Genomic DNA, 57265 nt, shown 5'->3' on the forward strand with positions numbered 1-57265 from the left:
GGTACCGGATTCGCCGGATCGGACACGTCCAGCACCTGGACGCCGTTCGAGGGCCCGAGCAGATCGCCGGGGAAGAAGCTGCCCAGATACACGCAGTGGTCGAAGCTGGTGGATGTGATGCCGCCGCCGCGTCCGGTGTAGCCGCCGATCCGAGTGATGTTGCAGCTGTAGCCGAGTGTGCTGCGCCCGCTGCCGCGATCGGCGGCGGGGACATCGCCCTGCAGACCGGTTTCGGTGAGCGCGGCGTCGTGGCAGTCGGCGCGCTCGACGGCGGTGTCGGCGATGTCCCGCAACTCTCGCGTGACGTCGGGGGTGATGGCGGGCGGCTGCGCGGCCCCGGTTCCGGTGGGGAGAAGTGCTGCGGCCGCGACGATTGCCAGGTAATTCCTGGCGCGGCGAACTCGATGAGATCTCATGCCCTTGCCCTCGTCGATGAGGGCGCCTTCCTCTTGATACCGATGGAAACGATGGCAGGATCGGACGCCGCTTCCGCCTGCCGGTGTATTTGTCTGTTCCGGACCGTGTTCTGTCACGGCACACGGGTATGACTTGGCACACCTGCCAATAACGTTACAGTGCACCATGTAACGGTGCGAGCTCGCTTGTCCACCTTCGCGGAAACCGGTGATCGCCGCCGTCAAGGGGCAAGCCATCGGCATCGCCATGACCCCGGCCATGTAGATCGATACCCGCATCGTCGCCGACACCGGCCGCTACGCCATTCCGCAGGTGCGGCTCGACACCGCGATTCACGAGTGTCACTCCACTTGGGTCGCGAAGCTCGAAACTGAACTGCATCGAGGGTCGGAAGCTTTCCAGTATCGCGTTGCCCAGGTTGTCGTCGATGCTTCCGAAGTGCGGCAGCAGGCCCACGGGGCCGATATTCTCGCCGAAAACCCAAGAGGTGAACTGAGTTCCGTGATCGGCATGCACGATCCCGCCAACGCGCTTTTCGACAGTGTGTGTCGAAGTTTGCCCCCTCCATGGTCGGTGCTCGTCGGTCGAGCCGGTTTCATGTGATGGCGCACTACTCTTCATGTGATGGCGCACTAGTTCACTGGGTGATAGTGGGACAAATGTGCCAGTTTTGCGGAGTCCAGGCTTCGGGTATGGATCGAGGCTGGTCCGAGCGTGTTGTGCGCCGGTTCGACATAGGAGGTTGGTGGATGTGAACCAATTGGCTAGTGCCACATCGCTTTACCTGCGTCAGCATGCCGCCAATCCGGTGGACTGGCGGCAATGGGGTGCCGAGGCTTTGGCTGAAGCGGCGGCTCGGGACGTGCCGATTCTGCTGTCGGTTGGATATTCGTCTTGCCACTGGTGTCATGTGATGGCGCACGAGTCGTTCGAGGACGAGGCGACGGCCGAGCTGATGAACGCGAAATTCGTGTGTATCAAGGTGGATCGGGAGGAGCGGCCTGATCTGGATGCGGTGTACATGAATGCGACCGTGGCCATGACGGGGCAGGGTGGGTGGCCCATGACCTGTTTTCTGACGCCTGCGGGGGAGCCGTTCTATTGCGGGACTTATTACCCGAAGACGGCTCGGCATGGGATGCCTTCGTTCACGCAGTTGCTGACGGCGGTGGCGGATACCTGGAGCAATCGGCGGGGGGAGGTGGATCAGGCGGCCAAGCAGGTGGGGGAGGCGTTGCGGGAGCAGGCCGGGGGGCTGCCGGACAGTGATGTGACGGTCGGAGCGGAGCTGCTGGATCATGCGGTCGCGGCGGTGCTGCGGGATGTGGATCATGAGCACGGCGGGTTCGGGGGTGCGCCGAAGTTTCCGCCTTCGGCGCTGCTGGAGGGGCTGCTGCGGGGGTATGAGCGCAGTGGGAACGAGGTTGCGCTGCAGGTTGTTTCGATCACGGCGGATGCCATGGCGCGGGGTGGGATCTACGACCAGCTGCGGGGCGGGTTCGCGCGGTATTCGGTGGATGCCGCCTGGGTGGTGCCGCATTTCGAGAAGATGCTGTACGACAATGCGCAGTTGCTGCGGGTGTACGCGCATCTGGCACGGCGGGCGCGGGCGGCCGGAGCGCCGGATGGGTTGCCGCTGCGGGTGACTCGGGAAACTGTGGAGTTTCTGCTGACGGATCTGCGGACCGCGCAGGGGGCGTTCGCCTCGGCGCTGGACGCCGACACGCACGTGGAGCCCGGAGCTCCCGGGGTTGAAGGCGCCACCTACGTGTGGACGCCCGCGGAGTTGAACGGCGTGCTCGGCGCGATCGACGGGGCTTGGGCCGCAGAGTTTTTCGGTGTCACGACGGCCGGCACCTTCGAGCACGGCACCTCGGTGCTCACGCGGTACACCGATCCAGGGACGGGGGAGGCGGACGCCGCGGACGTGCAGCGGCTGGAGCGGATTCGCGCTGTCCTGCGCGAGGCCCGCGAGCTGCGCCCGCAGCCCGAGCGGGACGACAAGGTGATCACCGCGTGGAACGGCATGGCGATCACCGGACTCGTCGAGGTGGGTGCGGCCGACCCCGATTCGCCCGGCACGGCGGCGGCTGTCGAATGTGCGCGGTTCCTGCTCGACACCCACGTGGCCGGTGATCGGGTGCTGCGGGCATCGCTCGGCGGCGTGGCCGGTTCGTCGCCGGGCGTGCTGGAGGACTATGCCTGGCTCGCAACGGGATTGCTCGCGCTCTACCAGGTAGATGCCGGCGAGGATTGGCTCGGGCACGCACAGCGGATCCTCGACGCGGCCATCACCCACTTCGCCGATCCGACGGCTGCGGGCAGCTGGTTCGACACCGCCGACGATGCCGAAACCCTGGTGGCGCGTCCCCGCGATCCGATGGACGGCGCGACCCCGGCCGGAGCCTCCGCGCTCGCCGAAGCGCTGCTCACCGCCGCCGCGCTCAGCGACCCGGAACGCGCCACGCGCTACCGCGACCTCGCCGACGCCACGCTGAATCGCGGTGCGCTCATTCTGGCGCGGGCACCCCGCTCGGCGGGCCAGTGGCTGGCCGTCGCGGAAGCCGCCCTGCGCGGCCCGATCCAGGTCGCCGTCGCCGCCGATGCGGAGCAGGGCGACGAATTGCTCCGGGCCGCAAGGCAATCCGCGCCCGGCGGCGCGGTGATCCTGCGCGGCGCACCTGGCAGCGCACCGCTGCTGACGGACCGCCCCAAGGTCGGCGACCAGGCCGCCGCCTATATCTGCCGTGGCTCGGTCTGCGACCTCCCGGTCACCACGGCAACGGACGTCCTTGCCGCCCTGAGTATTCCGGGGAACTGAGCGATGAACAGCGAAGCGCCCGGATTCCGTGGAATCCGGGCGCTTCGCTGTTCCAGCGGCGAAAGCGTCCGCGGCGCTGTGTTTCTCACCGCCGGAAATATGAGCGGGCACTGAGCATCGCGGGCACGGTGACCAGCACGGCGACGACGTGCACGGCGCGGAAGAAGCCGATCGTCACCGAGCCCGAGGTCCAACCGGTGGTCAGCTCGCCGAGCGACTCGGCTGCGGCCACCGCGCGGATCGGCTCGACGATCAGCGAGGCCAGGCCGATCACGCCCAGGCCGAGGACGAGAACCGTGCGCGCCCAGCGGGCTCCGGCGGTCATGCGGACGGCGACCAGGTAAACGGCCAGATAGATTCCGGCCCGGATCGCCAATCCGGGCACCAGCGAGGCCACCTGCACCTCGGGCCGTTCGAGCAGCACGGCCAGCCGCATGAGGGTTTCGCAGATTCCGGCCAGCAGTGCGACCACGATCGCCACGAATGCGATCGAAACAGACTGTGGGCGAACGTTGTTCGAGTGTCCGGTGGATGCGGACACGGTGCGCGGGAGTGCGATGCGGGAGCCGAACGCGGTCATGCTCCGAGCCTGCGCGCCCGAAGGCCGCCCGCACATCCCCCTCGAGTAGCACTCGACCCTGATCCTCCGGTACCGGTCCCACCCCTGAGCTCGGATATTTCGTTGCCGGGCGGCGGGGGCGGTCCTACAGTCCGGACATGTCTACGTTGATTCTGTCGCCGCGATATTCCGATGACTCGCGGGTCATGCGGACGGCGGCCGTGCGGGCCGGATGGAATGTGATCCGGCTGGGTGGGTGGCGTGCACCGGAGGACCTGATGGGGGAACCGGCGGCGGTCTACGGCGAGCCGCTCTACGGGGAGGCGATCGCCGCGCAGCTCGAACTGGCGCTGCTCGACGCACCCCAGGACTGGCTGCCCGGACTGCCCGAGGAGCATCGCAAGCGGGATATCCGCGTGTCCACGCTGGGGGAGGCGAGACAGTGGGAGACACCGGTTTTCGTGAAACCGGCGGACGGCCGCAAGGGGTTCGAGGGAGCCGTATACGAAGGCGGTGACGGATTGCCACCCGTCGCGGCGCTGCCCGATACGACAGCGGTCCTGATGGCCGAACCCGTGCGCTGGGAGCTCGAGGTCCGCTGCTTCGTGCGCGACGGCGAGCTGGTGACCCTGTCGCCGTACGCGCGATTCGGCGAACTCGCACAGGCGCGGGACGACAGCTGGCCGATCTCCGCCGCCGAGGAGGCAGCGGCGCGAAAGTATCTCGAACGCCTGCTCTCCGATGTCCCCGTCGCCCCGTCGGTGGTCCTCGACATCGGCCTGATCGAGGGCCGCGGCTGGGCGGTGGTGGAATCCAACAGTGCTTGGGGCGCAGGCGTTTACGGCTGCGATCCGGCCGGAATTCTGGAAGTCCTGGAGCGCGGCTGCGTCCCGCGCGCACAGCTCGATCCCTTCGACGCCGTGTGGGCCGTCGACCGCGTGCGGATCGCGGGTTGATGGTCAGCGGTCGGCGACGCCGGGGACCGGGGCTGGGACCGGAGGGGGTGTCGCGGCCTGCGGGGCGCTGCCGTTGCGGTGGCTCGTTCCGGCTGTCGGGGCGTCGGTCCACGTCGGAGTGGGTTCCCTGCGGCCCCGGAGGTGGATCGTGTCGTGCGGCGTCCAGTTGCTGCGCTCGGACTCGCAGGCGGCGTCGATGACGGCCTGACTGGCCAGGATTCGACGGGGCACGTGCTTGGCCTCGCTGGTCAGGCGAGCCGCCTCGTTGACGGCGTCGCCGATGACGGTGAACTCGAGGCGGGTGTCCGCGCCGACATCACCGGCGAAGACGAGCCCGCGGGCCAGTCCGATGCCGACATCGAGTTCACCCACCGCGGCGACGGCGTCGCGAATGCGGCGGGCGGCCCGCAGGGCGGGAGTCGCATTGTCGTCGAGGGCGATGGGCGCGCCGAAAATGCACAGCGCCGCATCGCCTTCGAACTTGTTGACCAGGCCGTGGTTGTCCTCGGTGGCGGCGACCACGGTGGACAGCAGCCGGTTCAGCTTGGCCACGAAATCCTGCGGCGCGAGCTCGGTGGACAGTGCCACCGAACCGGTGACATCGACGAAGAGTGCCGTGACGACCTGGAGATCGCCGGTGAGATTGGCTCCACCGGAGAGCGCGCGCTCGGCCACCTCCGCGCCGACGTGCCGCCCGAAGACGGTCCGCATGCGTTCGCGCTCTTGGAGATTGGCGACCATCTCGTTCACCGAGTGCTCGAGCCGGCCGATCTCGCTGGTGCTGCCGATGGGGACGCTCACATCGAGGTCGCCGCGCGCGATCCGGTCCAGCGCGTCGCGCAGCGTGTGCATGGGCGAGGCCACGGCCCGCGCGAGCGCCGCCGTCGCGACCACGCCCGCCGACAGCCCGACCACCGCGAGATAGATGCCGGTGCGAATGCGTTCGGTGGTCGCCGACGATGGGTCGGCCAGCACGGTGATGAGCATGAACAGCGGCACCGCCCCGGTCACCGCGAAGGTCACCAGCACGCGCGCCAGCACGGTGGAGCTCCAGTGCGCGGTGCCGCCCAGCACCTCCGCCACCACCGGCACGGTCGGTTTGATGAGCCGGTCCACGATCAGATAGGTGATCCCCGCCGACTCCAGCCCGCCGAGCGTGAACATGGCCAGCACCACCGCGAAGTCGCGCTGCGGCGTGGCGTGCGCGAACACCGCGGCCGTGACGATCACGCCCGGAGCCCAGATCACCAGGGCCCGAACGGCGATCGCCATGGGCAGGTGCGTGAGCCGGCGCGCCTCGGATTCGGTCGGCGGCCGATGCTGTTCGAGCCAGCCGAAATAGTGCCCGCGATCCCGGAAGGCGAGCACGATGCCCAGCAGTGCGCCCAGCGCCGGATAGATGGCGACCTGCACGAAGGTGGTCATCCAGTCCGAGCCGAGCCGCACGAAGAAGCCACTCAGCCACAACTCGGTGGTGATGACGCCGAGTCCGCCCAGATTGCAGGCCATGACGACCGCCGCCAGTCCCCATCGCGCGCGCAGCGCCCACAGGATGAGTGCGCTGATCACCGCGGGACCACCTCGCGCATCGGCCAGGGCGTCGCGGCGACGGTCGGTGCTGTCATAGCGGTTACGTGCCTCGGGATCGAACTGAACTTGCAGCCGACTTTAGAGATCTTTGACGCGAGAGTGCACGTTTGTGAGTAATTGCTCGTATCAGCTGAGCACGACCAGCCACACCGCGATGTAGTGGCACAGCGCCGCGACGACCGTTGCGGCATGGAAGAACTCGTGATGCCCGAAGACCTCCGGCCACGGATCCGGCCAGCGGCTGGCGTAGAGAATCCCGCCCACGCTGTAGGCGATGCCGCCGGCCAGCAACAGCAGCACCGGCGTCCAGCCGACATTGGCGATGAGCGTCCCGGCCACCGGCACGATGGCCCAGCCCAGCAGTAGATACAGTGGCACGCCCAGCCAGCGAGGGGCGGTGGGCCACAACATCTTCAGGATGATTCCGGCCAGTGCGCCCGCCCAGACGACGGCCAGCAGAATAGTGCCAGCCTTCCCCCGCACTCCGAGAAGCGCGAAGGGTGTGTAGCTACCCGCGATGAAGGCGAAGATCATGCTGTGATCAGCCCGCTTCATCCACGTGCGCGCGCCATCGGTCTTCCAGTTCACCCGGTGATAGGTGGCGCTGATCCCGAACACCCCGCACACGGTCAGCGCATACACCGCAGTCGACCATCCGGCCGTGGCCGAGACGGTCGCGGACACGGCCACCAGCACGATCCCCGCGATGGCCGCCACGCCGACGGCCCAGGTGTGGATCCACCCGCGCATGCTGGGTTTGATGAGCGCGAGTTCTTCTCTGACGGTTTCGACGACGTCCGCCACCGGGTGGGACGGCCGCTGCACAGTGTCGGACATCGGTTACCTCCTGAGTAACCTACGGTACCGTAGGTTGGCGATTTCCGGGACTGTGATCTCCACTGTCCCGGTCACTACCGGGGTCCTTTCCAAGGCGTAGGGTTGGGCGTCGTGAAGCTTGCGAGTCAGGTGCGTGGACTCCCGTATCGCATCTACGAAGCCCGGTTGGCAAAGCAATTGGCCGGCAAACAGCATCCCCGCCATGTTGCGGTGATGTGCGACGGTAATCGACGCTGGGCGAAAGAGAACGGCTTCACCGATCTCAGTCACGGGCATCGGGTGGGTGCGCTCAAGATCGCCGAACTGGTCGGCTGGTGCGGCGAGTCCGGGATCGAGATGGTCACGCTGTATCTGCTCTCCACCGAGAACCTCGGCCGTGACCCCGACGAACTGGAAACCCTCTTCGAGGTGATCACCGATGTCGTCGACGAACTGTCCGCGCCGGAACAGAATTGGAGCGTCCGCATTGTCGGCGCGCTCGACCAGCTGCCCGAACTCGTCGCCAAACGCCTGCGCGTGGCCGCCGAGAGCACTCGCGGGCGCGACGGCGTGCACGTGAACGTGGCCATCGGCTACGGCGGACGCCAGGAGATCGCCGACGCGGTGCGCTCGCTCGTGCGGCAGGAGATGGAGGCCGGGGAGACCGGCGAGGATCTGGTGCAGTCCATCACCGTCGACGCCATCGGCCAGCACCTCTACACCTCCGGGCAGCCGGATCCGGATCTGGTGATCAGAACCTCCGGCGAGCAGCGGCTGTCGGGATTCCTGCTGTGGCAGAGCGCGTATTCGGAGATCTGGTTCACCGAGGCGTATTGGCCGGAGTTCCGGCGGGTGGATTTCCTGCGGGCACTGCGCGATTACGCGGCCCGGCACCGTCGCTTCGGGGTGTAACCCGCGCGCCACGGTTGTATTGCAGTGCAAGCGCTTCCGTGGTTCGCGGGCAGGTGGCTGCCGTACCGTCGGGTTGTATGGGCGAGGCGGTTTCGTATACCAGCTATGAGGAGTTCGGCCGTAGTTTCCTCGAGTACGCGGCGTCGGAGGAACGGATCCTGGGAGCGTTCGAGAAGCTCACCGGGGAGGCGTTCGAATTCGGGCCGATCGGGGCCGGTCCGGGGCGAATAGCGAAGCTGTCGGCGAGCGTGCGGTTGCAGCAGCCACGGCTGAATCGCGAAGTGCAGGACAATATTTCGTTCGATCTGGTGATTCCGCTGGATGTGGATCTGCTGATCGACCTGTCGGTGGACAGGTATCCGTTCCACGTGGACGGCACCATTCATCTGCATCTCACCGTGCGCACGGCAGCGCCGCTGCGGGTGCTCATAGAAATTGACGAACCGCAGCCCAGCAATGTGCGCATCAATGTGGCGAGCGCGTCCAAACGCGGAGAGCTACTACGGATTATCGCGAGCGTGGACCACGAGATTCGCCGTTTCGTCTCCCGGTACATCGCCGAGGAGCTGTGCAAACCCAACATCCAGGCCGCCACCGATATCGATGTGGCGGCGCGCCTGGACGCGGCCTGGAAACTCTAGAGTTTGCGCAGGCGCAGCCGGTTGATGCTGTGGTCGGAATCCTTGCGCAGCACCAGGGTTGCGCGGGGACGCGTCGGGAGGATGTTCTCGACCAGGTTGGGCCGGTTGGTGTTGTTCCAGATCTCCTTGGCGGCGCTCACCGCTTCCGCGTCGTTGAACCGCGCGTAGTGGTGGAAGGCCGAATTCGGATCGGAGAACGAGGTTTTGCGCAGCTCCAGAAAGCGCTCCACATACCAGTTCTCGATGTCCTCGATCCGGGCGTCGACGTAGACGGAGAAGTCGAACAGATCCGAGACCATCAGCCGCGGACCGGTCTGCAAGACATTCAGGCCCTCGACGATCAGAATGTCGGGCTGGCGCACGCAGTGGAACTGTCCCGGCACGATGTCGTAGGCGATATGCGAGTAGACCGGCGCGCACACCTCGGTCGCACCGGATTTCACCTCGGTGACGAAACGCAGCAGTTTGCGGCGATCGTAGGACTCCGGGAAACCCTTGCGGTGCATGATGCCGCGACGGGTGAGTTCGGCTGTCGGGTACAGGAAACCGTCGGTGGTCACCAGATCCACGCGCGGATGGTGATCCCAGCGCGCCAGCAGCGCCTGGAGCACGCGCGCGGTGGTGGATTTACCCACTGCCACCGACCCTGCGACGCCGATGACGAACGGCACCTGCCGATCCGGATGCGTTTCCCCGAGGAAGGTCGCGGTCGCCGCGAACAATCGTTGTCGCGCCGCCACCTGCAGGTGAATCAGACGCGCCAGGGGCAGGTAAACCTCAGCGACTTCTTCGAGGTCGATCTGTTCACCCAGGCCGCGCAGGCCGATCAGTTCTTCCTCGGTGAGTACCAGGGGAGTCGACTTGCGCAGGGTCCGCCACTGCTTCCGGTCGAACTCCACATAGGGACTCGGCTCGCTCATCCGTGCCACAGCCGAATTGTGCTCGGCTCCAACAACGCGGTGAACACCAGGTGTACCTACTCGCCAGTAACACGAGTGAGTTAGGCCACTCCCGGGAATCTCACAGCGGGCCCGGTTCGATGGTGCGCGGCGCGGGAAACCCTGCCATCCAATAGGGTCGAACGCTATGGCAGCGCATCCGCTCGTGACCGATTATCTGCGACTGGGATTGGCCTTCGACCGATTGGAAGAAGGACTCGTCGACGCCTACACCGGTGACCCCGCGCTGCGCCGCGAAGTCGAGAACGCGCCCGCGCCCGATCCGCGCGACCTGGCGCACCGGGCGGCGGCCTTGCTGAAGGAACTGCCCGACGCCGGATTGTCCGCCGAGCGCACCGAATTCCTGGCCGCGCATCTGAAGGCCCTGGAATGCTCCGGCCGCAAGTTCGCCGGCGAGGACATCGGCTTCGTGGACGAGGTGCGCGCCTACTTCGACGTGGACATCGCGCCCGGCGACGAAGAGGACTATCGCGAGGCACACCGGCAGCTGGACGAAGCGCTGCCCGGCGAGGGCGCGCTGTTCGACCGCATCACCGCGCACCGGCGGGCCGACGAGATTCCGGCGGAGCGGTTGCAGGAGTGCGTGGCCGCGTTCTCCGGCGCACTGCGCGAACTCGTGCGCGAACGGTATCCGCTGCCCGATCACGAGTACGTGGAATACGAAGTGGTGGGCGACAAGCCGTGGTCCGGGTTCAACTACTACCTGGGCAACTTCAAGTCGAAGGTCGCCATCAACTCCGATCTCAAGCAGCACATGTCGCAGTTGCCGCACCTCATCGCGCACGAGTCGTACCCGGGGCATCACACCGAGCACTGCCGCAAGGAAGCCGGACTCGTCGCGGCCGGGCAGGACGAGCAGACCCTGTTCGTGGTCAACACCCCGCAGTGCCTCATGGCCGAGGGGCTGGCGGATCTGGCCTTGAAGTCGATCGTCGGCCCGGGCTGGGGCAAATGGGCGCAGGAGATCTACGCCGATCTCGGCCTGCGCTTCGATGGTGAACGCGCCGAACGCATTTCGACGGCGTCCGCGAACCTGCTGAGTGTCCGCCAGGACGCCGCGCTGCTGCTGCACGACCGGCACCGCAGTGCCGACGAGGTGGCCGAGTTCCTGCAGAAGTGGAGCCTGGTCACCCCCGAGCGCGCTCGCCAGTCCCTGCGCTTCCTGTCCTCATCCCTGTGGCGCGCCTACATCTCCACCTACGTCGAGGGCTACAAGCTCCTCGGCGGCTGGCTCGACCAAGCCCCTGACGCCGACGACCGCGCGGACCGTTTCCGCCGTCTCCTCGACGAGCCGTTGACGCCCCGCGCGATCCGCAGGATGTGACTCGCGCACCAGGTTCGCGGCCGTCTCGATTCTGGACTGACGGAGCGGGGGAGCGAAGCGGAGGAGCGGAGGAGGGAAGAATCGAGACTTAGGGGCCGCGAACACACCCGGAGCGAAGCGGAGGGTAAGTTAGACGCAGCGACTGGCGCACTCGAGGTGGAAGTAACCACCGGGAAGCACCGAAGTCCCGCACCGCGCGCCTGGGTGCAGGGCGAGCCCTGATCCCTGGGCACCCGGATGCACGGAGGTTGCGATGCCACAGCACGAAGCTGCCGACACACAGAACCCCTCGAACGACTCGCCGAGCCAGGCCAATACACTCGGCGGCGTGACCCAGACGAGCGCTTCTGTCAACAGCCAGTCCCTCAACGAACTCGATCCCGAGGTCGCTGCCGCGATGGCGGGAGAGCTCGCGCGCCAGCGCGACACCCTCGAGATGATCGCCTCGGAGAACTTCGTCCCGCGGGCCGTCCTGCAGGCGCAGGGCAGCGTGCTCACCAACAAGTACGCCGAGGGCTACCCGGGCCGCCGCTACTACGGCGGCTGCGAGAACGTCGACATCGTCGAGGACCTCGCCCGCGCCCGCGTCACCGAGCTGTTCGGCGCGGATTACGCCAACGTCCAGCCGCATTCGGGTGCACAGGCGAATGCCGCGGTGCTGCACGCGCTCATGACCCCGGGCGAGAAGCTGCTCGGGCTGGACCTCGCGCACGGCGGCCACCTCACCCACGGCATGCGCCTGAACTTCTCCGGCAAGCTGTACGAGGTGCACGCCTACGGCGTCTCCAAGGAAGACCACCGCGTCGACATGGACGAGGTGCGCAAGCTCGCCAAGGAGACCCGCCCGAAGGTGATCGTGGCCGGCTGGTCCGCGTACCCGCGGCACCTGGACTTCGCGGCCTTCCGTGAGATCGCCGACGAGGTCGGCGCGTACCTGTGGGTCGACATGGCGCACTTCGCCGGTCTGGTCGCCGCCGGCCTGCACCCGTCCCCGGTGCCGCACGCGCACGTGGTGTCCTCCACCGTGCACAAGACCCTGGGCGGCCCCCGCTCCGGTCTGATCCTGGCCAAGGAGGAGTTCGCCAAGAAGCTGAACTCGGCCGTGTTCCCGGGTCAGCAGGGCGGTCCGCTCATGCACGCCATCGCCGCCAAGGCCGTGGCCTTCAAGATCGCCGGCACCCCCGAGTTCGCCGAGCGCCAGCAGCGCACCCTGTCCGGCGCCAAGATCATCGCCGAGCGCCTGGTGCAGTCCGACGCGCAGGAGAAGGGCATCACCGTCCTCACCGGCGGCACCGACGTGCACCTGGTCCTGGTCGACCTGCGCAACTCGCAGCTCGACGGCCAGCAGGGCGAGGACCTCCTGCATGAGATCGGAATCACGGTCAACCGCAATGCCGTTCCGTTCGACCCGCGCCCGCCGATGGTCACCTCCGGCCTGCGCATCGGCACCCCGGCACTGGCCACCCGCGGCTTCGGCGACGCCGAGTTCACCGAGGTCGCCGACATCATCGCCGCCGCCCTGACCGGCTCCGCCGACCTGGACTCGCTGCGTCAGCGCGTCTCCAAGCTGGCCCAGGCCTTCCCCCTGTACCAGGGCCTGGAGGACTGGAACCTGCTCGGCTGAGCAAGTCCCGCAACGGTATCGAGCCCGCCGCGATCATCGGATCGCGGCGGGCTCGGCCCGTTTCCGGGGAATGCATTTCGAACATCGCGACTTCGACTGATCGAGGGATAACGACAGTCCGAGGGAACGTGATGACAGACAACGACATCGAGGGGATGGACGGTCGCACGGTGCTGATCACCGGATCGACCGACGGCTTGGGCAGAGAGCTGGCAGTGCGCCTGGGGGCGGCCGGCGCACGGGTGATCGTGCACGGACGGGACGCCGAGCGCGCCGCGCGGGTCGCCGAAGAGATCGCGGCGGCGGGCGGCCCGGCCTCGGACATCGTGCTCGCCGATCTGTCCGAGCTGGCCGAGGTCGACCGACTCGCAACGGAAATCGGCTCACGCACAACCCGATTGGACGTGCTGGTGAACAATGCCGGAATCGGGTTCGGGCGGCCGGGGTCGGGACGGGAGCTGAGTGCCGACGGGATCGAATTACGCTGGGCGGTCAATCATCTCGCGCCGTATCGGCTGACTCGCCGGTTGCTGCCGCTGCTTACGGCCGCCGCGCCCGCGCGGGTGGTGAATGTGGCCTCGGCCGGGCAGCAGGCCATCGACTTCGACGATCCCATGCTCGATCGTGGTTACGACGGCATTGCCGCGTATCGCCGCGCCAAGCTGGCGCAGATCATGGCGACCTATGATCTCGCCGAAGAGCTGGCGGGCAGCGGTGTCACTGTGAATGCCTTGCATCCCGCCACTTTCATGGCCACGACCATGGTGGCCGAGGCGGGCGGAACGCCGATCAGCACGATCGCCGAGGGTGCGGCCGCCACGCTGCGGCTGATCGCCGATCCGGCGCTCGCGGAGACGACCGGGCGCTACTTCAACGGCACGCGGCTCGGTCAAGTGCATCCGCAGGCCGCTGATCCGCTGGCCCGCAAGCGATTGCGTGAGATCACCGATCAGGCCATTGCGGGGGTGCTGGGCTGATCCCTTCCGGGACAGCGGATTCCGGCTCAGCGCTCATAGTCGCGCCAGCCGGGGGATCTGCCCGAACTTTCCGCCCCGGAAGTCGAGGTACGCCTGTTCGATCTCGGCTCGGCTGCCCATGACGAACGGGCCGCCGAAGACGATGGGTTCACGAATCGGCTGGCCGGAGAACAGCATCAGCGTGGTCGGCCGGTCGGGGTCGGTGGCCAGCAGCTCGATGCTCGTCGGGTCGCTGCCGCCGACCGGATCGGACCAGGCGATCTGTCCGTCCGCGACCGCGGTTCCGGCGACGGTCGCGCCGCCCTCCACGACGTAGACGAAGGCGCGATCCTCCGGCGCGAGCACCGGCGTATAGCTGCTGCCGGGCTCCAGCGTGACCAGCAAACCCGTTATAGGCCACTGGTTTTCGGCCGTACCGGTAATGCCGGACTGGGTGCCGGAGACGACTCGCACCAGCACGCCGGGTGATTCGACCACGGCTTGGTCCGGCTTGCGCAGATCCTGGTAGCGGGTATCCACCATGCGCTTGTCGCCGGGCAGGTTGAGCCACAGTTGCAGGGTGTGCGCGAATTCGTTGTGGTAGGCCAGCTCTCGGTGAATGATGCCCTTGCCGGCCGTCATCCACTGGATGTCGCCGGGTTCCAGCGCGCCCGCGTGCCCGAGGCTGTCGCCGTGTTCCAGCTTGCCGTCGAGCACGACGGTCACCGTCTCCACGCCGCGATGCGGATGCCATTCGAAGCCGGGGGAGGAGAACCAGTCCTCGGCCATGAGCAGGAACGGGTCATTGTCGCGGACCTCGTTCGGGGAAATGATCAGAGCGTTCTTGTCGACCTGTTCGGTGGGTCCGCCCAGCGCCTTGGTGCGGACGCGATCGACCTTGCGCGGAACCGGCACGGCTGCGCTCATACCCACTCCTCTCGGCGACCGGATGACTCCGGATTTTGGATGACGTATCAACCAACGTTCGAAGAGGGTGCCGCATTCCCGGCCCGGAACCGGCTGCCTACCAGGACCAGAAGCGTCGCGGCCCGCCGGTGAGCGCGGGCGCGTCGGCGCGCACGGTTTCGATCAGCTGCTTCGGATGTGGGTTGACCCAGTGCCGCTCCGAGGAGCCGTCGCGGAACACCACGGTGGGCACGGTCTCGTTGCCGTCCGCGACCGAGCGGACGAAGGCGGCGGCGTCCGGGTCCTCCCAGATGTTCACCTCGCGGTACACGATGCCGTGGCGGTTGAGGACGCGGCGCATGCGCGAGCAGTAGGGGCAGCCCTGGCGGCGGTAGACGATGAGCTCTGGAACTTCAGCGTTCATGGTCGCCGTCGATCACACTGTGGGAGTTGAACGGGAGGACACCATGACAACCACCGTACTGCTGCTGGGATTGAAAGCATCGGTAGTCGAGGAAGTTCGCGCGGGGCTGGATATCCCGAATCTCGAAATCCGTTCCGGCACAAGCATCGAGGATCTGCGGGAGACGCTCGCGCAGCTACCGGTCGACCACGTCGTCATGGGGGCCGGATTGGATCTCGAGCAACGTCTCGGCATCGTGCGCGAGATCTTCGAAACCAGTGACCGGACGACCGTGCACATGAAGGACAGGGCGTCCGGTCCCGAAGGTTTCCTGCCGTTCGTGCAGGGCGTGCTCGGCGGGCTGAACCGCGCCTAGCTCAGGAGTGTTTGGCCAGGTAGTCGAGGTAGAGCGGGCGCAGCACCTCGCCGATCTCGCCCTCGCCCGCGTGCACGTAGTCGTCGAGCATGGGCAGCACGTACTTGATGTCGGCTTCACTCTCACCCAGGTCACCGGCGGCGGCGGACGCGGCCGGGATCGACTCCAGGAGATTCCACAGGAACTTGACGTCGCCGTGCCGGACAGCCAGTTTCACGGCGCGGTCGTGCAGTTCCTTGGTGGACAGCGACTCCAGATCCTGAATTTCGGCCATGCCATCGACTCTAATGGAGGGATGGCACAGCATCCGAGGTACCGGGTCAAGCGTGTGTACGACGCACCCGACGCGGCCGACGGCCGCCGGGTGCTGGTGGATCGATTGTGGCCGCGCGGCATCAGCAAAACCGCGGCACACATCGACGAGTGGGCCAAGGATGTGACGCCGTCCACGGAACTGCGCAAGTGGATGCACGAGGACCCCGATTCCCGGCGTGTCGAGTTCGAGCGCCGTTACCGTGCCGAGCTCTCCGGCCGGGCCCAGCAGGAGGGCCTGGCGCGGCTCCGCGCGGAGGCCGCCGAGGGGCCGTTGACCCTGATCACGGCCGTGAAAGACGAGCAGCACAGCCACCTTCCGACCCTCCTCGCGGAACTGGGCGAAACGCCCGAAAAGCCCCGGCGTTAACGGGATCTTCACCAACGCGCCCGCCTGTTGAGAAGCCGGATCGCCGATTCGGCGGTAGCGTCGGGGGTGCGGGCCGCGGAGATGTGGCACGTACGGGAGGTCCTGATCGTGACTGAGCAACTCAGTGCGAGGGGGCCGGCACCCGGCCCTCGGATCGCTTGATCCCAAGGCCGACCGGCCCAGCGAGAACGCTCGCGCGGTGTCGCGCGAGTGGCAAAGGAGCCCACCGTGACTGATGCACGCTCCGTAACCGCCCCCGCGGGGGACGCCAGCTCCACCGAGCAGACGCGTCACACCACAGCGGGAGCTCGCGCCTCACGGTCGCCGCGAAAGGGCGACACCGAATCCGGACCGAAGACCTTCGTCGTGGACACCTCGGTACTGCTGTCGGACCCCTGGGCCCTGACCCGCTTCGGCGAACACCACGTGGTGCTGCCGCTCGTGGTGATCAGTGAACTCGAGGCAAAACGACACCACCACGAACTCGGCTGGTTCGCCCGTGAGGCATTGCGCATGCTGGACGATCTGCGTCTGGCACACGGTCGGCTCGATCAGCGGATTCCCGTCGGCACCGCGGGTGGCACGCTCCAGGTGGAGCTCAACCACACCGACCCCAATGTGCTGCCCGTCGGGTTCCGCACCGACTCCAACGATTCCCGAATCCTCGCCTGCGCCTTGAACTTCGCGGCCGAGGGGGAGCGGGTCGTGCTGGTGTCCAAGGACATTCCGCTGCGCGTCAAGGCGTCGGCGGTCGGCCTGGCCGCCGACGAATACCACGCGCAGGACGTGGTCACCTCCGGCTGGACCGGCATGGTGGAGCTGGAGGTCGGCTCCGATCAGGTGGACCGGCTCTACTCCGAAACCCTGATCGATCTCGACGAAGCGCGAGATCTGCCATGCCACACCGGCATTCGGCTGCTCAGTGCCAAGGGCAGCGCGCTGGGCCGGGTCACCCCGGACAAGCGGGTGCAGCTGGTGCGCGGCGACCGGGAAGCCTTCGGGCTGCACGGGCGCTCGGCCGAACAGCGCATCGCTCTCGACCTGCTGCTCGACGAGAGCGTCGGCATCGTGTCGCTGGGCGGGCGGGCCGGCACCGGCAAGTCGGCGCTGGCGCTGACCGCGGGCCTGGAAGCCGTGCTGGAGCGGCGATCCCATCGCAAGGTCGTGGTGTTCCGGCCGCTGTACGCGGTCGGCGGCCAGGATCTGGGCTACCTGCCCGGCAGCGAGAGCGAGAAGATGGGGCCGTGGGCGCAGGCCGTCTTCGACACCCTGGAGGGGCTCGCCTCGCCGGAGGTGATGGAGGAGGTGCAGGCGCGCGGCATGCTGGAGGTGCTGCCGCTCACCCACATTCGCGGACGGTCGCTGCACGACTCCTTCGTGATCGTGGACGAGGCGCAGTCGCTGGAACGCAATGTGCTGCTCACCGTGCTCTCGCGGCTGGGCAGCGGGTCGCGGGTGGTGCTCACCCACGATGTGGCGCAGCGCGACAACCTGCGGGTCGGACGGCACGACGGCGTGGCCGCCGTGATCGAGAAGCTCAAGGGGCATCCGCTGTTCGCGCACGTGACGCTCACACGCAGCGAGCGGTCGCCGATCGCGGCGCTGGTCACCGAGATGCTGGAGGAGTTCGGACCCAACTCCTGAGCGGGTTGTAGTTCGTGCGGCAGTCCGATCGGCGCTTCGATCGGACTGCCGTTCCGCGTGTATCGGGCGGCGCGCCGTGCGATGGCGGGCAAATGTCCAGCATGTGTTTACCTCGAGGGTCTGCGGGTATATTCCGCGCATTACCTGCTCGGCAAACAAGATCGGGAATCACTTTGTGATTCGCCGGTGGGTTGCCGGGTGTCGGCCTGGATTCTCGAGGAGAGGGACATGCACCACTTCGCTCGACGCACGGCTGGCATCATCGCGGCGGTTTCGCTCGTGACCGTTTTCGCCGCGGGTTGCGACAAGGACGACAAGGACGGCAAGTCCGAAACCGGCATGGCGACCATGACCACCACCATGGCCCCGATGACCGACCACGATCACGACGAAACCGGCGAGGCGAAGGAAACCAAGATCGCCACCCGGAACGGCGAAATCGAAGTCAGCGGAGACTTCCTCGCCAAATACAACGAACTCGGCGGACCCACCGGAGCCCTCGGCATGCCCACCGGCGAGGACGAAGACGCCCCCGGCGGCGGCAAATACCAGGACTTCGCGGGCGGCGCGATCTACAGCAGCCCCGCCACCGGCACCCACGTCGTATGGGGCGAAATCCGCAAGGCCTGGGACGAGAACGGCGGCCCCGGCGGCAAACTCGGCTACCCCACCACCGACGAGATGGACATCGCCGACGGCAAACAGAGCGACTTCACCGGCGGCACCATCACCTGGGTCGACAACCAGATCACCGTCACCGAGAAGTAGGGGAGTCCCCACTCTCGGGAGGGCTCTCAGGGGCTTCGCCCCCGAACCCCCCAGCAGCCGTGCGGGGTCCGGATGTGGTCCGGGCCTCGCGCCGGGGTTGTGATGCGGTCACAGTGGGTGGGGGTCGGGGCTATAGCTTTTCCGAATACGGGCGCTAGGTCCCCGCGTTTGCCGGACAGCCGCTAGGTTGTGGACGTGCAGAACGTTTTGGCCGACCGTGAACTGCTGGTGGAGCTCGCGGAGACGGTGGAGGAGAACCTGGACCGGCATGTGGCCGCGGCGGCCGACTGGCAGCCGCACGACTACGTGCCGTGGGCCGACGGGCGGAATTTCGAGTTTCTCGGCGGAACCGACTGGGAGCCCGGGCAATCCGAGCTGAGTGAGGTCAGCCGGACCGCGCTGACGGTGAGCGTGCTGATTGCCGACAATCTGCCGTCCTACCACCGGGAGATCGGCAAGCACCTCAATCGCGGCCCGTGGTGGCGGTGGGTCGGACGCTGGACCGCCGAGGAGAACCGGCACGAGATCGTCATCCGCAACTACCTCATGGTGGCGCGCGCGGTCGATCCGGTCGAACTGGAGCGCATGCGCATGCGGCACATGACCGACGGCTTCCGCCGCCCGGCCATGCACCTGCTCGACGTGCTCGCCACCCTCGCCTTCGAAGAGGCCGCCGCGGCTGTCCGCCACCGCAATACCGCTGCCCTGGCCGACAATCCGATCGTCGCGACCATTGCCGAACGCATCGCCGCCGACGATGAACTGCAGACCGTCTTCTTCGCCAATATCGTCGCCGCTGCCCTCGACCTGGTCCCCGACCAGGCCGCCCGCGCCATCGCCGACCGCATCGCCGACTTCCACGTCCCCTCGGTGACGCTGGCCGACGGCCGCACCAGCGACGATGTCCTCGCTGCGGCTGGCATCTACGACCGCGCCCGCGAAACCGAACTGGTCTTCCGCCCGCTGCTCGAGCGGTGGAACTTCTTCACCCGCAGCGACTTCGGCGAAGCGGGCGAGAAGGCGCGCGCCGAAATCGTCCACCTGCGGGGGTAGCGCCCAACTCCCGGCGCTGTTGTTTTGCCGAGGACGCTCGCCGCTGGGGTGTTCTGCGCTTGCCCACCCTGCGCCCCTGGCGCAGACTGCCCAAGCGCCCCAGCGGATCGCGTTGTCGTCAGTAGGACGGGCGTTTGGGCGGGAGGGCGGCGCGGATCAGGCCCATCACGGTGCCGCGGAGGAAGTTCTCCCACGAGAAGTGGTCGTGCCACAGGGTGATCCGGCCGTCGCGGAGTTCGAAGGTGCCGCAGACCCAGAAGGAGATTTCGACGGGGCCCATGCGGAGGTGGTCGGTGCGTTCGGTGAGGACGACACTGTCACCGTCGGCGGCGATATTGTGCATGTCGGCGCGGAAGCCGAAACGGTCGGCGCTGAGGAAGTTCAGGACCCAGCGGACGCGGTCGAGGCCGCGAATGTCGGGGAGGCTGGTGTTCTTCCAGACGATGCTCGGATCGGCGAGGTCGAGCGCCTCGTCGACGGCGTTCATCTCCAGTGCGGCGAAGAATTCGCGGACCGTGGTGATCGCGTCCTGCTGCAATTCGGGAAGTTCGGGCATGGTCCGACTGTAGGCCGGACCGGCCGTCCGGCAACAGGGTTCGAGCCGCCACGGGTATCGCCTGCGGCGATCCGCGAGTGACAGCCCGCAGCCACCCGCGTGTCACCGGAGGCGCCTACCGGCGAGTGGCGATGAGTGCTTCCACGCCGTCCAGGATGCGGTCGATGCCGAATTGCAGGGCGTTGTCGCGCCCGCCGGGTCCGGTGGGAGCCCGCAGCGCTTCGGCGAGGGTGGTTGCCACGTTGGGGAAGCGGTCGCCGTGCTCGGCGAGCACCGTACCCATCTCCCGTTTCAGCGCGGCTTCCGCGTCGTCGCCGGTGCCGCTGCCGACCTGCTGCACGAGTCCGCGCGTATGGCCGAGCAACAGCACCACGGTGTCGAATCGTTCCGGCGCGGTGAGCCCGGTGTCGGTGAGTGCCGCGAGAGCCGTTTCCAGCCAGGCCATTTCATTGGGCCCCATGGGCCGCGCGCCGATCGACAGTTCGAGGGCCCACCGATGCGCCCGCGACCGCTCGTAGAAGACCTCGGACCAGCGCCGTAGATACTCGCGCCAGGATTCGTCCGCGGCCTCAGGCGGTGCGCCCATGGCGGAGTCGAGCATGAGCGCGGTGAGTTCGGTTTTGCCCGGCACATACCGGTAGAGCGCCATCTTGGCGCAGCCGAGGCGTTCGGCCAGCCGGGCCATGGACAGCCCGGCGATGCCTTCGGCATCCGCGAGTTCGACGGCCTCGGCGACGACGCGCTCCAGGGTGAGCGAGGGTTTGGGCCCGCGCTTGGGCTTGTGCTGCTGGGTGCCCCACAGCAGTTCGGTCGTGGTCGGTGCCGCCATGGCCGTTGATCCTTCCGAAGCGCGCTTGACTTTCAAACTGCGTCCAGCATACGCTTTTAGTACAGCGTCCATCGGACGCAATTCATGAAGGAGTCTCCGGCATGCGCAACACCACCGTTCTCATCTCCGGCGCGAGTGTCGCCGGCCCCGCCCTCGCATACTGGCTGAACCGCTACGGCTTCCAGGTCACCGTCGTGGAGAAGGCCCCGGCACTGCGCTCGGGCGGGCAGGCCATCGACTTCACCGGCAGCACCCATATGACCGTTTTGCAGCGCATGGGCATCCTCGCGGACATCGAGGCCCGGCAGACCGGCAAGACCGACATGTCGATGGTCGACGCGGACGGCCGCGAATTGGCGGTCATCTCAGGCGATTTCACCGGCGGCGACATCGAGATCCTGCGCGGCGACCTGGCCGAGGTCATGTACAAGCACACCGCCGAGCACTGCGAGTACCTCTTCGGCGACACCATCACCGCGCTGGCCGACACCGCCGAGGGTGTGCACGTCGAATTCGCGCACGCACCCGCCCGCACCTTCGATCTCGTCTTCGGTTGCGACGGAATCCATTCTCGGGTGCGCAAACTGGCCTTCGGGCCGGAGCGGGACTTCGTCAGCCATAAGGGCTACTACTACTGCATCGCCGGGGTGTCGCGCTGGGAGAGTGACGGGCCGCGTGAGCGCGCGCATTCGCAGGCGCGCAACGCCCCCGGACGGCTCGCCGTCTACGGCGGTTCGAAGGCGGCGCAGATGTACATGTTCGCCTCGCCCGAACTCGATTACTCCCGTGACGATTTCGATGCACAGCGCCGGATCGTCGCCGAGAGGTTCGCGGATATGGGCTGGCGGGTTCCCGAAATGCTGGCGGAATTGCCGCAATTGGATGGCTTCTACCTGGATTCGATCAGCCAGGTGAAGATGAAGAACTTCGTGAAGGGCCGCGTCGCATTGCTCGGTGACGCCGGATACGGAAACACCCTGGCGGGATTCGGAACCGGATTGGCAATCGTCGGCGCGTATGTGCTGGCCGGTGAATTGGCCGTCGCCGGGGGCGATCACACCGTGGCGTTCGCCCGCTACGAGGAGATGATGAAGCGCTACTGCAAGCTGGCGGACGGGGCGCACCCGGGGCGTTTCCTGGCGCCGAAGACCGGGGCCGGCATCCGATTCCGCAACTGGTTCCTGGGCTCACGCTTCATGGAGATGATGATGAAGTCGGCCGAGAAATCGAAGGACGATATCGAACTGAAGAACTACCCGGAAATCGTGGGCGCGCGGTGAACACGGGGCGCGGGTATGGCAGTTCTCACCGCCATACCCACCGACCGCGTTATTCAAATGATGATGCCCACCGTGGCCAAGAAGGCGACAAGTCCAGCGGCGCCGAGGCCGACGAGAAGGGCAGCGAGTCCAGTAAGCATTGTTCTTTCCTTTCAGTGGAGCATCCGCGGTTGCGGACACTCAGCTAATCGACGGCAATGCGTGATGCGTTTCACACGAATCGCCGAAAAGGAAAAAACGTAGTTTGACCGGGAGATGGTGTATGCCGTCAGTTCTTCTGGTCGTCGACTTTCGCCATCGAGAGCACATCCAGTCGCCGATCGAGTTCCTCCAGCGACAGCTTGTCGCCGATCAAACCCCGGTCGATGACGGTCTGCCGAATGGTCTTCTTCTCCTTCAGCGCCTGCTTGGCCACCGCGGCGGCCTCCTCGTAACCGATCGCCGAATTCAGCGGCGTCACGATGGACGGCGAGGATTCCGCCAGCTGCCGCAGATGCTCCACATTCGCCACCAGTCCGACCACGCACTTGTCGGCGAACAGGCGAGAAACATTGGCCAGCAGGCGAATCGACTCCAGCACATTGCGCGCCATCACCGGAATGTAGACGTTCAACTCGAAATGGCCGTTGCCGCCGCCCCACGCGACCGCCGCGTCATTGCCGATCACCTGCGCGGCGACCTGCGTAACCGCTTCCGGCAGCACCGGATTCACCTTGCCGGGCATGATGGAGGATCCGGGCTGGAGGTCCGGCAGCTGGAGTTCGGCCAGGCCGGTGAGCGGTCCGGAACCCATCCAGCGAATATCGTTCGCGATCTTGGTCAGGCTGATGGCGACCGTGCGCAGCGCACCCGACAGCTCCACCAGACCGTCCCGCGCGGCCTGCGCCTCGAAGTGGTCGCGGGCCTCGGTCAGATGATCGAGGTTCGTCTGCTTGGCAAGCTCCGCAACGACTTTCGTGCCGAACCCGTCCGGGGCGTTGAGCCCGGTGCCGACGGCGGTGCCGCCGATGGCCAGCTCACCCAGTCGCGGCAGTGTCGCCAGCAGCCGCTCGATGCCGGCGCTCACCTGGCGGGTGTACCCGCCGAACTCCTGGCCGAGGGTGACCGGCACGGCATCCATGAGATGGGTGCGGCCGGACTTCACCACGTCCTTCCACTGCACCGACTTGTCCAGCAGCGCCAGCCGCAGATGCTCCAGCGCCGGCACCAGATCCTTCACCACGGCCTCGGTGGCGGCGAGATGTGTTGCGGTGGGGAAGGTGTCGTTGGACGACTGCGACATGTTCACGTCGTCATTGGGGTGCACGGTGACGCCCTCGCGCGCCGCGATGCTCGCGATCACCTCGTTGGCGTTCATATTCGAGCTGGTGCCCGAACCGGTCTGGAAGACGTCGATCGGGAACTGGTCGTCGTGCTTGCCGTCGGCGATCTCGGTGGCGGCGGCGATGATGGCGTCGGCCTTGGCCTTGTCCAGCAGCCCCAGATCGCGGTTCACGGTCGCGGCGGCCGCCTTGAGCAGGCCCAGCGCGCGGATCTGGGCGCGCTCCAGACCCCGGCCGCTGATCGGGAAGTTCTCCACCGCGCGCTGCGTCTGGGCCCGCCAGAGCGCGTCGACGGGGACGCGGACCTCGCCCATGGTGTCGTGTTCGATGCGGTACTCGGTCATGGATTCGACCCTATGCCCGCCTCGAACGGCGTGGGGGTGCCACGCCTGAGCGAATGACCACACCGCCCCCGGGAATAGCCGGGAACGGTGTGGCCGCACCCGTTTACGACGAGAAGAACAAGCGCCCGACGCCATGCTGCGGGCGATGGCCGTGCCCGTGGCCGTGCCCGTAGTGCGGGGCCTGATGATGCTGCGGCGCACCCCACGCGGGTGCGGCGGGCGGCGGCGGAGCCTGATATCCGGGCTGCTGGTATCCGCCCTCGAGGCGCTGCAGGGCTTCCAGCTCGCCGTAGTCCAGGAAGATCCCCCGGCAGCCGCTGCACTGCTCGATGTGCACCCCCGCCCGGTTGTACGTATGCATAGCCGCATGACACTTAGGGCATTTCATCGGTATTCATCTCCCCGCACTCAACAATCACATGCGAGTTTCACGATACGGCAGCCGCCATCCGCCGACACGAATCCACCAGTGCCACATCCCATTCGTCCAGTTCGCGCCCCTCGGCGCCCGCCTTGGCCACACTGATGGCCGCCGCTTGAACAACGAGCGCCCGCGCCGGACCGTCCAGCACCGCCCACTCGTCATGCGCCGGCACCGCAGGCCCACCGGCCAGTCGGTATGCGTTCAAGAACCGTTCCCACGCAACCGAATCCAAGATCCCCGCCGCGAAGAACCCCGCCATCCGAGCCAGATCCCACACCGGATCCCCCACCCCGAGATCATCGACATCGATGAGCCGCAACGAATCCCGGTCGCCGTCGCCGAGCCGGACCAGCTGTCCGAGATGAAAATCCCCGTGCACGAGTGTGAACGGCCTCATCGGATCGTGCCGCATCGCCTCCAGCGCGGCATCCCCGGCCGGACCCGCTGAGGTCTCCGGCAGCACCGCATGAGCTCGCCACACCGCTGCCGCCGCCACGGGGTCGACGGCGGAACCGGCGATATGCAGCCGATCCATTGCCCGCCGCACCCGAGCTGGACCGCCCGAGACCGGGATCGCGCCCCGTTCCGTGAATTGCTCCTCATCCAAACGGGATTGGTTGATCATGCGCCGCGCGGGGCGATCGCCGGGGGAGACGGGTATGGGAGCTCGATGACCGCCTGGCACGTGCGGCCGACATAGGTCGGCTCCACCGGACGGCTCCTCGGGCTGATACGGCAGGGTGGAACTACCTGGCACTGCTGTGGGAGGCGAGTTGGCCACATCACCTGGTCCTGATCTGGTGCCGATGATCCGCGCCGAGCCAGAGTGTAAGTGGCCGAGGGGGATCCGGTGCAGGCGGGCGAGGAGGATCGCGGCATTTTCCCAGGGGACGTCGTCGGCGGGGTCGAGCGGTCGACGGTACGGCCAGAGCGTCAGTGAGCGGTCCGCGTGTGCGGTCATGAGCGTGCCCGCAGATGGGTCGGCACGCGCGGCTGCGGGTTCCGCACATGGGGAATCGGTGCGGGAGTCAGTCGAACTCGTGTCGAAAGGGATTGGCGGCACGAAGATTTCGTGCAGGACGGGGTGGGCCGCCAGCTGCAGGCGGGCGCGCAGGGCGACGGGGTCGGAGTCGACGGGGTGAGCCTTGCCGACCAGATGTCCGACTCGGACCACCGGACCATCGGCGCGGGCGGAGAGCACCTCCGGCGCGCCGATCGCTCCTGCTCGCCGAGCCAGGTCGGCGAGCAAGGTCACCCAGTCATCGGTGCTGGGCGGCAAGGGTTTTCGCCTGTCAGGGCAGCGGCGGGGCGGCGGCCTCGTCGCCGTGGAAGTCGACGGAGGCGTACTCGCGCAGCTTGGAAAGGCGGTGGTAGGCCTCGACCATGCGGACGGTGCCGGACTTGGCGCGCATGACGATCGACTGGGTGGACGCGCCGCCGCCGAAGTAGCGGACGCCGCGCAGCAGGTCGCCGTCGGTGACGCCGGTGGCGGAGAAGAAGACGTCCTCGCCGGAGACCAGATCCTCGGTGTTGAGGATGCGATCCAGATCGTGGCCGGCGTCGATGGCCTTCTGGCGCTCCTCGTCGTCCTTGGGGGCCAGCTTGCCCTGCAGCGCGCCGCCCATGCAGCGCATGGCGGCCGCGGCGATGATGCCCTCGGGGGTGCCGCCGATGCCGATCAGCATGTCGACGCCGGAGTCGGGACGCGCGGTGGCGATGGCGCCGGCCACGTCACCGTCGGAGATGAGGCGGATGCGGGCGCCGGCCTCACGCACCTGCTGGATCTGCTGCGCGTGGCGCGGGCGGTCCAGGATGCACACGGTCAGGTCGGAGACCGAGGAGTTCTTGGCCTTGGCGACGCGGCGCAGGTTCTCCGCGATCGGAGCCGACAGGTCGATCACATCGGCGGCGTCGGGGCCGACGGCGATCTTCTCCATGTAGAACACGGCCGACGGGTCGAACATGGCGCCGCGCTCGGCGACCGCCAGCACCGAGATGGCGCCGGCCGAACCCTTGGACATGAGGGTGGTGCCGTCGATCGGGTCGACCGCGAAGTCCAGCTCCGGGCCGGTGCCGTCGCCGACCAGCTCACCGTTGTAGAGCATGGGCGCTTCGTCCTTCTCGCCCTCGCCGATGACCACGATGCCGCGCATGGAAACCGTCGCGACGAGCTGTCGCATGGCGTCCACGGCCGCGCCGTCGCCGCCCTCCTTGTCGCCGCGGCCGACCCAGCGTCCGGCGGCCATGGCACCGGCCTCGGTGACCCGGACCAACTCCAGGGCTAGGTTACGGTCCGGAGCCTCGCGGCGGCTGGATGCGGTCATGGCGGATGCCCTCCTAAGTCGTGTACTGCTGCCTAAATTGTCGCATTGCTGTTAACGCCGCTAACCAGGTACGTGCGTTTCCCTTACGCGCAGGTCGCGGCTCTTTACGGAGCGAACGGCGAGCGACCGGGCCTTCGCAAGCTTGCGACACGAGACTGTGAGACGGGTCGCACCGGCTCGCCGTGGATACTGGGGGTCGTGTCGTACCAGAAGCCGCGGAACCAGCACGATTACAAGGACCTGATCTGGTCGTTGGTGCCACTCGTGCTCGGCGCCCTGTTGATCGCGGGTGTGGCCCGCGCCTGCACCTTCACCGCGGACGGTCCGACGCCCGGGCAGATTCCGAGCATCGACGCCAAGGCCACGCTCGAAGGTGACGCCCGCACCATGGGATTCCCGATCCGCATGCCGGCGCTGCCCGAGCAGTGGCGGCCCAACTCCGCCAACAAGAAGAAGACCATCGACGGCGCGGGCGGCGGCAATATCAGCACCATCGGGTACATCTCGCCCGAGGGCACCTACATGCAGCTCACCCAGACCAACGCCACCGAGGACGCGCTGGCGCGGGAGATCATCGGCAGCCGCATCGCCACCGGCACCGAACAGATCGGCGACCGCAAATGGGTGGTTTACGCCGAACCCGGCACCGAACCTTCCTGGATCACCGACTACGGCACCGTCCGCGTCCTGATCAAGGGCGCCGGCAATGCCGCCACCTTCAACACCCTGGCCACGGCCGTCGGCCAAGCCCAGCCGCTGCCGACCACCTGAGCCGCCGCGCGACGCGAAAGGGCCGCACCCGAACGGGGGCGGCCCTTTTCGTCATCCCGCGCCGACGCTCAATCCTCCGAAGCGCGGTGGGCGAGGGCGTCCTCCACACGCTTGCGCGCGCCCGCGAGGTGCTCCTCGCAGCGGTTGGCGAGGGCCTCGCCGCGCTCCCACAGGGCGAGGGAGTCGTCGAGGTCCATGCCACCCTGTTCGAGCATCTTGACCACATTCACCAGTTCGTCGCGGGCGCGCTCGTAACCGAAGGCGGCGATCTCGGAGAGGTCGGTGGATTCAGGCATCGGGGGCGGATTCCTTTCGCGGGCCGAGGGATTGGGTGCCGAGGGCGGCGGCGGTGATCGCGCCGTCGGCCACCCGGATGCGGAGCTGACTGCCGGCGGGGGCGTCGTCGATGGAGCGGACCACCTCGCGGTCCTTGCCGGTCACCTTCTGCACCACGGCGTAACCGCGCGCGAGGGTGGCGGCCGGGCCGAGGGCCGAAACCTTCTCGCGCAGATGGCGAGTGGTGGTGGATTCGGCGGTGAGCAGATGTTCGATGGCGCGGCGCGCGGAGGTGCGCAGGCGCTCGGCCTCGTCGTAGCGCTGGTCGAGCAGACGCAGCGGTTCCGCCAGCGCGGGGCGGGACCGAAGCTGTTGCAGGGCACGGGATTCGCGATCCACCCAGCCGCGCAGGGCGGCCGCCGCGCGGGCGCGCAATTCGTCCAGCAGCGCGGCCTCGGCGGCGGCGTCGGGGACGATGCGCTTGGCGGCGTCGGTGGGGGTGGCGGCGCGCAGGTCGGCCACATGGTCGCTGATCGGATTGTCCGGCTCGTGGCCGATGGCGCTCACGATCGGCGTCTTGGCGGAAACGATGGCCCGGCACAGGGTTTCATCGGAGAACGGCAGCAGGTCTTCGACGCTGCCGCCGCCGCGCGCCAGCACGATCACATCCACCTCGGGATTCGCGTCCAGCGCGGTGATGGCCTCCAGGATCTGCGGCACCGCTGTCGGCCCCTGCACGGCGGTATTGCGAATCTCGAAGCGCACCGCGGGCCAGCGCTGCGTCGCCACCGTCACCACATCGTGCTCGGCGGCCGACGCGCGCCCGGTGATGAGCCCGATGCGTTTGGGCAGGAACGGAATCGGCCGCTTCAACCGCGGATCGAACAGTCCCTCCGCCGCCAGCAGCGCCTTCAACCGTTCGATGCGCGCCAGCAGCTCGCCGATGCCGACCGGCCGAATCTCGGTGACCCGCAACGACACCGTGCCGCGCCCGGTGAAGAACGACAGCTTGCCGTACACGACGACCCGGCTGCCCTCCTGCAACGGCACCGCCGGATCCCGCAGCAATGCCGGATCACATGTCACCGACAGCGACATGTCCGCGGCCGTATCGCGCAACACCAGGAACGCCGTCTTCGTCCCCGGCCGCAGATTGATCTGCGTGATCTGCCCCTCCACCCACACCGAACCGAGCTTGTCGATCCACTGCGCCACCTTCACGGCGACAGTGCGCACCGGCATGGGGTTCTCGGCGGTACTCGACGGCCGCTCGGTCTTCTCGGTGCTCACTGGGCCCATCTTGTCAGGAGCCACCGACCAGATTCCGGAACCCACCGATTTCGCCGCCGACGACAACGCCGACCGCCCGGGTTCCCGGAGCGGTCGGCGCGGAAGTCGATGAGTTATTTGGCCTGGACGGTGGCGATGCGGTTGGTCAGCATCGTGACGAACGGGGCGCGGTCCAGGGTGCCCTGCTCGAACTCCAGCAGGGCGGCGAGGTCTTCGACGGTGAGCTGGCGCAGGCGGGCGCGCAGCTGGGCGATGCTCAGCTCGGAATAGCCGAAGCGGGTGGCCACTTCGGGTTCGACGACACCGTTGCCGTTGCCATTGCTGTGGCCATTGGTGGCGGCGAGGGATTCCGTTGCGGGAGCCTCGGATTCGGTGGACTCCGATTCGGCGGCCTCCTGCACGGCCGATTCGGCGGCGACCGGTTCGGGTTCGGCGACCGGTTCGGGTTCGGCGGCGGCCGATTCGGTGACAACCGGTGCTTCGACGACCGGCTCTTCCTCCGGCGTAAAGAGGTCGAAACGGCTCTGGCGTACCGATTCCGAAGCGGCGCCAGGAGTTTGCTCGAACTCCTCGTCCTCATCGAAAGTGGCCCACTCCGGCTGCTCTTCCGGCTGATTCAGCAGCTGATCGAAAAGGGCATCGCCCTTGAGTGCGAGGCTGGTCACGAACTGCTGCACGTGCATTGTCGTCTGCAGCATCTGACTGATCGCGGTGATCGGGAAATTGAGTGCGGTCGTCGGTAGCCGACGAGTTTCCTCGAGGGCATAGACAGCGGCCCCGGCAGCGACCCGGGCCAGGAACGGAGGTCGGAACATGCCCCTAGCCTGCCCGAAACGCCGTGTGATGCATAGGTGAGAACTCACGAAAAGTGATTCTGGTATCTGCCTCCGGGCGGCTGCGCATCACCCCGCACACGTATTCTGTGGGGCATGTCCTCGGCTATCCCTTTGAACGTCGGAATCGTGCGGTCCACGTCGGGTGCCGCCGACGCACCGCTGGGTTCATCAAAAAAGCGAGTACTGCTCGCCGAACCGCGCGGCTACTGCGCCGGTGTGGATCGCGCGGTCGAAACCGTGGAGAAGGCTCTAGAGAAGCACGGCTCGCCGATCTATGTGCGCAAGGAGATCGTGCACAACCGGCACGTGGTGGAAACCCTGCGGGAGCGCGGCGTGATCTTCGTGGACGAGACCGACGAGGTGCCGCACGGCGCGGTCGTGGTGTTCTCCGCGCACGGCGTGTCCCCGATGGTGCACGAGTCCGCGGCCGCGCGGGAACTGCACACCATCGACGCCACCTGCCCGCTGGTGACCAAGGTGCATCAGGAAGCCAAGCGTTTCGCGCGCGACGACTTCGACATTCTGCTCATCGGCCACGAAGGGCACGAGGAGGTCGAGGGCACCGCGGGCGAGGCGCCCGACCACGTGCAGCTGGTCGACGGGCCCGACTCGGTCGACAAGGTCACCGTGCGCGACGAGAACAAGGTGATCTGGCTTTCGCAGACCACGCTCTCGGTCGACGAGACCATGGAGACCGTGCAGCGGCTGCGGCAGAAGTTCCCGAAGCTGCAGGATCCGCCGAGCGACGACATCTGCTACGCCACCTCCAACCGGCAGACCGCGGTCAAGGCCATGGCGCCGGAATGCGATCTGGTGATCGTGGTGGGTTCGCGCAACTCCTCCAACTCGGTGCGGCTGGTCGAGGTCGCGCTCACCGCGGGCGCGGGCGCGGCGCATCTGGTCGACTACGCCAAGGAAGTGGATCCGGCGTGGCTGGAGGGCGTGCGCACCATCGGCGTCACCTCCGGGGCCTCGGTGCCGGAGATCCTCGTGGAGGGCGTGCTGGAACTGCTCGCCGAGCACGGCTTCGGTGAGGTGCAGCCGGTGACCACCGCCAACGAGACCCTGGTGTTCTCGCTGCCGCGTGAGCTGCGCGCCGCGCGCCAGTAACGCACAACGGCTGGAGAAAACACGAATCCCCGCACTGTGTGCGGGGATTCGCTGCTTCTCGGAGAGACTGCTCAGCGTTCGATGCGGCCCGAATCGCGTTCGCGGTAGCGGACATTGGGGCGCGGATGCGGCGGGACCTCGCCATTGGGGTTGCGGCGGCGGCGCGGTTCGCCCTGCTGGACGTTCGGCTGGCCGTTTCGCTCCGGGGCGGCACGGCGGCCGGGGGCGGGCTTGCGTTCGCCGGGTGCGGCGGGCTTGCGCTCGGCGGGCTGGGCCGCGGCCTGCCGGTCGGCGGTCTTGGCGGCGCGGGCGCGGTCCGGCTGGCGGTTACCGCGCGCGGCCGGGCGGCCCGTGCGGGTGCGTTCCGGAGCCGACTGATCCTCGGCGCGGCCACGATCCGCGGCGGCGCGGCCCCGGGCTGTCTCGGCGGCCGGACGGTTCGCGTTCACGCGCGGCGGGCGCTCGGCCGTGCGGCCTGCGGGGCGGCGGGACGGGCGAGCGGTGGCCTCGGCGTCGGTATCGGCGGTGGCTTCCTCGGAGGTACCCCGGAAGCGTCGTCTGGCGGGGTCCTTGGAGTCGGCCGGGCGGGTGCGCTGGCCGCGGGCGGCGGCCGACCGGGCGGGGCGCGAGCGCGGGGTGCGCTGACCGCCGGAACCGGATTCCTCTTCGCGGCGGTGCAGGAACACGCGGACCGCGCCGACGGCGAGCACCAGCACGGTGGCCAGGGCCATGGTGGGGAAGCGGTTCACCAGGGGGATGGCCAGATTGAGTAGGAGCTCCTTCGGATTGCCGGAGCTGCCCAGCATCAACTGATAGGCCACCGGAACCGCGACGAACAAAAGCAGCGGCGGCAGCACCATGGCGGTGAAAAGCCCTCTGTACCGGACGATGAGCGCCGCGAGCAGACAGCCGACCACATACAGCGTGGCGAACGTACCGGTCAGCTCGGTACCGCCGCGTGAATCGATGAAGAAACCGATGAACGTGCAGGTCACCGCAACCAGCACGGCCGCCCCGGCCGGAACGCCGGGGACCGTCGGCAAGATCGACCGGTGCGACGACGGCACCTCGGCTCGCTCGTTCTGGGTAACTGCCACGAAAAGCACACTAAATCATTGCGATGCTTCGCGAGGTAGACGACATCACGCGGGTGTGAAGCAACCCTCACCCGCGCGTGCTCGAGGCGGTGAATTACGGGTTCAGATTCTCCGCGAAGCCGACCGCGCGCGGCCACGATTCCACCCGCTGAATTTCGGGTACCGGAGCCTCCGCGATCTCGAGATCGTGGAGTTTGCGGGCCGTCACCATGACCCGCGATTCCACCGACGCCACAGTGTGATTGAAGGAGTCCACCGCCTTGCCCAATTGCGCGCCCAGCCGGTCCAGATGCTTGCCGGTGGTACTCAGGCGGGTGTAGAGCTCGCGGCCCAGCTGCTGGATCAGCGCCATGTCGGCGGACATGGCCTCCTGTCGCCAGCCGAGCGCGACCGTGCGCAGCAGGGCCATCAGCGTGGTGGGCGTGGCGAGCACCACATTCCGGGTGAAGGCGTATTCGAGGAGGGCCGAATCGGTGCCGAGCGCGGCATCCAGGAACGGGTCGCCCGGGACGAACAGGACCACGAACTCGGGGGCGGGATCGAAGGCCGTCCAATACTCCTTGGCGGCGAGCTGATCGACGTGGTTGCGCAGATGCCGGGCGTGCTTGGCCAGATGGCCGTCGCGCTCGCGCGGATCCTCGGTGCCGGCGGCGTCCAGATAGGCCGAGAACGGGACCTTGGAATCCACCACGATGTGGCGGCCGCCCGCCAGATGCACCACCAGATCCGGGCGCACCACGCCGTCCGTGCCGCCGCGGCGGGTGACCTGGGTGTCGAAATCGCAGTGCTTGGTCATGCCCGCGAGTTCCACCACGCGCTCCAATTGGATCTCGCCCCAGCGGCCGCGCACCTGCGGGGCGCGCAGGGCGGCCACCAATTGGCCGGTCTGCGTGGACAGTTGGTGCGACATGCGCTGCATGCCCGCAACCTGTTCGCGCAGACCCGAATACGCGTTGATGCGGTTGTGCTCGACCTCCTGGATGTGGCGGTTGAGCGTGCCGACCGCCTCGCGTAGCGGTTCCACCAGCGTGCCGATGGCATGGGACTGCCGCCGCGCCGCATCCTCGCTGGCCGCGCCCAGTGACTGCCGCAACAGACGTTCGTTGTCGCGCATGGCCGCTAATCGCGCCTCGGCCACCGCCGCGCGCTGACCCGCCCGCGCGGCATGCCCCAGCCAGCCGACAGCCAGCCCGGAGAGGAACACCAACAGCAGCGCAAACAGCATCGGTGCGGTCATGAGTGCAGATAGTGCCGCATCCCACCGACAAAAGTGCGAATCCAGCAACCGCTCGGCACATTTCGTCCGTATTGAGGAGGAGGTTCTGAAACTCTTCAGACTTCTCAGGGGCTTCGCTCCCGAACCCCCAACGGCGAGAACGCTGGACGTTCGGGGGCTGCGCCGCGAACCGGCCGAGCGGCACAGTGTGGGCGGCTGAGGGCCGTACCGCGTGCCCGCCGGGTGGCACTGTGGGGGCGGCTGAGGGCCGTACCGCGTGCCCGCCGGGTGGCACTGTGGGGGCGGCCGACAGCTGTACCGCCAGCCCGCCGAGCGACACGGGGCGGCAAGTGTGCGCGGCGGGGGCCGCGCGTGGAACCGACTGAGTGACATCAGAGGTGGGTGTCCCGGGGCGTGCCGCGAGCCCGCCGAGCGGCGCAGCGGTGGGTGGCCGAGGTTCGCACCTCGAGCTCGTTGTGCGGCAGAGCGGTGCGCTCAGGGGCTTCGCGCGGAATCCTGTGGGGCAATCGGTGCGCAATACACCGGCGTGTTTTCGACACGGGCTGTGGGTTGGCGAACTACTTGTCGGGGGGATCGCCTACGGTCTCGGGTCATGCGGATCCTGCACACCTCCGACTGGCATATCGGGCGCACCTTTCATGGCGTCGATCTGCTTGCCGACCAGGAGTGTTCGCTGCGTGCCATGGCGGAGCTGGTGGCGGCGGAGGGGGTGGATGTGGTGGTGCTGCCGGGGGATGTGTACGACCGGTCCATTCCGAGTGCGGACGCTATTGCGGTGTGCAATCGGGGATTCGAGGCAATTCGGGCGGCGGGGGCAACCATTGTGGCCACGTCCGGCAATCATGATTCGCCGACGCGGCTGGGGGCACTGGGGAGTTTCGCGGCGGCGGGCGGGCTGCATCTGCGGTGTGCGATCCGGGATGTGGCGCGGCCGGTAGTGCTGGCCGATGAGCACGGGGAGGTCGCGTTCTACGGAATCCCGTATCTGGAGCCGGACATCACCCGGGTGGAACTGGGTGTGCCGCAGGCGCGTTCGCACGCGGAGATTCTGGACGCGGCCATGGGGTTGATCCGGGGGGATCTGGCGGCGCGGGCCGCAGCGGCGGGTGCGGGCGGTAGCAGGCCGCGCACGGTGGTGCTGGCGCATGCCTTCGTGGTGGGCGGGGAGGCCACCGGGTCGGAGCGGTCCATTTCGGTCGGCGGCGTGGAGACCGTGCCGCAGTCGGCCTTCGACGGCATCGACTATGTGGCGCTCGGCCATCTGCATTCGCCGCAGACGCTGTCGGATTCCGTCCGGTATTCCGGTTCGCCCCTGCCGTATTCGTTCGGCGAGCGTTCCCATCGCAAGGCCGTGTGGATCATCGATCTCGATGCGTCCGGCCTCGCCGGGGTGACCCGGCACGAACTGCCGGTGGTGCGCGGGCTCAGCCAACTCACCGGAGAGCTCGACACCCTGCTCACCGACCCCGGGTACGCCGAGGCCGAAACCCATTACGTCTCCGCCACACTCACCGACCACGCCCGCCCGGTCGACGCCCTGCGCCGCCTGCGCGACCGCTTCCCGCACGCCGTCCACGTGGAATGGCAGCGCCCCGAAGGCAATCCGGAACTGCGCTACCGCGAACGCGTGCACGGTTGCCGCGACGCCGAGATCGCGCACAGCTTCCTCACCGACGTGCGCGGTGCGCCGACCGCCGGTGAAATGGGCTGGGTCGAACGCGCCCTCGCGGCGGCGGTGCGCGAGAAGGACGGCCCGAAGCGGACCCCGGAGCCCGGCGATGCCGCCGAGGACCTATCCGCGTCGCGCGTCACGCCCACCGCCGAGTCCGGGCGGCCGGTCGATGATGAGCCGCGCGGGCTGTTCGACGAGTACGAAACCGGTGGCCCGGCTGCTGGATTGACCGCATGAGCGGAGTTGGTCACCGCGCTGTGACGCGCCCGCCGGGCAGTCGCGCGCGCGGAGTAGTCGGCCGCGCTGTGGCGCGCCGCGGCATGGGCGGAGTAGTCGGTCGCGCTGCGGCGTGTCCGTTAGGCGGCCGTGTGCGCGGAGTTGTTGGATTGTGCGTGGCGGAAACGGAAGGGGGCGCCGCGTGCGGCTGCATCGACTCGAACTGACCGCCTTCGGTCCGTTCGCCGATACCGCTGTCGTGGATTTCGACGAGCTCGGGGCCGACGGGTTGTTTCTGCTGCACGGGCAGACCGGTGCGGGCAAGACCACCGTGCTGGATGCCATTGCCTTCGCGCTCTACGGCAGCGTGCCGGGAGCGCGCGCGGAGAGCAAGCGGCTGCACTCCGATCACGCCGACGAGCAGACGCCGCCGCGAGTATCGCTGGAGGCCACCATCGGCGGCCGCCGCCTGCGGCTGATCCGCACACCCGAATTCCAGCGCCCGAGCAAGCGCGCGAAAACCGGGTGGGTGAAGGAGAACGCCTCCGCCACCCTGGAGTGGCTCGACGGCCGCGGCCAGAATCTGGCCCGCATCCCCGATATCGGCGACGAGGTGCTGCGCCTGCTCGGTATGAGCGCCGACCAGTTCTTCCAGGTCGTCCTCCTGCCCCAGGGCGACTTCGCCCGATTTCTGCGCGCCCACAACGAGGAACGCGAGAAGCTCCTCGAAAAGCTCTTCGACACCGAACGTTTCGGCACCGCCGAACAGTGGCTCGTCGACAAACGCCGGGCCGGCAGCGCGGACCTGGACTCCCGCAAACAGAGCATCGACCGCCTCATCGCCCAGGTGGGCGTGGCCGCGGGCCTCCCCGCCACCGAAACCGCCGGCATCCTCGAATCCGTCGACTGGTCCCAGCGCCTGCTCGCTGGAGCCCGCGCCACCGTCGCGAGCACCTCCGCGGATCTCGAACAGCGCCAAGCAGATTCGGCCCGAGTCCGCGCGTCCGCCGAATCCCTGCGCGCGCTGCACGAACTGCACCGCCGTCGCACGCTCGCGCGAACCCGGCTCGCCGACTTCCACGCCGGCGCCGTCCTCCGCGAATCACTCGCCGCCGAACTGGCCCTGGCCCGCCGCGCCGAACCGGTCGCCACCGCCCTGGCGGAGGCCCGCGCCGCCGCAACCACCCTGCGCCGCCGCGAAGGCAATGCCGTCCGCGCCGCCGAACAGCTGGCCGCCCGCCTGCTCCAGCCCGCCAGCGCCGAACTCGACGGAACTGCTTGGGCAGCACAAGATCTCGCGTCGGAGGAGCTGGCCACCACCGATCTCGCGATCGAACTGGAAGCACTGGAGCCCGTACCGGAACCAGGGTCGGGCCGGGTACCGCGGGAAACAACCGGCATGGCCGCCGTCGCTCCGCGTCGAGATCCGCGGTTCGGGGACTCGGATCCGAACGGAACGGCACGTGGCGCTGAGGGATCGCAGTCTCAGGCGATTCCGACGCCCGATGGGAGCCGTTGGAGCGCTACCGGATCGGCGAGCGGCCCGGAGGTTTCCGGTGCGGGGAGCTGTGGGGTGGGGTCGGGGGAACCGGCCGGGTTGTCGGCGGTCGTGGGTGATGCGGTGGTCGATCGGGGGACGGGGCGCCGCGTGGGTGGGCTGGATGTCGCGGTACGGGTGTGGAGTGCGCAGATCGGGGCGTTGGACGAGGTGCGCGCCGACGCTACGGCGGCGGCCGAGTTGACCGGAGAGCTGGCGCGGTTGCGGGCGGAGCAGGCGGCGCTGGCGGCGCAGCTGGGGGAGCTGCGCAGGCGGCGGGATGCGGTGCCGGAGGCCCTTGTGGGAGTACAGGTTCGGCTGCGGGCGGCGACCGATGCGAAGGCTGGGCTGGCTGCGCTGGAGGTCGAGTGTGAGCGGTTGCGGACCGCCGCGAAGGCGGTTGTCGAACTGGAGCGGCGGCGGGCTGAGCTGGCCGGGGCCACGGCCGGATTCGAGTCCGCTCGGGCCGCGCACCTGGATGCTCGGGAGCGCACGCTCGCGTTGCGGGAGCAGCGGTTGGCGGGGATGGCGGCCGAGCTCGCCGCAGCGCTGGTGGCGGGGGAGCCGTGCAGTGTGTGCGGGTCGGCGGACCATCCCGCGCCTGCCACGGCGACCGCGCAGGCGGTGTCGAAGGAGGCCGAGGAGGCCGCGCTGGCTGTGGAGCGGAAGGCCGAGGCAGCGCGGGAGCGGGCGGGGCAGCAGGTCGCGGAGCTGGAGCGGATCATCGAGGTGCTGGTCGAGCGCGGGGGTGATGCGGACAAGGCCGAATTGGCTGCCGCGCTGAACGATTCCACGAACCGGCAGACCGAGGCCCGGAAGCTGGCCGGTGCGGTCGACGCGCTCACCGCCGAGTTCGAACGGCTGCGGGCCGACGAGACTCGGGTGCAGGATGAGCTGCGGGAGTGCGAAAGCCGCAGCAGTGCCACGATGGAGCGCATCGTGGCGGCCGATCGGCGGCTCGCCGAGCTGACCGAGCGGTTGCGTGCCGCCGCAGGTGCCGACGGCACCGTCGACCGCCGCCGGGCTCGACTGGAGACTCTGGTGTCGGAAGCCGCCGCCTTGCGTGAGGCGCGCACCGAGGTCGCCTCGGCCCGCGATCAGGTCGCCGCGCTGGCGCTGCGGGTCGAAAAGCTTTCGTACGAGGCAGGTCTCGTGGAATCGGCACCGCCCGTCATGGGGGAGAACGGGCCGGATTACACGGTCCTCGCGGAGTACGCGCGCGCCGTGGACGCCGCCTCCCGCACCGCCCAGCAGCAAGCGGATATCGAGGCGAAGCTGGCCGAGGCCGAGGGGGCCCGCGCGCACGCCGAGGCGGTGCTGGCCGAGCCGGAGATCCAGGCGGTCGCCGACGCCGATCCGGGTGACCTCGAAGTAGCGGAATCGGCTGTGGCCCAAGCGCAATCAGCTCTCGAAAGCGCTGTCGCCGCACACGCCGAGGCCGCTCGCCGGGTGGAACAGCTCGAAGATCTGTGCAGTCAGCTGTGGGCCGCGGTGGATCGCATCGCACCGTTGCAGCGCGCGCACAATGAACTGTCCCGGCTGGCCGATGTGGTCTCCGGCCGCGGTGAGAACAACCGCCGCATGTCCCTGCGGTCGTACGTGCTCGCTGCCCGCTTGGAGGAGGTCGCTCTCGCCGGTTCGGTGCGCCTGCGCCGAATGTCCGGTGGCCGTTACGAATTCGTTCACACCGACGCCGCCGGTTCATACGGCCGCCGCGGCGGCCTGGGCCTCGACATCCGAGACGACTACACCGGCGCGATCCGCCCCGCCAAAACCCTCTCCGGCGGTGAAACCTTCATGGCCTCACTGGCTTTGGCGCTTGGCCTGGCCGATGTGGTGTCCGCCGAAGCCGGTGGCCTGGTCATGGACACCCTCTTCATCGACGAGGGTTTCGGCAGCCTCGACGCCGACACCCTCGACGCCGTCATGGGCGTCCTCGACGAACTCCGTTCCGGCGGAAGGGTTGTCGGCGTCGTCTCACACGTGGACGAAATGCGTCAGCGCATCCCCAGCCGCCTGCACGTCATCCGCGGCCGCAACGGTTCCAGGCTGGAAACCACCGTCGCCTGAGCGTCGGCGTCATTGCGATGGGATCTGGAACTCCGGATCCTCGTAATAAACGGTGATCGAGGGCCACGGGCCATCCGCGGTCACCTCGGTGTGCATGACCAGGTCCATTACGGTTGCAACGCCGAAATCCTCCAGGGTGTTCGCCACGGTCCGCAGGAGCTTCGCCACGTCGCCCTGTTCCGGGCCGGGCGGGTTCGATTGGGAGAACGTGCGAATCGGGTCGAAGGCAATGGGCACTCGACGCTCCTATGGCTGTTTTCGGTGGTGGTTCAGGCGTTTTCGTGGGCGATGAGCCAGCGTTTGATGTCCAGCCCCCAGCGGAAGCCGCCGAGGGTGCCGTCGGTGCGGATGACGCGGTGGCAGGGGACGAAGAGGGCGGCGGCATTGCGAGCGCAGGCGTTGGCGGCGGCGCGGGTGGCGGCGGGGCGGCCGGAGACGGTGGCGAAGTCGGTGTAGGTGACGGGTTCACCGGCGGGGATCTTGCGGAGGATTTCCCAGGCGTGGACCAGGAACGGGCCGGAGAGCTGGCGGACGGTGATGGCGTCGATGGCGGTGAGATCGCCTGTGTGGTAGGCGGTTACGGCCTTGGTGACCGCGCCCAGGGAGTCGCGTTCGCGCAGCGCCGCGGGCCGGAGGATGGGGTGGATGAGGCCGCGCAGGTTCTCGGCGTCGCCGGTCCAGCCGGACGCCAGGACCGCGCCGTCGGCGTCGACGAGGGCGGTGAAGGGGCCGATGGGGGTGGTGACGGTGCTGAAATCGGCTGTGCTGCGGCGGATGTCGGCTCCGGCGAGGGTTTCGGCGGTGCGGGTCGCGGCGTTCACAGGGAGGTTCTCGCTTTCCGGGCGCCGGCGGCGCCGTCGGGGGCAGGGGCGGGATTGGCGAGGGCGTGCTTCCACAGGTGCATGGAGAGGTAGGAGCGCCAGGGCGACCAGCGGCCGGTGTCGGTCAGATCGATGCCGAGCAGGCCCGCGCCGCGCCGCACCACCAGGTCGGTGTGCAGCAGGATGTCGGGGTCGGCGAGCAGGCGCATGGTGACGTAGTCGGCGGTCCAGGGGCCGACGCCGTCCAGGGCCAGCAGGTCGCGGCGCAGGTCGGTGGGGGTGCGGCCGGCGTGCAGGACGAGATCGCCCTGGGCGAGGGCGCGGGCGGCGGCGACGATCGCCTCGATGCGGCGGGTGGGGCCGGTGAGCACCTCCGCGCCGTGCTCGGCAATGGCGGCCGGGGTGGGGAACAGGTGCGGGATGGGCCCGGTGATGGATTCACCGAGGTGCTGCACCAGTCGCGAGGTGTGGGTGTTGGCGGCGGCCACCGAGATCTGCTGCCCGATCATGGTGCGCAGCAGCAACTCCGAGGCGTCGAGGCAGCCGGGGACGCGGATGCCGGGCGAGAGGGTCAGTGCGTGCACGGAGGCCGGTCGCGTGGCGGCTCCGTCGGCGAGACCCAGGCCCGGCCCGGATCCGTTGGCGGACGGGTGCGGTCGCAGCGAGGCTTCGGCCAGGCCCGCGGCGAGCGCCTCGTCGATGCCGACCGGGTCGGCGTCGAGGTCGAGGAAGTGGCGCAGCCGTGCGACGGTCGGTGCGAGGTCGCGCATATCGTGCAGTGCCAGCGTGGCCCGCACGTGTCCCGGCTGCACGGACAGCCGAACCGTGGTGTGCCCGTGCGGAGTTCGCAGGCTCCGCGTGTACACGCCGTCCTCCCAGGTTTCGAGCCCGGGTGTGGTGTGCGCGGCCAGGAACCATTCCAGCCACGGCTTGTCGAGTGGTTCGCGATAGGGCAGGCGCAGTGTGAGCAGCCCGTTGGTGGTGGGCAGGGTGTCGCCGTTGCGGCGGCGGGATTCCTCGCGCAGCGTGGTGGGGCTGACCGCGAAGACTTCGCGCACGGTGTCGTTGAACTGGCGGATGCTCGCGAACCCGGCGGCGAAGGCGATGTCCGACATGGGCAGCCGGGTGGTCTGGATGAGCAGCCGGGCGGTGTGCGCGCGGTGGGCGCGTGCCAGCGCCAGGGGGCCGGCTCCGAGTTCGCTGGTGAGCACCCGGGTGAGCTGACGTTGCGAGTAGCCGAGCGCGTCGGCCAGCGCGGGCACGCCGCCGCGTTCGATGACGCCGTCCCCGATCAACCGCATGGCGCGCGCGGCCAGGTCGGCGCGGGTGTTCCAGAGCGGTGAGCCAGGGGCGGCGTCGGGTAGGCACCGGCGGCAGGCGCGATATCCGCACTGCTGGGCGGCGGCCGCGGTGGGCAGGAAGGTGACGTTGGCGGGTTTCGGGGTGATGGCGGGGCAGGAAGGGCGGCAATAGATTCCGGTAGTGCGCACCGCGGTCACGAACTGCCCGTCGAACCGGGAGTCCCGGGTTGCCACGGCGCGGTAGCAACGCTCGAAATTCAAGTCGTTCGCACTCACGGTGTCCACACTGTCAGTCCGGGCGCACTCGTGCTAGCGGATATCGGACACGGGGGGTGCGGGAATCGGCCATGGCACGGCTTGTCAGTATTCGTGCACTCAGCAGCAGCGATTCGAGGGGTTCCGGTCGGCCGCGTCGTGCCGCTGCTTCCAGTATTCGCGCTCGCTCGGAATCGGGGCGCCAGGATGGTGCAGTCGCTGATGCTGCACATACCGCTGATAGTCGCCGCCGCCGAGAATGGCGTTGAACCACCAGATGACAGCGCGCACCGCCCGTGCAACGGCGCGTCCCGCCGACCGCAGGGGACCTGCGGTCGGCGGGACGGTCGGGTTGTTCATCACAGCGGCATCAGTGCGCGTGCGCCGCGCCCGGCGCGCGCACCTTGCCTTCGGCGATCAGCGCATCCCATTCCTTCTGCACTTCCTTCTCGGCAGGCGAGGCGAGGAAACCGCTGGGCCCGAAGATCTTCGACGGCTCCTCCGGCGTCTCGGTGGTCTCGACGCCGCCCTTGCGGATGGCCCGCAGGCACACCACCACGCCGACGACCGCCACCACCAGCACCAGCACCGCGAACACGATCGACAGCGTGCCCTGGATGAAGGTGTTGCGCACGATCTTCTCCAGATCGTCGATCTGCTTGTTCAGCGCGGCCGGATCCGCCACGCCCTTGGGCAGCTGCCCGGAGTCGCGCGCGGCCTCGTAGGCGTCGAGCTTGATGACCGCATTGTTGTGCGAGGTCCAGTAGCCGATCTTGGGGTCGCCGGAGAAGATCTTCTGCCAGGACGCGGTCATGGTGACCAGCAGATCCCAGAACAGCGGAATCGCCGGAATCCACGCCCATTTCAGCAGGCCCTTCTTCACCACGATCACCAGCACCACGGTCAGCGCGACGGCCGCCAGCAGCTGGTTGGAGATGCCGAACAGCGGATACAGCGTGTAGATGCCGCCCAGCGGATCGGTGACGCCCATGAGCAGCACCGAACCCCAGGCCGCCACCACGATGGCCGAGCACAGCCAGGCTCCCGGCCGCCACGACGCGTCCTTGAACTTGGTGAACGGGCCGCCGAGGTTGCCCAGCGAATCCGACACCATGAACCGGGCCACGCGGGTGCCGGCGTCGATGGTGGTGAGAATGAACAGCGCCTCGAACATGATCGCGAAGTGGTACCAGAACGCCTTCATGCTCGCGCCGCCCAGGAACTGGTGCAGCACTTCGGACATGCCGACCGCGAGGGTGGGCGCGCCGCCGGTGAGCGAGACGATGCTCTTCTCGCCGATGTCGGCGGCGGCCTGATTCAGCTGCGCCGCGGTGATGTCATCGCCCTGCAGGTTCAGCGAATTCACGTAGGTGGCCGCGCCCTCGGCGGTCTTGCCGGTGAGCGCGCCGCTGGCGTTCATCGAGAAGTACAGGTGCTGATCGATGATGCTTGCCGTCACGATGGCCATGACCGCCACGAACGACTCCATGAGCATGCCGCCGTAGCCGATCATCCGGGCCTGCGACTGCTTTTCGAGCAGCTTCGGGGTGGTGCCCGAGGACACCAGCGAATGGAAGCCGGACAGCGCGCCACAGGCGATCGTGATGAACAGGAACGGGAACAGGCTGCCCGCGAAGGACGGGCCGTTGCTGTTGGAGGCGAACTCCGACACCGCCGGGGCCTTCAGCACCGGCATGGTGATGAGAATGCCCGCGGCCAGCAGCGCGATGGTGCCGATCTTCATGAAGGTCGACAGGTAGTCGCGCGGCGCCAGCAGCAGCCACACCGGCAGCACCGAGGCGATGAAGCCGTAGGCGATCAGCATCCACGCGATGGTGGTGCCGGACAGGGTGAACCAGTCACGGCCCCAACCGGATTCGGCCACCCAGTTGCCGGACACGATGGCCAGCATGAGCAGCGCGAAACCGATGAGCGACACCTCGCCGACCTTGCCCGGCCGCAGGTAGCGCAGGTACAGGCCCATGAACAGCGCGATCGGAATGGTCATGGCGATGGAGAACACGCCCCACGGGCTACCGCCCTCCAGCACACCGGTTTTCGCGTTCGGCGTGGCGGCCAGCGCGTTCACCACGACGATGCCGAGCACCGCCAGCAGGATCATCATGATGACCAGCACGGCCACGATGGCGGCGATGCCGCCGACCACGCCCAGCTCATCGCGCGCCATCTGGCCGAGCGAACGGCCGCGGCGTTTCACCGACGCCCACAGCACCAGGTAGTCCTGCACCGCGCCCGCCAGCACCACGCCGACGATGATCCAGATGGTGCCCGGCAGGTATCCCATTTGAGCGGCGAGAACGGGTCCGACCAGCGGGCCCGCGCCGGCGATGGCGGCGAAGTGGTGGCCGAACAGGACCCGGCGGTCCATCGGCATGTAGTCCTTGCCGTTCTCCATGGCCTCGGCCGGAGTGGCGACATCGTCGCGCGGCCTGGTGATCTTCCATTCGATCAGCCGGGCATAGAACTGGAAGGCCAGCACATAGGTACAGATCGCGGCGATGACGATCCATACGGCATTCACGTTCTCGCCGCGCACGAACGCGACGATCGCCCAGGCGATGGCGCCGAGGACGGCAACGGCCGCGAAGATGCCCTTCTTGGCGGTGGACATGGGTGTCCGGTCCACGATTCCCACGGGCGGCAGATCGGGATCTGTCCGTAGGTACTCGATGTCCGGGCGTTTCTCTAGGGTCGCCATGCGACAACTCTCCCGTGCGGTGCAGCGGTTTCTATCTGAAATGAGGACAACGTAGCGGAACCTGCATATGTTTTCGGCGGCTTTCGCCCGCCGTTCATCTGGTTCCGTACCGTCGGGTATGGGTGGCCCGATGGACGCTGTGCCGTCGGGCGGGGGTGGTGCTTTCCGGCGTGTGTTCCCGGCGAGTTCGCGTGTTGTCCGCGTGTCGCAGGTTGCTACCCGTATGCTGCCATGCGGTTTGGAGACCTGCGCCACATGGTCCCATGAATCCCACTCTGCGGGATGCGCTCTTGAGTACCGCTCGACAGCACGGCACCCGGCAACCGTGAGGAGACGCAGTGACCCGCCCGCTCGACCGGCGCACCCTGCTCCGCTCGGCGACGGCGCTGACACTGGGCGCGGCAGTGGGCGGTTGCGGCGGCGGAGACGACGACGCGGTGACCTTCTTCTTCCAGGCGCGGCCCGAAGAGGCGCGGACCAGGCAGCTCATCATCGACGAATTCCACCGGCGCAGGCCGGATATCAGGATCCGGACCATCATGTCCGGACCGGATCCGCTGCAGCAGATGTTCACCTACTGTGCGGGCGGGAAGTGCCCGGATGTGCTCATGGCGTGGGAGCTGCTGTACGCCGGGCTCGCGGAACGCGGTGTGCTGGTGGATCTTCGGGAATTCCTGGACCGCGATCCGGCCCATGCGGCGACGCTGTACGCGGACGGGTATGCGACGCTGCGGGACACGTTCGTGTGGCGGGGCGGGCAATACGTGCTGCCCGAGCAGTGGTCGGGGGTATTCCTCTACTACAACCGGAAACTGTTCGAGGAAGCCGGGATTCGACCGCCGCGACGGTGGAGCGAGGCGTGGACCTTCGACGAGTTCCTGGCCGCCGCGCAGGCGCTGACCCGGCGGGACGGCGACGGGCGGACCCGGCAGTGGGGGTTCGTGGATGCCTGGGTGCCGTACTTCTCGGCCGCCTGCTTCGGGATGAACAATGGCGCGGAATGGTTCAGCCCACCGGTGCGGCCGGTGCGGACCAATCTCGGGGATCCGCGGTTCGCGGACGGGCTGCAATTCTATGCCGACCTCGCGGTGCGGCATCGGGTCGCGCCCAGTGTCGGTGACCGGCAATCGGTTTCGGCGCAGGACCTGTTCCGGAGCGGGCAGGCGGCCATGCTGATGGGCGGGCACTGGCTGTTCTCGGAGTTCACCGGACGCGACGATCTCGACTTCGATGTGACGGTGCTGCCGGTCGGGCCGCACGGGGGACCGGGGGCCGTCACCGATGTCGGGAGCACCGGGCTGGCCATTGCCGCGAGTAGTCCGCGGCGCGAACAAGCTTGGGAATTCGTGAAATTCGCGACGGGGCCGGAGGGGCAGGACATCATCGCCCGGTCCGGGCTGTTCGTGCCGGTGCTGAAGTCCGCCATGGACTCACCGGGTTTCGCGGAGGCGCATCGCGAGATCCGGAACCTCGAGGTGTTCACCGAAGGGCCGGCGCATTCGCGGCAGATGGCGGTCACGCCGCTGTGGGGGAAGGTCGAGTCGCTGCTGGAACGGGGGTGCAATCGGGTATTGCGCGGGGCTGCCACGGCCGCATCGCTGGGGGATCGGACCACGACCGATATCGACGAATTACTCAGGGCGGCACCATGACCGGGCTGTTGACGAAGCCGGACAACGCGGCGGAACCGGTTCGCGTCTCCGGGCTCCAGCGGCGGCGCGCGCGAGCGGGCGCCTGGTTCGTCGCGCCGAATCTGGCGGCCGTCGCGGTGTTTCTGCTTTTTCCCCTGGGCTTTTCGCTGTACCTGAGCTTTCATTCGTGGGATCTGTTCAGCCCGCCGCGGTTCATCGGATGGGACAACTACCGGCGGCTGGTCTCCGAGGATCCGCTGTTCTGGATCGCGCTGCGCAATACGGCGGTGTTCACGGTGCTCACGCTCGTGCCGACCGTGGTCGTCAGCCTCGCGGTGGCGGGGCTGTTGAACCGGAAACTGGCCGGGATAGGCATCTTTCGCACGATCGCGTTTCTGCCGCTGGTGGCCTCGACGGTCGCCATGGCGGTGGTCTTCCGCTTCATCTTCGCCAGTGACGATGGCCTGGCCAATCTCCTGCTGGGCTGGATCGGCCTCGGCCCGATTCCCTGGCTGACCGATCCGGACTGGGCGCTGGTGTCGCTGAGCCTGGTGACGGTGTGGAAGAGCGTCCCCTTCGCCACCGTCATCCTCCTGGCGGCCATGCAGGGGATTCCCGAAAACCTGTATGAGGCAGCGGAAATAGACGGGGCCGGGCCGTTGCGCCGCTTCTGGTCCATCACGGTCCCGCTCATTCGCGGCGCGCTCTCGTTCGTCTTCGTCATCACCATCATCAATTCGGTGCAGGCGTTCGATCAGGCGTACGCCCTCACCGGCAGCAACGGCGGCCCCGAAACGGGCACCTACGTGCTGGGAATCATGCTGTTCCAGAACGCTTTCCGCTTCTACGAGGTCGGCTACGCGTCGGCCCTGGCCTGGGTGGTCTTCGCGATCCTGCTGGCGCTCACCCTCGTCCAGCTCCGCCTGTCCCGGCGAGCCGAGGCCGAACAGTGAATCGTCGCCCGGTGCAGTGCGTCCTGATCTATCTGGCCCTGATGGCCGTGGCCTGGTGCGCGCTCGCCCCCATTCTGTGGGCGGTCTCCGGTTCCCTGAAACCCGAAGGGACGCTGTCGGATCCGAATCCGCTGCCGACCGCACCCCGCTGGTCGACCTACGCCGAGGTGTTCTCCTCGATCCCGCTGGGTCGCATGCTCCTCAACACCACCGTGTACGCGGCGTGTGTCACCGCCGGTCAGGTCTTCTTCTGCTCGCTGGCCGGTTACGCCTTCGCTCGCCTGCGTTTCCCCGGCCGCGAAGCCCTGTTCCTCGCCTACCTGGCCACCCTCATGGTCCCCCTGACCGTCACGGTGATCCCGCAATTCCTGCTCATGCGCGCCTTCGGCTGGATGGACACCCCGTGGGCCATGATCGTCCCCGGCCTGTTCGGCAGCGCCTTCGGCACCTATCTCATGCGCCAGTTCTTCCGTGGGCTCCCAATGGAATTGGAGGAGGCGGCCACTCTCGACGGCTGCACCCCCTGGCAGACCTACTGGCGGGTCCTGCTCCCGCACGCCCGCCCCGCGGTCATGGTGCTGGCCGTCCTCACCTGGATCACCGTCTGGAACGACTTCCTCTGGCCGCTGATCATGATTCAGCGCAACGAGTACGCCACCGCCACCCTCGGCTTGCTCCGCCTCCAGGGGCAGTACACCACCAATTGGCCCCTCCTCATGGCCGCCGCCATCCTCCTGCTGCTGCCGCTCCTGCTGATCTACGCCGTAGCCCAGCGCTCCTTCATTCGCGGTATTGCCATGTCCGGTCTCGGCGGGCGGTGAGCTGATACCCTGGATATCCGACGCGGAACTCTAGGGTATCCAGAGGAGGTGCTCGCATGGCATCGAAGACTCCGATCGAGATTGATGAGGAAGCGTTGGCCATTGCTGCCGAGGTGCTCGGCACCAAGACCAAAAAAGATACGGTCAACGCGGCTCTTCGTGAGGTGGGTCAGCGGCTGGTTCGAGTCCGCGCTCTCGCGCGCCTGGGCGAAATGGCCGATCAGGGCGACTTCGATGAATTCCTCGACAACAAGGCGGCGTACCGCAGGTGACACCTGCCCTCTATCTCATCGACACGTCCGGACTGTTCCGGATTCTCCAGGACAAGCTTCGGCAGGCTTGGGTCGACCAGCTGACGGCGGGCGTGATCGCCGTGTGCCCCGTGGTCGAGCTCGAATTCCTGTACTCGGCCCGTTCCCTGGCGGACAGACTGGAGAAACGTCGCCTGCTCGGCGATCTGTTCGGCTGGGTGCCCATGTACGAACGCGGCTACGAGCGCGCAGACGAAGTGCAGCAGCTGATGACCGAGCAGGGGCTGCACCGTTCGGCCGGGCCCGTCGATCTGCTGATCGCGGCAACCGCCGAGCACCATCGTCTGACAGTCCTCTGCGACGACCGCGATTTCGCGACGATCGGTCGAATCACCCGTCAGCCGGTCGCCTTCGTTGGAGATGTTCGAGCGTGATGGTGGCGAGACTTCCTGAACCACCGTCCGCCCGGCTCCGGCCGGGAGCGAGTGCGCAGGTAAACTCTCGTTCTCGTGAGTCTCACCCTCGGAATCGTCGGCCTGCCCAACGTCGGAAAGTCGACGCTCTTCAATGCGCTGACCCGCAATGACGTCCTGGCGGCGAACTACCCGTTCGCGACCATCGAGCCGAACACCGGTGTCGTTCCGCTGCCCGATCCGAGGTTGGCCAAGCTCGCCGAGATCTTCGGCTCCGAGCGGCAGTTGCCTGCCGTGGTGACCTTCGTGGACATCGCGGGCATCGTGAAGGGCGCCTCGGAGGGTGAGGGCCTGGGCAACAAGTTCCTCGCCAATATTCGTGAGGCCGACGCCATCTGCCAGGTGGTGCGCGTGTTCGCCGATGACGATGTGGTGCACGTGGACGGCAGGGTCGATCCGCTCGCCGATATCGAGGTCATCGAGACCGAGCTGATCCTGGCCGACATGCAGACCTTGGAGAAGGCGGTCGTCCGCCTCGACAAGGAAGCCCGCATGAAGAAGGACCGCAAGCCGGTCGCCGATGCCGCCAAGCAGGCACAGGAGATCCTCAACAGCGGCCGCACCCTCTTCGCCGCCCAGAAGGAGCTCGATGTCGAGCTGCTGAAGGAGCTTTCGCTCCTGACGATCAAGCCCTTCCTCTACGTCTTCAACTCCGACGAAGCCGTCCTCACCGACGAGGCCAAGAAGGCCGAACTCAAGGCCGCGGTCGCCCCCGCCGACGCCGTCTTCCTGGACGCCAAGATCGAATCCGAACTCATCGAACTCGACGACGAGTCCGCCCTCGAGCTGCTCGAGTCCATCGGCCAGTCCGAGCCCGGCCTGCACGCCCTGGCCCGCGCCGGCTTCCACACCCTCGGCCTGCAGACCTACCTCACCGCCGGCCCCAAAGAGGCCCGCGCCTGGACCATCCACCAGGGCGACACCGCCCCCAAGGCCGCCGGCGTCATCCACACCGACTTCGAACGCGGCTTCATCAAGGCCGAAATCGTCGCCTTCAACGACCTCGTCGAAGCCGGCTCCATGGCCGCCGCCAAGGCCGCCGGCAAGGTCCGCATGGAAGGCAAGGACTACGTCATGGCCGACGGCGACGTAGTCGAATTCCGTTTCAACGTCTGATCTTTCGGCCGGTCAGGGTTTGCGGGCCACGCCGCAGTAGCAGGAGACCTTGGCGTCGAAGGAGGGGGAGGCGTCGGTGGGTTCGGTGGGGCGCCAGCTGTGGGGTGGGACTATGCCTGGGTCCAGGAGGGTCAGGCCGGTGAACCAGGTGACCACTTCGTCGCGGGTGCGGACCTGGGCGGGGAGGTCGCGGACGCGGTAGACGTCCTGGGCGCGTAGGACCGCGTCCGGGGCGAAATCGGCTGTGATGGTGCAGATCGTGAGGTAGGAGCCGGGGGCCAGGGCGTCGAGGTAGGTCGTGAGGAGCTCGGGGACGTCGGCTTCGACGAAGTGCAGGATGGCGATCATGCTCAATGCGACCGGTTGGCTCAGGTCGAGGAAGTCGCCGAGTTCCGGGGGTTTCAGGATTGAGTGCGGGTCGGTGACGTCGCCGTAGATGTAGGTTGTCGCGCCGAGGGAGGTGCCCGCCATCAGGGCGCGGGCGTGGGCCAGGACGACCGGATCGTTGTCGACGTAGACCACTCGCGCATCCGGGGCGACCTCCTGCGCGACCTGATGCAGGTTGGGTTCGGTGGGGATGCCGGTGCCGATGTCGAGGAACTGGCGAATGCCCGATTCTGCCAGGAAGCGGGTGCTGCGCTGCATGAACTGCCGGTTGACCCGGGCGGCGGTCCGAATGTCGGGCCACGCCTTCAGGATTTCCTCCGCGGCCTGCCGATCGGCCTCGTAATTGTCTTTGCCGCCGAGGAAGTAGTCGTAGACACGGGAGGTGTGCGGCCGGCCCGCTAACAGGTCCCTGTCCATCCCATCACCGATTCGATCGTCTGAAACGTGTGCGAGTTATCGCACAGCCTAGTCCTTCGGCCCGCATCGCCGAGCGGGTTTCGGGCGTGGATGAAAACCGGGAAAGCGTCCTGTTTCGCGCCGCGCGGTGGATCATGTTGATGTGCCGCCGATCAACAGTCGCGTCGCCCACAACACCGCCGATCTCGCGGAACTGTACCGAGACCTGCACGCCCATCCGGAACTCTCCTTCGCCGAACACCGCACCGCGGCGCTGGTCGCCCGGCGCGCGAAGGCGCTGGGCTACGAGGTCGCCGAGGGCATCGGCGGGACGGGAGTGGTCGCCCGGCTGGAGAACGGACCCGGCCCGCTGATCCTGCTGCGCGCGGACATGGACGCGCTGCCGGTCCGCGAACAGACCGGACTGCCCTACGCCTCGGTCGCTACCGATCCGGACAGCGGCCGGCCGCTCATGCACGCCTGCGGACACGATATGCACACGGTCTGCCTGCTGGGCACGCTCGGGCGGCTCGCGGCGGCCCGGGACCGATGGTCCGGCACCGTGCTGGGCGTGTTCCAGCCCGCCGAGGAGATCGGCGCCGGCGCGCAGGCCATGGTGGACGACGGGTTGTTCGAGCGTTTCGGAAAGCCGGAAATCGTTCTGGCACAGCATGTTCTGCCGATCCCCGTGGGCACCGTGGCAACCCGCGCGGGCGCGATCCTCTCGGCCAACGACAGTTTGCTCATCACCCTGCACGGCCGTGGCGGGCACGGCTCGCGGCCCGAGACGACGGTCGATCCGATCGTGCTGGCCGCCGCCACCGTCCTGCGCTTGCAGACCATCGTGTCCCGCGAGATCGCCGCCACGGATCAGGTGGTCGTCACGGTGGGCACGCTGCACGCGGGCACGAAGGAGAACATCATCGCCGACGAGGCTCGGCTGGGCCTGAGCATCCGCACGTATTCGGACGAGCTACGCGTCCGGGTGCTCGAAGCGGTGCGGCGGATCGTGCGCGCGGAGGCCGAGGCCGCGGGCGCGGACCGGGCGCCGACCATCGAGTACCTGACCCGGCTGCCCGTCACCGTGAACGATGCTGTCGCCCTGGGCAAGACCCGCGCCGCGCTGTGTGCCGCGCTCGGCTCCGAGCGGGTGCGGGAGATGGGAGCCTTCCCCGCCAGCGAGGATGTCGGTGTGCTGGCCGAAGCCGCCGGTGCGCCGCTGTCGTTCTGGTTCTTCGGTGGCGCGGATCCGGTGAAAGTCGCGGCGGCACAACAGCGGGGGACCGTCGACCACGACATTCCGATGAATCACTCGCCCTATTTCGCGCCGCTCGCGGAGCCCACCATCGGATGCGGAGTCACCGCCTTCACCGCGGCGGCCATGGCCTGGCTCGATGCCGGCGATACCGCGATGTGACAGCCTCCGACGGTATTCGGCCAATTTCGCGCCGCATGGATAGCTAACTTTTAGCAAGTTAGCCTTTTGTCCGTTTCCTCCTACTCTTTTGGGCCAGGAACTTCGTTATTCGGCACGGGTTCTGGGCCGATCACGCCGCGCCGTAGATGTGTGTCGCGCCAACATATTCCGGCTCGAGCTAACATCTAGCTACCCATCCTCGGAAAGGACCTCTGCCGTGTCGGCGTCTACTATCCGCAACCGCGATCATGATGTGCCATGGCATGTTTCAGCGTTTCGGATACCGCGGAACGGCACCGATCACGCCGAGCAGGTGCGCCGAGTGCGCGAACTGCGGGCCCGCATCCTGTACGACCACGGCAGGCGGCCGGAGTTCCGCGAGGCCGGCGGCTCCCATGTCGACGATCAGGAATTGGATTACGGCGCATGGCATTTCATTGCCCGCCTGCATCCCGGAGGTCCGGTGCTGGGCTATATCCGCCTGTCCACCCCGGAGACCGGTGAGCTGTTCCAGTCCCGCGCGCACCTGGGCGAACGGCGATACCGGGAATTGCTCGCGGCCGAAGGCGTCGGAGTCGACAGCACCTACGAGCACAGCCGGCTGGTGGTCGAGCATCGGGCTCGCAAACTCGGACTGGGCGTGTACCTGAACGCGCTCGCGATCGGCGCGGCACACCATCTCGGGGCCAGGCTCATGATCGGCACGTCGGGCACGAAGGACGGCCAGGACCTGTTCCACGGCCGGTTCGGATTCCATCCGGTCCCCGGAACCCGTTGCTACGTCGAGCGATACACCGAAGACGTGGTGATCCTGCTGCATCGGACCGCCGACGGCGCCGGCGAATACACCGGCCTCGTGGCTGCCCTGCGCGACCGATTCCCGGCCCTCGCGGACGGCGGCCCCGCCGCATGGACGGCGGCCGTGCCCGAAAACCCGCCCGCCCCAGTAGCTCTCGCCTCGTCCGGCGCCCCGGATCGCGACGTCTGGCAGCCGGTGCTGCTCGAGCCCGCCCATGCCGCCGACTACGCGGCACTGACCGCGCTGCTCGAATCGGATCAGGTCACCGAGGTGTGCGACACCATGGACAGTCAACTGGCGGAGTTGATCTGCTGCCGCGAACCCCAGCACCGGTACACCGGTGCGGACCTCGAGCGGAAGATCCGGGAACAGCTGGCCGGCGTCGAGCCGTGGGCCTACGGCAGCTGGTTCTGGTACCCGTGGTCGGGCCGGCTGGTTCACGTGCTGCCGCGCGAGGAGTTCCGGCTCGTCCGCGCCGACCGCAACCGGCCGAAACTCCAACGCCCCCAGCAGCGTTCGCTGCGTGAGCACCGCATCGGGATCATCGGCCTGTCCGTCGGCAACAGCGCCGCCGTCACCCTGGCGCTCGAAGGCGTCGGCGGCGCCTTCCGGCTCGCCGATTTCGACGACCTGAGCCTGTCGAACATGAACCGGCTCCGCGCGGGCGTCCATCACGTCGGCCTCGGCAAGGCGGTGCTGTGCGCGCGCCAGATGTACGAGATCGACCCCTATCTGGACATCGAGATCATCACGACCGGGCTCACCGACGACAGCCTGGCCGAGTTCTTCCACGGTGACGGAACGCCGATCGATCTGCTGGTCGAAGAATGCGACACCCCCTACATCAAGGTCGCGGCCCGGGAACACGCACGCGCACTGGGCATTCCGGTGATCATGGACTGCAACGATCGCGGCATGCTGGACATCGAGCGCTTCGACCTCGAACCCGATCGGCCGCTGCTGCACGGACGGCTCGGCGACCTGCGCGCCGACGATCTGCGCGAGCTCAGCGACCAGGCCAAGGCCGAACTCATTCTCGCCATGGTCGACGCCGACCGGATCAGCCCCGAGCTCGCCGCCTCCTTCGGCGAGATCGGGCGGACGCTCAGCAGCTGGCCGCAGCTGGCCTCCGATGTGGCGCTCGGCGGGGCCCTCGTCACCGCGGCCGCGCGCCGCATCCTGCTCGGAATCCCTTGTGACTCCGGACGCTTCTACGTGGACCTCGATCAGCTGATCAGCCCCGAGTACAACACCGCCGGCACGCACGACGGAATCCGCGCATGAGCGCCGCGTGCCCGGCGGTCGAGCAGCCGCTCGCCGCGTCCGTCCGCTCGCCGCTCGCCCGCCCGCTACCGGTGACGGTGTCGGGCTCGAGTGTTCACCTTCCCTCCACCATCATCACCAACGCGGAACTCACCAGGACGCTGGACACATCGGCCGAGTGGATCGTCAGCCGCACCGGAATTCGCGAAAGGCGGCGGCTGCCAGCGGAACTCGCGGTGTCGGACATGTGCGTCGCCGCGGCCCCGCCGGCCCTCGCCGACGCCGGGATATCGCCCGGCGAACTCGATGCCGTCATCGTCGCCACCTACACCTACGACCAGCCCCTGCCCTCGACCGCACTGATGGTCAAGGAACGGATCGGCGCGCATCGCGCGCTGCCGATCGACATCACCCAGGCCGCATGCGCGAACGGATTGCAGGCGATCCTGCTGGCCGCCCACCTGCTACAGGTCTCGGCACACGCGGTGCTGGTCATCGCGGCCGATTGCGCGTCCCGGGTCACCGATCCGCGCAACCGCACCACCGGTGTCTTCTTCGGTGACGCGGCGGGCGCCGTCGTGCTCACCCGCACCGAGACCCCCGACGCCGGAATCCTGTCCTGGGACTTCGGATCTCAGCTGTCGCACAGTGTGGAGATCCGGGCCGGCGGATCCCGCCTGCCCACCAGCGATCGGACCGTGGCCGACCGTGAGCACTTTCTCCGGATGGACGGCCGGGCGGTGTGGGAGACGGCCACCAGCCGGCTGCCGCACAGCATTCGCACCGCCGCCGACCGGGCCGGGCTCGCCGTCACCGAGATCGACCACTTCTTCCTGCACCAGGCCAATCTCAATATCCTCACCGCCGCCATGACCGAACTCGGGGTGCCGATGCAGCGGGCTCCGATCACCCTGGACACGCTCGGAAATACCGGCTCCGCAGGCGTTTTCACCGCTCTGCACCGAGCGCGCGCCGAGCGCCGCATCCACCCCGGAGACACCTTCCTGCTCTCCGCCATCGGGGCTGGATTCCAATGGGGGACAATCTGTTTTCGTCAGGGGAGCAATTCGATGTAGCCGTCGGTGCCGTTCACTCGGATCTGCTGACCGTCGCGGATCAGGGTGGTGGCGTGTTCCACGCCCACGACGGCGGGAAGGCCGTATTCGCGGGCTATCACCGCGCCGTGCGTCATGAGGCCGCCGACTTCGGTGACCAGACCCTTGATTGCCACGAAGAGCGGGGTCCAGCTGGGGTCGGTGTAGGCGGTGACGAGGATGTCGCCGGGGGCGAGGTCGGCTCGGGCGATGTCGGAGATCACCCGGGCCCGGCCCTCGATGGCGCCGGCGGAGACGGGCATCCCGGGGAGGGCTCCGGCGGGGAGATCCGCGCGGCGGTAGGCGCCGGTCAGGGCTTGGCCATCGGACGTGAGAACCCTTGGTGCGGTGAGGGATTGGTAGGACCGGAAGGCCGTCTTCCGGTCCTCGATCAGGGCTGTGTCCGCTTGCCGGGCGCGGACCACCTCGTGCAACTCGTCGAATTTCAGATAGAAGATGTCTTCGGGGTCGCGAATTACGTTGGCCCGCACCAGGCGGTCGGCCTCGCGCAGGAGGGCCTGCTTGTAGATGAAGTAGCGGGTGACCATGCGGTACTTGGGGTATTCGCGGTAGCCGGAGAAGGTGCGGACGCGGTCGATCATGCGGGCGGTGTCGGCGGCCTTGCGGTCGCCGTCCGGAAGGCCCCGGAGGCGTTGCAGGAGACGGTCTCTGGTTTCCTCGGCCGTGCGCAGGCCGTAGTCGAAGAGCTTCCTGGCCGCACCGGGGGCGAAGTGGTCGACATTCCCGAGGATGGTCGGGACGAGGGTGGCGGGCCGCTCGGCCCAGCGGGGGCGGGTGATGTCGATTTCGCCGGCGCAGCGCATGCCGTACCTGTCGAGGAAGTCCTCGATCGCAGCACGCGCCTCGGGGCCGCCGCCCGGTGTGGCGGCCAGGTCGTTCAGGAAATCGCCTGGGGGCGTGTCCTCCTCGGCCTGCCGGAGGTAGGCGACGACCTCGGGATGCGGGCGGATCACATCGGCGACATCCAGAAGCGCCAAGCCCATTTCGGAGGTGACATTGCCGGGCACCGATTGGGTGAGGGCGTCGGCGGCGTTCTTCTCGCCCAGCCATTCCCACAGGTGGGTGTTGAGCCATTCCGCGGCATCGATGGCGGCATTGATCACCTGTAAACCCTTCGGGGTGAACAGGACTCGCTGAAGTTCCGCGATATCGGACCGGATGAAGTCGAGCAGGGCGGAGCCGGACTCGGACCGGATGTCGTGCTCGAGCCTGGCGAGTGAGTTCTCGCTGTCGGCGATCAGCTCGGCGACGATCGCGGGATCGGTGTCGATCTGCTCGGGGGCGGGGCGGAGCGCCGCGGGCGCGGCGGCGGGGGAATCATCCTGCGGCACTTCGGGAATGAAGCCGCGGTCGATCACGGTCCGCAGGGCATCGCCGATGAGGGGGTCGGATTTTCCGAGGCCCTCGACCAGGCGAGTGCGTGTCGCCGGGGACGACAGCATGGTGGTGACATCGACGAACAGGCGGCCGCCCGCATCGCGCATGGGTCCGCGGCTGGTGAGCTGCCACAGCGAAATCCCCAGCGGTTTCATGGCATCGGTCATCATCTGCTGATGGCCGACCGAGACGTAGACGTGGTTGCCGGTGTCGGCGGCTTCGGGGATCGGGAACAGCGTCGTGATGGGGCGGCTCTGCACGATGCGGAAATCGTCGCCGTCGAGGCACCATTCGACATCCTGCGGGCTGCCGAAATGCGCTTCGATACGACGGCCCAGCTCGGCGAGGCGGAGCACTTCGGCATCGGCGAGCACCGGTTCGTCGCGGCGGTCCGGGGCGATCTCGCGCACCTCGGTTCCCCCCGTCGGCGCCGGTTCGACGGCGAGCTTCTTGGTGGCGATCGTGCGGCCGGTGATGGCGCCGTCGCGGACCTGGTAGACGTCGGCGTTCACGAGACCGGAGACCAGGGCCTCGCCGAGACCGAACCCGGCATCAATGGAAACCACCGTGCGGTCGGAGGTCACGGGATCGGCGGTGACCAGGATGCCCGCGGCCCGCGGGAAGACCATCCGCTGCACCACCACCGCCATGCGAATCGCCCTGTGCTCGAAGCCGTTTCGCAGCCGATAGGTGACCGCGCGCTCGGTGAACAGCGAACCCCAGCACCGCCTGACATGCTCGAGCACCGCCTCCGGCCCCACCACGTTCAGATAGCTGTCCTGCTGGCCGGCGAAGGACGCGGTCGGCAGATCCTCCGCCGTCGCACTGGACCGGACCGCGTAGGCCCCGTCCGCCCCGAGCTCGGTGTGCGCGCCGAGGATTTCCGCCGCCACCTCGCCCGGAATGGGGAGCGCTTCGATCGCCTGCCGAATCTCCGCACTCAGCAGGCGGACCGCCTCCTGATCGTCCGCGTTCACCGCTGCCAGTCGGTCGAGCAGGCTCTCGATCGCCGGCACACCCGCCACCGCCCGGCCGAAAGCCTCCGTCGTCACACAGAACCCGTCCGGCACCGCCACACCCTCGATCCGCGACAGCTCACCGAGGTTCGCCCCCTTGCCGCCCACCACCGCGATCTGCGTCCGATCGATCTCCCCGAACCTCAGCACAAAGGCCATCCCGCTACTCCTCACCTGGGGGTTTCGGCATTTCGCGAGCGATTATGAACCACATTCCGCGCCCTCATGAGGACCCGGAATCCGGTATACAGTGGAAAGGGGAGGGGTTCGATCACCAGTAGCGATATTGCCTGCCGTCGGTGTCGGTAATGAGGATGACGGCGTCCGCATCGCTCATGTCCGCCACAGTGAGCGGAATGTGCCCGCGCGCAATCGGTTCCGCGGTCGGGAGCGCGCCGGGGAGCGCCTCGCGCAGTGCCGGGGCCGGGAAGAGCGCGCGCCGAGTGGTCGCGGCGGCGAGCCTGCCCTGGACGGTGCCCGGCTCCGCATCCAGCGTGGCGTCGGTCGCTACGAACAGGTAGCGCTCACCGAGGTCGAGTTCGACCAGGGCCCCCGC

Annotated in this window: 53 protein-coding genes, 1 pseudogene and 1 riboswitch (2 of these 55 running past the window's edge); of the genes and pseudogenes, 26 read left to right on the plus strand and 28 right to left on the minus strand. The window is 67.9% G+C overall.

All coding sequences use genetic code 11. The annotated features are described in order from the left end of the window. Nucleotides 1-416, minus strand: partial view of an LVIVD repeat-containing protein gene (locus tag H0264_RS11010; protein WP_181583868.1) — the 5' end (the start) only. The gene continues 1153 nt to the left of window position 1, outside the view; the window shows 416 of its 1569 coding nt (coding positions 1-416); it begins with the start codon at nt 414-416; the stop codon falls past the left edge of the window. A 376-nt stretch (nt 417-792) separates the two neighbouring features. Then, a pseudogene (locus H0264_RS38545) lies at nt 793-942 on the minus strand (IS3-like element ISAar24 family transposase); the annotation flags it as partial. A gap of 226 nt (nt 943-1168) precedes the next feature. Here H0264_RS38545 and H0264_RS11020 point away from each other — a divergent pair. Beyond that, nucleotides 1169-3238, plus strand: coding sequence for a thioredoxin domain-containing protein (locus tag H0264_RS11020; RefSeq protein ID WP_181583870.1), 2070 nt, complete (start codon nt 1169-1171; stop codon nt 3236-3238). Between the two features lie 85 nt (nt 3239-3323). Here the strand turns inward: H0264_RS11020 and H0264_RS11025 are convergent, their stop codons facing one another. Continuing rightward, on the minus strand, nt 3324-3719 hold the full coding sequence (locus H0264_RS11025; protein ID WP_181583871.1) for a hypothetical protein: 396 nt from the start codon (nt 3717-3719) through the stop codon (nt 3324-3326). 236 nt (nt 3720-3955) lie between these two features. On the opposite strand from H0264_RS11025, the gene H0264_RS11030 reads away from it, so the two are divergent. Next, nucleotides 3956-4753, plus strand: a complete 798-nt coding sequence (locus tag H0264_RS11030; protein ID WP_181583872.1) for an ATP-grasp domain-containing protein — start codon at nt 3956-3958, stop codon at nt 4751-4753. Nucleotides 4754-4756: 3 nt separating this feature from the next. On the opposite strand, the gene H0264_RS11035 is transcribed toward H0264_RS11030, so the two are convergent. Then, nucleotides 4757-6322 carry an adenylate/guanylate cyclase domain-containing protein gene (locus H0264_RS11035; protein WP_231083160.1) on the minus strand — a complete coding sequence of 522 codons (1566 nt, stop codon included), beginning with the start codon at nt 6320-6322 and terminating at the stop codon, nt 4757-4759. A gap of 147 nt (nt 6323-6469) precedes the next feature. After that, complete coding sequence (gene trhA / locus H0264_RS11040) at nt 6470-7180, minus strand: PAQR family membrane homeostasis protein TrhA (RefSeq protein WP_181583873.1); 711 nt, start codon at nt 7178-7180, stop codon at nt 6470-6472. A gap of 111 nt (nt 7181-7291) precedes the next feature. Between trhA and H0264_RS11045 the strand changes: the two genes are divergently transcribed. After that, the gene (locus tag H0264_RS11045; RefSeq protein WP_231083159.1) at nt 7292-8071 is read left to right on the plus strand and encodes an isoprenyl transferase; all 780 of its coding nucleotides are present in this window, start codon (nt 7292-7294) and stop codon (nt 8069-8071) included. Between the two features lie 77 nt (nt 8072-8148). Then, entirely contained in the window at nt 8149-8712 is a 564-nt protein-coding gene (locus tag H0264_RS11050; RefSeq protein ID WP_181583875.1) for a hypothetical protein, read from the plus strand. Here H0264_RS11050 and coaA read toward each other — a convergent pair. Further along, the gene (coaA, locus tag H0264_RS11055; RefSeq protein WP_181583876.1) at nt 8709-9641 is read right to left on the minus strand and encodes a type I pantothenate kinase; all 933 of its coding nucleotides are present in this window, start codon (nt 9639-9641) and stop codon (nt 8709-8711) included. The genes H0264_RS11050 and coaA overlap by 4 nt on opposite strands. Nucleotides 9642-9798: 157 nt before the next feature. On the opposite strand from coaA, the gene H0264_RS11060 reads away from it, so the two are divergent. From H0264_RS11060 to H0264_RS11070, 3 genes are all read left to right on the plus strand, one after another. Further along, on the plus strand, nt 9799-10995 hold the full coding sequence (locus tag H0264_RS11060; RefSeq protein ID WP_181583877.1) for a DUF885 domain-containing protein: 1197 nt from the start codon (nt 9799-9801) through the stop codon (nt 10993-10995). A 128-nt stretch (nt 10996-11123) separates the two neighbouring features. Then, nucleotides 11124-11208: riboswitch (ZMP/ZTP riboswitch) on the plus strand. A 115-nt stretch (nt 11209-11323) separates the two neighbouring features. After that, a complete protein-coding gene (gene glyA / locus H0264_RS11065) occupies nt 11324-12619 on the plus strand; it encodes a serine hydroxymethyltransferase (protein WP_276313947.1) in 1296 nt (431 codons plus the stop codon). A gap of 131 nt (nt 12620-12750) precedes the next feature. After that, nucleotides 12751-13596 (plus strand): SDR family NAD(P)-dependent oxidoreductase, encoded by an 846-nt coding sequence (locus tag H0264_RS11070; RefSeq protein WP_244976157.1) that lies wholly within the window; start codon nt 12751-12753, stop codon nt 13594-13596. Between the two features lie 33 nt (nt 13597-13629). Here H0264_RS11070 and H0264_RS11075 read toward each other — a convergent pair whose 3' ends face one another. Both H0264_RS11075 and H0264_RS11080 read right to left on the minus strand, forming a co-directional pair. Beyond that, on the minus strand, nt 13630-14502 hold the full coding sequence (locus H0264_RS11075; RefSeq protein ID WP_181583879.1) for a pirin family protein: 873 nt from the start codon (nt 14500-14502) through the stop codon (nt 13630-13632). A 97-nt stretch (nt 14503-14599) separates the two neighbouring features. After that, the gene (locus tag H0264_RS11080; RefSeq protein WP_181583880.1) at nt 14600-14905 is read right to left on the minus strand and encodes a glutaredoxin domain-containing protein; all 306 of its coding nucleotides are present in this window, start codon (nt 14903-14905) and stop codon (nt 14600-14602) included. Between the two features lie 43 nt (nt 14906-14948). Here H0264_RS11080 and H0264_RS11085 point away from each other — a divergent pair, with 43 nt between their 5' ends. After that, complete coding sequence (locus H0264_RS11085) at nt 14949-15260, plus strand: hypothetical protein (protein ID WP_181583881.1); 312 nt, start codon at nt 14949-14951, stop codon at nt 15258-15260. A gap of 1 nt (nt 15261) precedes the next feature. On the opposite strand, the gene H0264_RS11090 is transcribed toward H0264_RS11085, so the two are convergent. Next, nucleotides 15262-15534, minus strand: a complete 273-nt coding sequence (locus H0264_RS11090; RefSeq protein WP_181583882.1) for a hypothetical protein — start codon at nt 15532-15534, stop codon at nt 15262-15264. A gap of 21 nt (nt 15535-15555) precedes the next feature. On the opposite strand from H0264_RS11090, the gene H0264_RS11095 reads away from it, so the two are divergent. From H0264_RS11095 to H0264_RS11110, 4 genes are all read left to right on the plus strand, one after another. Then, nucleotides 15556-15942: a DUF488 domain-containing protein gene (locus H0264_RS11095; RefSeq protein ID WP_181583883.1), complete on the plus strand. Its 387-nt coding sequence runs from the start codon at nt 15556-15558 to the stop codon at nt 15940-15942. A 366-nt stretch (nt 15943-16308) separates the two neighbouring features. After that, complete coding sequence (locus H0264_RS11100; protein ID WP_231087148.1) at nt 16309-17586, plus strand: PhoH family protein; 1278 nt, start codon at nt 16309-16311, stop codon at nt 17584-17586. Nucleotides 17587-17814: 228 nt separating this feature from the next. Continuing rightward, complete coding sequence (locus H0264_RS11105; protein ID WP_181583885.1) at nt 17815-18354, plus strand: LGFP repeat-containing protein; 540 nt, start codon at nt 17815-17817, stop codon at nt 18352-18354. Between the two features lie 195 nt (nt 18355-18549). Beyond that, nucleotides 18550-19407, plus strand: a complete 858-nt coding sequence (locus H0264_RS11110; protein WP_244976158.1) for an acyl-ACP desaturase — start codon at nt 18550-18552, stop codon at nt 19405-19407. A gap of 118 nt (nt 19408-19525) precedes the next feature. On the opposite strand, the gene H0264_RS11115 is transcribed toward H0264_RS11110, so the two are convergent. Continuing rightward, nucleotides 19526-19963, minus strand: a complete 438-nt coding sequence (locus H0264_RS11115) for a limonene-1,2-epoxide hydrolase family protein (RefSeq protein WP_181583886.1) — start codon at nt 19961-19963, stop codon at nt 19526-19528. 115 nt (nt 19964-20078) lie between these two features. Beyond that, the gene (locus H0264_RS11120) at nt 20079-20792 is read right to left on the minus strand and encodes a TetR/AcrR family transcriptional regulator (protein ID WP_181583887.1); all 714 of its coding nucleotides are present in this window, start codon (nt 20790-20792) and stop codon (nt 20079-20081) included. A 101-nt stretch (nt 20793-20893) separates the two neighbouring features. Between H0264_RS11120 and H0264_RS11125 the strand changes: the two genes are divergently transcribed. Further along, nucleotides 20894-22072, plus strand: a complete 1179-nt coding sequence (locus tag H0264_RS11125) for an FAD-dependent monooxygenase (protein WP_181583888.1) — start codon at nt 20894-20896, stop codon at nt 22070-22072. Nucleotides 22073-22340: 268 nt separating this feature from the next. Here the strand turns inward: H0264_RS11125 and H0264_RS11130 are convergent, their stop codons facing one another. The 4 genes from H0264_RS11130 to glpX all read right to left on the minus strand — a co-directional run bounded on the left by H0264_RS11130 (nt 22341) and on the right by glpX (nt 26486). After that, the gene (locus H0264_RS11130) at nt 22341-23738 is read right to left on the minus strand and encodes a class II fumarate hydratase (protein WP_181583889.1); all 1398 of its coding nucleotides are present in this window, start codon (nt 23736-23738) and stop codon (nt 22341-22343) included. Nucleotides 23739-23841: 103 nt separating this feature from the next. Next, a complete protein-coding gene (locus H0264_RS11135; protein WP_181583890.1) occupies nt 23842-24126 on the minus strand; it encodes a TFIIB-type zinc ribbon-containing protein in 285 nt (94 codons plus the stop codon). A 40-nt stretch (nt 24127-24166) separates the two neighbouring features. Then, entirely contained in the window at nt 24167-24697 is a 531-nt protein-coding gene (locus tag H0264_RS39190) for a phosphotransferase family protein (protein WP_338040140.1), read from the minus strand. Between the two features lie 757 nt (nt 24698-25454). Beyond that, nucleotides 25455-26486, minus strand: a complete 1032-nt coding sequence (gene glpX, locus H0264_RS11145) for a class II fructose-bisphosphatase (RefSeq protein WP_181583892.1) — start codon at nt 26484-26486, stop codon at nt 25455-25457. 198 nt (nt 26487-26684) lie between these two features. On the opposite strand from glpX, the gene H0264_RS11150 reads away from it, so the two are divergent. Beyond that, entirely contained in the window at nt 26685-27257 is a 573-nt protein-coding gene (locus H0264_RS11150) for a DUF4245 domain-containing protein (RefSeq protein WP_181583893.1), read from the plus strand. A 68-nt stretch (nt 27258-27325) separates the two neighbouring features. On the opposite strand, the gene H0264_RS11155 is transcribed toward H0264_RS11150, so the two are convergent. The 3 genes from H0264_RS11155 to H0264_RS11165 all read right to left on the minus strand — a co-directional run bounded on the left by H0264_RS11155 (nt 27326) and on the right by H0264_RS11165 (nt 29638). Then, nucleotides 27326-27553: an exodeoxyribonuclease VII small subunit gene (locus H0264_RS11155; protein WP_181583894.1), complete on the minus strand. Its 228-nt coding sequence runs from the start codon at nt 27551-27553 to the stop codon at nt 27326-27328. Continuing rightward, complete coding sequence (gene xseA / locus H0264_RS11160) at nt 27546-28832, minus strand: exodeoxyribonuclease VII large subunit (RefSeq protein ID WP_181583895.1); 1287 nt, start codon at nt 28830-28832, stop codon at nt 27546-27548. Before xseA ends, H0264_RS11155 begins: the two co-directional genes overlap by 8 nt. 104 nt (nt 28833-28936) lie before the next feature. Beyond that, a complete protein-coding gene (locus H0264_RS11165) occupies nt 28937-29638 on the minus strand; it encodes a lipid droplet-associated protein (protein ID WP_181583896.1) in 702 nt (233 codons plus the stop codon). A 114-nt stretch (nt 29639-29752) separates the two neighbouring features. Between H0264_RS11165 and H0264_RS11170 the strand changes: the two genes are divergently transcribed. Then, a complete protein-coding gene (locus H0264_RS11170) occupies nt 29753-30769 on the plus strand; it encodes a 4-hydroxy-3-methylbut-2-enyl diphosphate reductase (protein WP_181583897.1) in 1017 nt (338 codons plus the stop codon). Nucleotides 30770-30840: 71 nt separating this feature from the next. Here H0264_RS11170 and H0264_RS11175 read toward each other — a convergent pair whose 3' ends face one another. Both H0264_RS11175 and H0264_RS11180 read right to left on the minus strand, forming a co-directional pair. After that, on the minus strand, nt 30841-31866 hold the full coding sequence (locus H0264_RS11175; RefSeq protein ID WP_181583898.1) for a DUF6542 domain-containing protein: 1026 nt from the start codon (nt 31864-31866) through the stop codon (nt 30841-30843). Between the two features lie 94 nt (nt 31867-31960). Beyond that, nucleotides 31961-33103, minus strand: coding sequence for a DNA recombination protein RmuC (locus tag H0264_RS11180; RefSeq protein WP_181583899.1), 1143 nt, complete (start codon nt 33101-33103; stop codon nt 31961-31963). A gap of 592 nt (nt 33104-33695) precedes the next feature. On the opposite strand from H0264_RS11180, the gene H0264_RS11185 reads away from it, so the two are divergent. Beyond that, nucleotides 33696-35012 (plus strand): exonuclease SbcCD subunit D, encoded by a 1317-nt coding sequence (locus H0264_RS11185; RefSeq protein ID WP_181583900.1) that lies wholly within the window; start codon nt 33696-33698, stop codon nt 35010-35012. A gap of 181 nt (nt 35013-35193) precedes the next feature. Then, nucleotides 35194-38598 carry an AAA family ATPase gene (locus H0264_RS11190; RefSeq protein WP_181583901.1) on the plus strand — a complete coding sequence of 1135 codons (3405 nt, stop codon included), beginning with the start codon at nt 35194-35196 and terminating at the stop codon, nt 38596-38598. Between the two features lie 9 nt (nt 38599-38607). Here H0264_RS11190 and H0264_RS11195 read toward each other — a convergent pair whose 3' ends face one another. The 5 genes from H0264_RS11195 to H0264_RS11215 all read right to left on the minus strand — a co-directional run bounded on the left by H0264_RS11195 (nt 38608) and on the right by H0264_RS11215 (nt 43694). Beyond that, the gene (locus H0264_RS11195; RefSeq protein ID WP_220139964.1) at nt 38608-38835 is read right to left on the minus strand and encodes a hypothetical protein; all 228 of its coding nucleotides are present in this window, start codon (nt 38833-38835) and stop codon (nt 38608-38610) included. A gap of 32 nt (nt 38836-38867) precedes the next feature. Beyond that, a complete protein-coding gene (locus H0264_RS11200) occupies nt 38868-39419 on the minus strand; it encodes a methylated-DNA--[protein]-cysteine S-methyltransferase (RefSeq protein WP_231083149.1) in 552 nt (183 codons plus the stop codon). After that, on the minus strand, nt 39416-40996 hold the full coding sequence (locus H0264_RS11205; protein WP_181583902.1) for a DNA-3-methyladenine glycosylase 2 family protein: 1581 nt from the start codon (nt 40994-40996) through the stop codon (nt 39416-39418). Before H0264_RS11205 ends, H0264_RS11200 begins: the two co-directional genes overlap by 4 nt. A 99-nt stretch (nt 40997-41095) precedes the next feature. Beyond that, on the minus strand, nt 41096-41266 hold the full coding sequence (locus H0264_RS11210; RefSeq protein WP_231087146.1) for a YbdD/YjiX family protein: 171 nt from the start codon (nt 41264-41266) through the stop codon (nt 41096-41098). A gap of 79 nt (nt 41267-41345) precedes the next feature. Further along, nucleotides 41346-43694: a carbon starvation CstA family protein gene (locus tag H0264_RS11215; RefSeq protein WP_181583904.1), complete on the minus strand. Its 2349-nt coding sequence runs from the start codon at nt 43692-43694 to the stop codon at nt 41346-41348. A gap of 338 nt (nt 43695-44032) precedes the next feature. Between H0264_RS11215 and H0264_RS11220 the strand changes: the two genes are divergently transcribed. The 6 genes from H0264_RS11220 (at nt 44033) to ychF (ending at nt 48939) form a co-directional block, all read left to right on the plus strand. Next, the gene (locus H0264_RS11220) at nt 44033-45346 is read left to right on the plus strand and encodes an ABC transporter substrate-binding protein (protein WP_181583905.1); all 1314 of its coding nucleotides are present in this window, start codon (nt 44033-44035) and stop codon (nt 45344-45346) included. Continuing rightward, nucleotides 45343-46278, plus strand: coding sequence for a carbohydrate ABC transporter permease (locus H0264_RS11225; protein WP_181583906.1), 936 nt, complete (start codon nt 45343-45345; stop codon nt 46276-46278). Before H0264_RS11220 ends, H0264_RS11225 begins: the two co-directional genes overlap by 4 nt. A 41-nt stretch (nt 46279-46319) precedes the next feature. Next, nucleotides 46320-47099, plus strand: a complete 780-nt coding sequence (locus H0264_RS11230; protein ID WP_181585451.1) for a carbohydrate ABC transporter permease — start codon at nt 46320-46322, stop codon at nt 47097-47099. Between the two features lie 56 nt (nt 47100-47155). Continuing rightward, nucleotides 47156-47371 carry a type II toxin-antitoxin system VapB family antitoxin gene (locus tag H0264_RS11235; RefSeq protein WP_181583907.1) on the plus strand — a complete coding sequence of 72 codons (216 nt, stop codon included), beginning with the start codon at nt 47156-47158 and terminating at the stop codon, nt 47369-47371. After that, on the plus strand, nt 47368-47784 hold the full coding sequence (locus H0264_RS11240) for a PIN domain nuclease (protein ID WP_181583908.1): 417 nt from the start codon (nt 47368-47370) through the stop codon (nt 47782-47784). The genes H0264_RS11235 and H0264_RS11240 overlap by 4 nt, the downstream gene beginning before the upstream one ends. Nucleotides 47785-47859: 75 nt before the next feature. Further along, the gene (ychF, locus tag H0264_RS11245) at nt 47860-48939 is read left to right on the plus strand and encodes a redox-regulated ATPase YchF (RefSeq protein WP_181583909.1); all 1080 of its coding nucleotides are present in this window, start codon (nt 47860-47862) and stop codon (nt 48937-48939) included. A 12-nt stretch (nt 48940-48951) separates the two neighbouring features. On the opposite strand, the gene H0264_RS11250 is transcribed toward ychF, so the two are convergent. Continuing rightward, complete coding sequence (locus tag H0264_RS11250) at nt 48952-49743, minus strand: SAM-dependent methyltransferase (RefSeq protein WP_181583910.1); 792 nt, start codon at nt 49741-49743, stop codon at nt 48952-48954. Between the two features lie 142 nt (nt 49744-49885). Here H0264_RS11250 and H0264_RS11255 point away from each other — a divergent pair, with 142 nt between their 5' ends. The 3 genes from H0264_RS11255 to H0264_RS11265 all read left to right on the plus strand — a co-directional run bounded on the left by H0264_RS11255 (nt 49886) and on the right by H0264_RS11265 (nt 54277). Further along, nucleotides 49886-51139, plus strand: a complete 1254-nt coding sequence (locus H0264_RS11255) for an amidohydrolase (RefSeq protein ID WP_220139965.1) — start codon at nt 49886-49888, stop codon at nt 51137-51139. Between the two features lie 322 nt (nt 51140-51461). Then, entirely contained in the window at nt 51462-53222 is a 1761-nt protein-coding gene (locus tag H0264_RS11260) for a ThiF family adenylyltransferase (protein WP_220139966.1), read from the plus strand. Next, nucleotides 53219-54277 (plus strand): 3-oxoacyl-ACP synthase III family protein, encoded by a 1059-nt coding sequence (locus H0264_RS11265; RefSeq protein ID WP_181583911.1) that lies wholly within the window; start codon nt 53219-53221, stop codon nt 54275-54277. Before H0264_RS11260 ends, H0264_RS11265 begins: the two co-directional genes overlap by 4 nt. Here the strand turns inward: H0264_RS11265 and rph are convergent. Further along, nucleotides 54256-56868, minus strand: coding sequence for a rifamycin-inactivating phosphotransferase (rph, locus tag H0264_RS11270; RefSeq protein ID WP_181583912.1), 2613 nt, complete (start codon nt 56866-56868; stop codon nt 54256-54258). The two genes, H0264_RS11265 and rph, sit on opposite strands and share 22 nt — an antisense overlap. 112 nt (nt 56869-56980) lie before the next feature. Continuing rightward, nucleotides 56981-57265 carry the final stretch of an erythromycin esterase family protein gene (locus H0264_RS11275; protein ID WP_181583913.1) on the minus strand. Its footprint extends 933 nt past the window's final position, so the window shows 285 of its 1218 coding nt (coding positions 934-1218); its start codon lies off the right edge, out of view — the gene reads right to left on this strand; the stop codon is at nt 56981-56983.

Origin of the sequence: Nocardia huaxiensis, assembly GCF_013744875.1 — a bacterium.
Lineage (GTDB): Bacteria > Actinomycetota > Actinomycetes > Mycobacteriales > Mycobacteriaceae > Nocardia > Nocardia huaxiensis.

What these genes read in the sequence shown, in the direction of transcription:
- H0264_RS11180 (WP_181583899.1), bottom strand. Translation starts at nt 33,103, where the DNA reads ATGACCGCACCGATGCTGTTTGCGCTGCTGTTGGTGTTCCTCTCCGGG.
- H0264_RS39190 (WP_338040140.1), bottom strand. Translation starts at nt 24,697, where the DNA reads ATGGATCGGCTGCATATCGCCGGTTCCGCCGTCGACCCCGTGGCGGCG.
- H0264_RS11225 (WP_181583906.1), top strand. Translation starts at nt 45,343, where the DNA reads ATGACCGGGCTGTTGACGAAGCCGGACAACGCGGCGGAACCGGTTCGC.
- H0264_RS11230 (WP_181585451.1), top strand. Translation starts at nt 46,320, where the DNA reads ATGGCCGTGGCCTGGTGCGCGCTCGCCCCCATTCTGTGGGCGGTCTCC.
- H0264_RS11095 (WP_181583883.1), top strand. Translation starts at nt 15,556, where the DNA reads ATGGCACAGCATCCGAGGTACCGGGTCAAGCGTGTGTACGACGCACCC.
- H0264_RS11070 (WP_244976157.1), top strand. Translation starts at nt 12,751, where the DNA reads ATGACAGACAACGACATCGAGGGGATGGACGGTCGCACGGTGCTGATC.
- rph (WP_181583912.1), bottom strand. Translation starts at nt 56,868, where the DNA reads ATGGCCTTTGTGCTGAGGTTCGGGGAGATCGATCGGACGCAGATCGCG.
- trhA (WP_181583873.1), bottom strand. Translation starts at nt 7,180, where the DNA reads ATGTCCGACACTGTGCAGCGGCCGTCCCACCCGGTGGCGGACGTCGTC.
- H0264_RS11250 (WP_181583910.1), bottom strand. Translation starts at nt 49,743, where the DNA reads ATGGACAGGGACCTGTTAGCGGGCCGGCCGCACACCTCCCGTGTCTAC.
- xseA (WP_181583895.1), bottom strand. Translation starts at nt 28,832, where the DNA reads ATGGGCCCAGTGAGCACCGAGAAGACCGAGCGGCCGTCGAGTACCGCC.
- H0264_RS11080 (WP_181583880.1), bottom strand. Translation starts at nt 14,905, where the DNA reads ATGAACGCTGAAGTTCCAGAGCTCATCGTCTACCGCCGCCAGGGCTGC.
- H0264_RS11235 (WP_181583907.1), top strand. Translation starts at nt 47,156, where the DNA reads ATGGCATCGAAGACTCCGATCGAGATTGATGAGGAAGCGTTGGCCATT.
- H0264_RS11165 (WP_181583896.1), bottom strand. Translation starts at nt 29,638, where the DNA reads ATGTTCCGACCTCCGTTCCTGGCCCGGGTCGCTGCCGGGGCCGCTGTC.
- H0264_RS11215 (WP_181583904.1), bottom strand. Translation starts at nt 43,694, where the DNA reads ATGGCGACCCTAGAGAAACGCCCGGACATCGAGTACCTACGGACAGAT.
- H0264_RS11115 (WP_181583886.1), bottom strand. Translation starts at nt 19,963, where the DNA reads ATGCCCGAACTTCCCGAATTGCAGCAGGACGCGATCACCACGGTCCGC.
- H0264_RS11125 (WP_181583888.1), top strand. Translation starts at nt 20,894, where the DNA reads ATGCGCAACACCACCGTTCTCATCTCCGGCGCGAGTGTCGCCGGCCCC.
- glpX (WP_181583892.1), bottom strand. Translation starts at nt 26,486, where the DNA reads ATGACCGCATCCAGCCGCCGCGAGGCTCCGGACCGTAACCTAGCCCTG.
- H0264_RS11170 (WP_181583897.1), top strand. Translation starts at nt 29,753, where the DNA reads ATGTCCTCGGCTATCCCTTTGAACGTCGGAATCGTGCGGTCCACGTCG.
- H0264_RS11050 (WP_181583875.1), top strand. Translation starts at nt 8,149, where the DNA reads ATGGGCGAGGCGGTTTCGTATACCAGCTATGAGGAGTTCGGCCGTAGT.
- H0264_RS11105 (WP_181583885.1), top strand. Translation starts at nt 17,815, where the DNA reads ATGCACCACTTCGCTCGACGCACGGCTGGCATCATCGCGGCGGTTTCG.
- H0264_RS11120 (WP_181583887.1), bottom strand. Translation starts at nt 20,792, where the DNA reads ATGGCGGCACCGACCACGACCGAACTGCTGTGGGGCACCCAGCAGCAC.
- H0264_RS11265 (WP_181583911.1), top strand. Translation starts at nt 53,219, where the DNA reads ATGAGCGCCGCGTGCCCGGCGGTCGAGCAGCCGCTCGCCGCGTCCGTC.
- H0264_RS11130 (WP_181583889.1), bottom strand. Translation starts at nt 23,738, where the DNA reads ATGACCGAGTACCGCATCGAACACGACACCATGGGCGAGGTCCGCGTC.
- H0264_RS11155 (WP_181583894.1), bottom strand. Translation starts at nt 27,553, where the DNA reads ATGCCTGAATCCACCGACCTCTCCGAGATCGCCGCCTTCGGTTACGAG.
- H0264_RS11090 (WP_181583882.1), bottom strand. Translation starts at nt 15,534, where the DNA reads ATGGCCGAAATTCAGGATCTGGAGTCGCTGTCCACCAAGGAACTGCAC.
- H0264_RS11030 (WP_181583872.1), top strand. Translation starts at nt 3,956, where the DNA reads ATGTCTACGTTGATTCTGTCGCCGCGATATTCCGATGACTCGCGGGTC.
- H0264_RS11085 (WP_181583881.1), top strand. Translation starts at nt 14,949, where the DNA reads ATGACAACCACCGTACTGCTGCTGGGATTGAAAGCATCGGTAGTCGAG.
- H0264_RS11135 (WP_181583890.1), bottom strand. Translation starts at nt 24,126, where the DNA reads ATGAAATGCCCTAAGTGTCATGCGGCTATGCATACGTACAACCGGGCG.
- H0264_RS11185 (WP_181583900.1), top strand. Translation starts at nt 33,696, where the DNA reads ATGCGGATCCTGCACACCTCCGACTGGCATATCGGGCGCACCTTTCAT.
- H0264_RS11075 (WP_181583879.1), bottom strand. Translation starts at nt 14,502, where the DNA reads ATGAGCGCAGCCGTGCCGGTTCCGCGCAAGGTCGATCGCGTCCGCACC.
- H0264_RS11060 (WP_181583877.1), top strand. Translation starts at nt 9,799, where the DNA reads ATGGCAGCGCATCCGCTCGTGACCGATTATCTGCGACTGGGATTGGCC.